General features: G+C 67.6%; 44 protein-coding genes and 2 tRNA genes (1 of these 46 only partly in view). 26 read left to right on the forward strand and 20 right to left on the reverse strand.

What is annotated here, in order from left to right; genetic code table 11:
* The 3 genes from AC0662_RS27355 to AC0662_RS27365 all read right to left on the reverse strand — a co-directional run.
* Positions 1–1,817, reverse strand: partial view of an acetate--CoA ligase family protein gene (locus tag AC0662_RS27355; RefSeq protein ID WP_478304163.1) — the 5' portion only. The gene continues 331 nt to the left of window position 1, outside the view; only the first 1,817 of its 2,148 coding nucleotides appear in the window; the start codon lies at positions 1,815–1,817; its stop codon lies beyond the left edge, outside the window.
* Between the two features lie 25 nt (positions 1,818–1,842).
* The gene (frc, locus tag AC0662_RS27360; protein WP_478304165.1) at positions 1,843–3,069 is read right to left on the reverse strand and encodes a formyl-CoA transferase; all 1,227 of its coding nucleotides are present in this window, start codon (positions 3,067–3,069) and stop codon (positions 1,843–1,845) included.
* A 130-nt stretch (positions 3,070–3,199) separates the two neighbouring features.
* Complete coding sequence (locus AC0662_RS27365; RefSeq protein ID WP_478304167.1) at positions 3,200–4,909, reverse strand: thiamine pyrophosphate-binding protein; 1,710 nt, start codon at positions 4,907–4,909, stop codon at positions 3,200–3,202.
* A gap of 123 nt (positions 4,910–5,032) precedes the next feature.
* Here AC0662_RS27365 and AC0662_RS27370 point away from each other — a divergent pair, with 123 nt between their 5' ends.
* On the forward strand, positions 5,033–5,302 hold the full coding sequence (locus tag AC0662_RS27370) for a hypothetical protein (RefSeq protein WP_478304169.1): 270 nt from the start codon (positions 5,033–5,035) through the stop codon (positions 5,300–5,302).
* Here AC0662_RS27370 and AC0662_RS27375 read toward each other — a convergent pair.
* Positions 5,242–5,820, reverse strand: coding sequence for a tellurite resistance TerB family protein (locus AC0662_RS27375; RefSeq protein ID WP_478304171.1), 579 nt, complete (start codon positions 5,818–5,820; stop codon positions 5,242–5,244). The two genes, AC0662_RS27370 and AC0662_RS27375, sit on opposite strands and share 61 nt — an antisense overlap.
* Positions 5,817–7,166, reverse strand: a complete 1,350-nt coding sequence (locus tag AC0662_RS27380; RefSeq protein WP_478304173.1) for an OFA family MFS transporter — start codon at positions 7,164–7,166, stop codon at positions 5,817–5,819. The genes AC0662_RS27375 and AC0662_RS27380 overlap by 4 nt, the downstream gene beginning before the upstream one ends.
* 155 nt (positions 7,167–7,321) lie before the next feature.
* On the opposite strand from AC0662_RS27380, the gene sucC reads away from it, so the two are divergent.
* Positions 7,322–8,467, forward strand: coding sequence for an ADP-forming succinate--CoA ligase subunit beta (gene sucC / locus AC0662_RS27385; RefSeq protein WP_478304175.1), 1,146 nt, complete (start codon positions 7,322–7,324; stop codon positions 8,465–8,467).
* Between the two features lie 3 nt (positions 8,468–8,470).
* Complete coding sequence (gene sucD, locus AC0662_RS27390) at positions 8,471–9,358, forward strand: succinate--CoA ligase subunit alpha (RefSeq protein ID WP_478304177.1); 888 nt, start codon at positions 8,471–8,473, stop codon at positions 9,356–9,358.
* Here the strand turns inward: sucD and AC0662_RS27395 are convergent.
* A complete protein-coding gene (locus AC0662_RS27395; protein ID WP_452195531.1) occupies positions 9,355–10,344 on the reverse strand; it encodes a LacI family DNA-binding transcriptional regulator in 990 nt (329 codons plus the stop codon). The two genes, sucD and AC0662_RS27395, sit on opposite strands and share 4 nt — an antisense overlap.
* A gap of 188 nt (positions 10,345–10,532) precedes the next feature.
* Positions 10,533–11,504 carry a 2-dehydropantoate 2-reductase gene (locus tag AC0662_RS27400; protein WP_478304179.1) on the reverse strand — a complete coding sequence of 324 codons (972 nt, stop codon included), beginning with the start codon at positions 11,502–11,504 and terminating at the stop codon, positions 10,533–10,535.
* A 180-nt stretch (positions 11,505–11,684) separates the two neighbouring features.
* Between AC0662_RS27400 and AC0662_RS27405 the strand changes: the two genes are divergently transcribed.
* The 3 genes from AC0662_RS27405 (at position 11,685) to AC0662_RS27415 (ending at position 13,341) form a co-directional block, all read left to right on the forward strand.
* Positions 11,685–12,239, forward strand: a complete 555-nt coding sequence (locus tag AC0662_RS27405; protein WP_478304181.1) for a dihydrofolate reductase family protein — start codon at positions 11,685–11,687, stop codon at positions 12,237–12,239.
* Between the two features lie 14 nt (positions 12,240–12,253).
* The gene (locus AC0662_RS27410; protein ID WP_452195525.1) at positions 12,254–13,042 is read left to right on the forward strand and encodes a hypothetical protein; all 789 of its coding nucleotides are present in this window, start codon (positions 12,254–12,256) and stop codon (positions 13,040–13,042) included.
* Between the two features lie 95 nt (positions 13,043–13,137).
* Complete coding sequence (locus AC0662_RS27415) at positions 13,138–13,341, forward strand: cold-shock protein (RefSeq protein WP_130381366.1); 204 nt, start codon at positions 13,138–13,140, stop codon at positions 13,339–13,341.
* A 23-nt stretch (positions 13,342–13,364) separates the two neighbouring features.
* Here AC0662_RS27415 and AC0662_RS27420 read toward each other — a convergent pair whose 3' ends face one another.
* The gene (locus AC0662_RS27420; protein WP_452195523.1) at positions 13,365–13,841 is read right to left on the reverse strand and encodes a GNAT family N-acetyltransferase; all 477 of its coding nucleotides are present in this window, start codon (positions 13,839–13,841) and stop codon (positions 13,365–13,367) included.
* Between the two features lie 76 nt (positions 13,842–13,917).
* On the opposite strand from AC0662_RS27420, the gene AC0662_RS27425 reads away from it, so the two are divergent.
* From AC0662_RS27425 to AC0662_RS27445, 5 genes are all read left to right on the forward strand, one after another.
* Entirely contained in the window at positions 13,918–14,808 is an 891-nt protein-coding gene (locus tag AC0662_RS27425) for a class I SAM-dependent methyltransferase (protein WP_452195521.1), read from the forward strand.
* Between the two features lie 51 nt (positions 14,809–14,859).
* Positions 14,860–15,480 (forward strand): oligoribonuclease, encoded by a 621-nt coding sequence (gene orn, locus AC0662_RS27430; protein ID WP_452195519.1) that lies wholly within the window; start codon positions 14,860–14,862, stop codon positions 15,478–15,480.
* A 79-nt stretch (positions 15,481–15,559) separates the two neighbouring features.
* A tRNA-His gene (locus AC0662_RS27435) sits at positions 15,560–15,632 on the forward strand.
* Between the two features lie 372 nt (positions 15,633–16,004).
* A complete protein-coding gene (locus AC0662_RS27440) occupies positions 16,005–16,493 on the forward strand; it encodes a SigE family RNA polymerase sigma factor (RefSeq protein ID WP_452195517.1) in 489 nt (162 codons plus the stop codon).
* 14 nt (positions 16,494–16,507) lie between these two features.
* On the forward strand, positions 16,508–17,272 hold the full coding sequence (locus AC0662_RS27445) for a hypothetical protein (RefSeq protein ID WP_452195515.1): 765 nt from the start codon (positions 16,508–16,510) through the stop codon (positions 17,270–17,272).
* Positions 17,273–17,432: 160 nt separating this feature from the next.
* Here AC0662_RS27445 and AC0662_RS27450 read toward each other — a convergent pair whose 3' ends face one another.
* Complete coding sequence (locus AC0662_RS27450; protein WP_452195513.1) at positions 17,433–17,783, reverse strand: MarC family protein; 351 nt, start codon at positions 17,781–17,783, stop codon at positions 17,433–17,435.
* Positions 17,784–17,820: 37 nt separating this feature from the next.
* Here AC0662_RS27450 and AC0662_RS27455 point away from each other — a divergent pair, with 37 nt between their 5' ends.
* Positions 17,821–18,171 carry a thioesterase family protein gene (locus tag AC0662_RS27455; RefSeq protein ID WP_452195512.1) on the forward strand — a complete coding sequence of 117 codons (351 nt, stop codon included), beginning with the start codon at positions 17,821–17,823 and terminating at the stop codon, positions 18,169–18,171.
* Here AC0662_RS27455 and AC0662_RS27460 read toward each other — a convergent pair.
* From AC0662_RS27460 to AC0662_RS27470, 3 genes are read right to left on the reverse strand one after another with little or no spacing between them, the layout of a single operon-like run.
* Positions 18,168–19,157, reverse strand: coding sequence for a cation diffusion facilitator family transporter (locus AC0662_RS27460; RefSeq protein WP_452195511.1), 990 nt, complete (start codon positions 19,155–19,157; stop codon positions 18,168–18,170). The two genes, AC0662_RS27455 and AC0662_RS27460, sit on opposite strands and share 4 nt — an antisense overlap.
* Before the next feature lie 9 nt (positions 19,158–19,166).
* Positions 19,167–19,607 carry a response regulator transcription factor gene (locus AC0662_RS27465; RefSeq protein WP_478304186.1) on the reverse strand — a complete coding sequence of 147 codons (441 nt, stop codon included), beginning with the start codon at positions 19,605–19,607 and terminating at the stop codon, positions 19,167–19,169.
* Entirely contained in the window at positions 19,600–21,333 is a 1,734-nt protein-coding gene (locus AC0662_RS27470; RefSeq protein WP_478304188.1) for an aminotransferase class V-fold PLP-dependent enzyme, read from the reverse strand. Before AC0662_RS27470 ends, AC0662_RS27465 begins: the two co-directional genes overlap by 8 nt.
* Positions 21,334–21,426: 93 nt before the next feature.
* Between AC0662_RS27470 and tenA the strand changes: the two genes are divergently transcribed.
* From tenA to AC0662_RS27495, 5 genes are all read left to right on the forward strand, one after another.
* Positions 21,427–22,089, forward strand: a complete 663-nt coding sequence (gene tenA / locus AC0662_RS27475; protein WP_452195506.1) for a thiaminase II — start codon at positions 21,427–21,429, stop codon at positions 22,087–22,089.
* Complete coding sequence (locus tag AC0662_RS27480) at positions 22,086–23,633, forward strand: phytoene desaturase family protein (protein WP_452195615.1); 1,548 nt, start codon at positions 22,086–22,088, stop codon at positions 23,631–23,633. Before tenA ends, AC0662_RS27480 begins: the two co-directional genes overlap by 4 nt.
* A 49-nt stretch (positions 23,634–23,682) precedes the next feature.
* Positions 23,683–23,755: transfer RNA gene (locus AC0662_RS27485), tRNA-Lys, on the forward strand.
* A gap of 244 nt (positions 23,756–23,999) precedes the next feature.
* On the forward strand, positions 24,000–25,430 hold the full coding sequence (locus AC0662_RS27490; RefSeq protein ID WP_452195504.1) for a helix-turn-helix domain-containing protein: 1,431 nt from the start codon (positions 24,000–24,002) through the stop codon (positions 25,428–25,430).
* A 481-nt stretch (positions 25,431–25,911) separates the two neighbouring features.
* The gene (locus AC0662_RS27495; protein ID WP_452195503.1) at positions 25,912–26,040 is read left to right on the forward strand and encodes a hypothetical protein; all 129 of its coding nucleotides are present in this window, start codon (positions 25,912–25,914) and stop codon (positions 26,038–26,040) included.
* A gap of 13 nt (positions 26,041–26,053) precedes the next feature.
* On the opposite strand, the gene AC0662_RS27500 is transcribed toward AC0662_RS27495, so the two are convergent.
* A protein-coding gene (locus AC0662_RS27500; RefSeq protein WP_452195501.1) for an IS3 family transposase occupies positions 26,054–27,228 on the reverse strand; the annotation gives its coding sequence in 2 pieces (ribosomal slippage) (positions 26,054–26,932 and positions 26,935–27,228; 1,173 coding nt in all).
* A gap of 41 nt (positions 27,229–27,269) precedes the next feature.
* Between AC0662_RS27500 and AC0662_RS27505 the strand changes: the two genes are divergently transcribed.
* A complete protein-coding gene (locus AC0662_RS27505) occupies positions 27,270–27,779 on the forward strand; it encodes a hypothetical protein (RefSeq protein ID WP_452195499.1) in 510 nt (169 codons plus the stop codon).
* A 439-nt stretch (positions 27,780–28,218) separates the two neighbouring features.
* On the opposite strand, the gene AC0662_RS27510 is transcribed toward AC0662_RS27505, so the two are convergent.
* The 5 genes from AC0662_RS27510 to AC0662_RS27530 all read right to left on the reverse strand — a co-directional run bounded on the left by AC0662_RS27510 (position 28,219) and on the right by AC0662_RS27530 (position 31,918).
* A complete protein-coding gene (locus AC0662_RS27510; RefSeq protein WP_452195497.1) occupies positions 28,219–28,698 on the reverse strand; it encodes a nuclear transport factor 2 family protein in 480 nt (159 codons plus the stop codon).
* 153 nt (positions 28,699–28,851) lie between these two features.
* Positions 28,852–29,682 (reverse strand): enoyl-CoA hydratase/isomerase family protein, encoded by an 831-nt coding sequence (locus tag AC0662_RS27515; RefSeq protein WP_452195496.1) that lies wholly within the window; start codon positions 29,680–29,682, stop codon positions 28,852–28,854.
* A gap of 8 nt (positions 29,683–29,690) precedes the next feature.
* The gene (locus AC0662_RS27520; protein WP_452195494.1) at positions 29,691–30,311 is read right to left on the reverse strand and encodes a TetR/AcrR family transcriptional regulator; all 621 of its coding nucleotides are present in this window, start codon (positions 30,309–30,311) and stop codon (positions 29,691–29,693) included.
* A 68-nt stretch (positions 30,312–30,379) separates the two neighbouring features.
* Entirely contained in the window at positions 30,380–31,339 is a 960-nt protein-coding gene (locus AC0662_RS27525) for an enoyl-CoA hydratase/isomerase family protein (protein ID WP_452195492.1), read from the reverse strand.
* A gap of 51 nt (positions 31,340–31,390) precedes the next feature.
* Positions 31,391–31,918, reverse strand: coding sequence for an SDR family NAD(P)-dependent oxidoreductase (locus AC0662_RS27530; protein ID WP_452195490.1), 528 nt, complete (start codon positions 31,916–31,918; stop codon positions 31,391–31,393).
* A gap of 159 nt (positions 31,919–32,077) precedes the next feature.
* On the opposite strand from AC0662_RS27530, the gene AC0662_RS27535 reads away from it, so the two are divergent.
* The 7 genes from AC0662_RS27535 to AC0662_RS27565 all read left to right on the forward strand — a co-directional run bounded on the left by AC0662_RS27535 (position 32,078) and on the right by AC0662_RS27565 (position 37,498).
* Positions 32,078–32,476, forward strand: coding sequence for an ATP-binding cassette domain-containing protein (locus AC0662_RS27535; RefSeq protein WP_452195488.1), 399 nt, complete (start codon positions 32,078–32,080; stop codon positions 32,474–32,476).
* A 186-nt stretch (positions 32,477–32,662) separates the two neighbouring features.
* On the forward strand, positions 32,663–33,154 hold the full coding sequence (locus AC0662_RS27540; RefSeq protein WP_452195486.1) for an SDR family NAD(P)-dependent oxidoreductase: 492 nt from the start codon (positions 32,663–32,665) through the stop codon (positions 33,152–33,154).
* A 189-nt stretch (positions 33,155–33,343) separates the two neighbouring features.
* Complete coding sequence (locus AC0662_RS27545; RefSeq protein WP_452195484.1) at positions 33,344–34,339, forward strand: NADP-dependent oxidoreductase; 996 nt, start codon at positions 33,344–33,346, stop codon at positions 34,337–34,339.
* Between the two features lie 56 nt (positions 34,340–34,395).
* Entirely contained in the window at positions 34,396–35,250 is an 855-nt protein-coding gene (locus AC0662_RS27550) for an alpha/beta fold hydrolase (protein ID WP_478304194.1), read from the forward strand.
* A 37-nt stretch (positions 35,251–35,287) separates the two neighbouring features.
* The gene (locus tag AC0662_RS27555; RefSeq protein WP_478304196.1) at positions 35,288–36,094 is read left to right on the forward strand and encodes a hypothetical protein; all 807 of its coding nucleotides are present in this window, start codon (positions 35,288–35,290) and stop codon (positions 36,092–36,094) included.
* 23 nt (positions 36,095–36,117) lie between these two features.
* A complete protein-coding gene (locus AC0662_RS27560; protein WP_478304198.1) occupies positions 36,118–36,834 on the forward strand; it encodes an SDR family oxidoreductase in 717 nt (238 codons plus the stop codon).
* 13 nt (positions 36,835–36,847) lie between these two features.
* Positions 36,848–37,498, forward strand: a complete 651-nt coding sequence (locus tag AC0662_RS27565; RefSeq protein WP_452195477.1) for a TetR/AcrR family transcriptional regulator — start codon at positions 36,848–36,850, stop codon at positions 37,496–37,498.
* A gap of 150 nt (positions 37,499–37,648) precedes the next feature.
* Here the strand turns inward: AC0662_RS27565 and AC0662_RS27570 are convergent, their stop codons facing one another.
* On the reverse strand, positions 37,649–38,596 hold the full coding sequence (locus tag AC0662_RS27570; RefSeq protein ID WP_478304200.1) for a LysR family transcriptional regulator: 948 nt from the start codon (positions 38,594–38,596) through the stop codon (positions 37,649–37,651).
* Positions 38,597–38,679: 83 nt separating this feature from the next.
* On the opposite strand from AC0662_RS27570, the gene AC0662_RS27575 reads away from it, so the two are divergent.
* Complete coding sequence (locus AC0662_RS27575) at positions 38,680–41,988, forward strand: S8 family peptidase (protein WP_478304202.1); 3,309 nt, start codon at positions 38,680–38,682, stop codon at positions 41,986–41,988.
* 191 nt (positions 41,989–42,179) lie between these two features.
* Here AC0662_RS27575 and AC0662_RS27580 read toward each other — a convergent pair whose 3' ends face one another.
* Positions 42,180–42,761, reverse strand: a complete 582-nt coding sequence (locus AC0662_RS27580) for a TetR/AcrR family transcriptional regulator (RefSeq protein ID WP_478304204.1) — start codon at positions 42,759–42,761, stop codon at positions 42,180–42,182.
* Positions 42,762–42,859 lie beyond the last annotated feature (98 nt).

A 42,859-nucleotide genomic window follows, 5' to 3' on the forward strand; every position in this document is an offset into this window, starting at 1 on the left:
CCGCCGGTGATGTCGACCGGGTTGCCGGCCGCCCCGAACGGCGGGATGAACTTCCGGAATGCCTCGTCGAGGTCGGACGGGATGTCCATCAGCGTCAGCCCGGCGTCCACACAGGCATCCGACAGCAGTACGCCGGATCCGCCCGCGCCGGTGATGATCACGACGTTCTCGCCCTGCGGCGTCGGCAGCAGCGGGATCCCCCGGGCGTACTGGAGCATCTCGTTCAGCCCCGGCGCCCGGACCACACCGCTCTGCCGCAGAATGTCGTCGTACACCTTGTCGTTGCCGGCCAGGGCGCCGGTGTGCGAGCTCGCGGCGCGCGCGCCCAGGGAGGTACGACCGGCCTTCAGTACGACGACCGGCTTCTTCTTCGACACCCGGGCTGCCGTCTCGGCGAAGGCCCGGCCGTCCTTCAGGTCCTCAAGGTGCATGGCGATCAGGTTGGTGCTGTCGTCGTTCTCGAAGAACGTGAGGAGGTCATCCTCGTCGATGTCGGCCTTGTTGCCTACCCCAACGATCGCGGAGACGCCCATCCGGCTGGAACGGCTGAACCCGAGGATCGCCATTCCGATGCCTCCGCTCTGTGACGAGAGCGCGACACTGCCCTTGACGTCGTACGGCGTACAGAAGGTCGCGCAGAGGCTCTCGGGCAGGTAGTAGTAGCCGTAGATGTTCGGCCCGAGGATGCGCACGTTGTGCTTGCGGGCGATCGCGACGACCTCGTCCTGCAGCTCCTGCTCACCGGTCTCGGCGAACCCGGACGGGATCAGGATCGCGCCCGCGACGCCCTTCTCGCCGCACTGCTCGAGCGCCCCGCCGACGAACTTGGCCGGCACGGCGAACACGGCGACGTCCACGTCACCCGGTACGTCGAGGATCGAGGCGAACGCCTTGCGGCCGAGGACCTCGCCACCCTTCGGGTTGATCGGGTGGATGTCACCGGCGTACCCGCCGTTGACCAGGTTCTTCATCACCGAGTTGCCGATCTTGCCGTCTTCGTTGGACGCGCCGATCACGGCCACGGCCCGCGGCCGCATGATCCGCGTCATCGCGGCCAGGATCTCCTCGGAGCTGTACCGCTCGACCGGTTTGCCGGCCTCGGCGTCGACGATGATCCGGAAGTCCACCGCGGTCGCACCGTCCGGCCCGGCGAGCACCGGGTTCAGGTCCACTTCGGCGAACTCCGGGAAATCCGTGACGAGGTCCGACAACCGACGTACCAGGTCACCGAGCGCGTCCTTGTCGACCGGTTGCGCGCCGCGGACGCCGTCGAGCATCTCGCGCGCACCGATCCCGTCGATCATCGCCCGCGCCTCGTCGTCACTGAGCGGCGCCAACCGGAAGGTGACGTCCTTCAACACCTCCACGAGTACGCCACCCAGCCCGAACGCCACGACCTTGCCGAACGTCGGGTCGGTGACCGCACCGACGATGACCTCCTGCACGTCACCGCCCGTGACCAGCATCTTCTGCACCTGGACGCCGGTGATCTCGGCGTCGGCCTTGTACGACCGCGCGTTGGCGAGGATCTTGTCGAAGGCGTCCCGCGCCGCGTCCGCGCTGTCGACGCCGACCACCACACCGCCGGCGTCGGTCTTGTGCAGGATGTCCGGCGAGACGATCTTCAGGACGACGGGGAACCCGATCTCGGCAGCGAGACCGGCCGCTGCCTCGGCAGTCGTGGCCAGCCCCTCGCCCGGCGTCGGGATACCGTACGCGTCGCCGACCAGCTTGGCCTCGGGTGCGCTCAGCGAGGTGCGGCCGTCCGCCAGAGCCTGGTCGAGGATGGTCCGGACTGCTGCCTTGTCATAGGTCATGCGGATGCACTCCAATTCGCGAGGGTCAGATCACGCCGGCGGTCTTGAGGTCGTCGAGTTCGCTCGCGTCGATCCCGAGCGCGCCGTAGATGACGGAGTTGTGCTCGCCGAGACCGGGCGAGGTCTCGACCTGGACCGGGGAGTCGGACAGTTTGATCGGGCAGCCGACGGTGTGGAACGTCCCGCGCTGCGGGTGCTCGACCTCGACGACCGCGCCGAGATCGGCGAGCGTCGCGTCCTCGATCAGCTCCCGGGTGGACATGATCGGCCCGCACGGCACGTTCAGCGCGTTGAGCTTGTCCATCACCTCGAACTTGGTGTGCTGCTCGGTCCACTGCTCGATCAGCGCGAACATCTTGTCGAGCTTGCCGAGCCGCGCGGCCGGCGTCGCCCAGTCCGGGTCCTCGGCCAGCTCGGGTTTGCCGATCAGCTCGGCGATCGGCGCCCAGCCCGGCGGCTGCACGATCACGTAGATGTAGTCGTTCGGGCCGCCCGGCGCGCAGCGCAGCGCCCAGCCGGGCTGCCCGCCACCGGACGCGTTGCCGGAGCGTGGAACCTCGTCGCCGAAGTTGTCGTTCGGGTACTCGCGCAGCGCTCCGTGGGTCAACCGTTGCTGGTCACGCAGCTTGACCCGGGTGAGGTTCAGGACTGCTTCCTGCATCGCCACGGTCACCCGCTGGCCGGTGCCGGTGTTCGTCCGTTGGAGCAGTGCGGCGAGGATGCCGGCGACCAGGTGGATCCCGGTGCCCGAGTCGCCGATCTGCGCCCCGGTCGCCGTCGGCGGTCCGTCCTCGAACCCCGTCGTACTCATCGCGCCGCCCATCGCCTGGGCGACCACCTCGTAGGCCTTGAAGTTCTCGTAGCGGCCGGGGCCGAAACCCTTGATCGAGGCGAAGACCAGGCGCGGGTTGAGTTCCTGCAGGCGTTCCCAGGTGAAACCCATCCGGTCGATCGCGCCGGGGGCGAAGTTCTCCACCAGGACGTCGGAGTTCTTGACCAGGTCGGTGAAGATCTCCTTGCCGCGGTCGGACTTCATGTTCAGCGTGATGCTGCGCTTGTTGCAGTTCAGCATCGTGAAGTAGAGGCTGTCGACGTCCGGGAGGTCGCGCAGCTGCTGGCGGGTGATGTCGCCGGTCGGGGCCTCGAGCTTGATCACGTCGGCGCCGAGCCAGGCGAGGATCTGGGTGCAGGACGGTCCGGACTGCACGTGCGTCATGTCGAGAACACGGACACCTTCGAGGGCCCTGGTCATTGGGCCTCCCGGCCTGGACTGAGGAGCGGAGGGAGCGAAGCGACTGGAGTGACGAGGGAAGGCCGGGAGTTACAGCCCAATGACCCGCCGCGCCGGAGGCGTGGCATTAGTACCGTCATGCTGGGTCCCCTTACTTGTACATGGTCTGGTTCATGGTTCCGGGGGCGTACGCGTCTGGGTCGACCCAGACGTTGATCAGTGACGGCAGACCCGATTCGCGAGCGCGCAGGAGCGCCGGCCCGATGTCCTTCGGGTCGCGAACCTCCTCGCCGTGCCCGCCGAGCATCCGGGCGAACTCGTCGTACTTGACGTCGCCGAGGGTGTTGCCGATCCGGCCGCGGTCGTGGCCGTACTTCGCTTCCTGGCCGTAGCGGATCTGGTTCATCGAGGAGTTGTTGCCGACCACACCGACGAACGGCAGGTTGAACCGCACCAGCGTCTCGAAGTCCCAGCCGGTCAGCGAGAACGCGCCGTCGCCGAACAATGCGACCACTTCCTTGTCCGGTCGCGCGTACTTCGCCGCGAGCACGAACGGGATCCCGACGCCGAGCGTGCCGAGCGGTCCCGGATCCATCCAGTGACCGGGCGACTTCGGCTGCACGACGCCACCGGAGAACGTGACGATGTCGCCGCCGTCGCCGATGTAGATCGAGTCCTCGGTGAGGAACTCGTTGATCTCGTGCGCGAGCCGCAGCGGGTGGATCGGGTTCGCGTCCGACAACTGCCGCGGCAGCCGCTTCTGGTACGCCGCGTTCTCCTCGGCCCGCAACTCGGCGAACCAGGCCTTGCGATCCGTCTTCTGCAACCGGCCGGACGCCGCCTGGGCGACAGCGGCGAGGATCGCACCCGGGTCACCGACCAGGCCGAGGTCGATGTCGCGGTTCTTGCCGACGGTGCGGTAGTCGAGGTCGATCTGGACGACGGTGGCGCTCTTCGGGAGCCGGCGCCCGTACCCCATCCGGAAGTCGAACGGCGTGCCGACGATCAGAATCAGGTCGGCGTTGTTGAACCCGTACCGCCGCGACAGGTGGAAGTGGTGCGGATCGCCGGGCGGCAGCGTGCCGCGGGCGGATCCGTTCATGAACGTCGGGATGTCGAGGGTCCGGACGAAGTCGACGGCCGCCTGACTGCCGCGCGACGTCCACACCTGCGAGCCGAGCAGTACGACGGGCTTCTCGGCGCGCACGAGCAGGTCGGCCAGCGCCTCCACGCTCGCGGGGTCGCCGATGCTCTTCGTCGACGCCCGGTAGTGGCCGGCCTCGGGAACCGTCGCGGATTCGACCGGCACCGAGTTGTCCAGGATGTCCCGCGGGATCTCCAGGAACGACGGACCGGGCGCGCCGTTGTAGCACTCACGGAACGCCATCGACACCATGTCGGCGGCGCGCGCGGTGTGCGGCACGGTCGCGGCGAACTTGGTGATCGGAGTCATCATGTCGACGTGCGGCAGGTCCTGCAGGGACCCCATCTTGTGCTGGTTCAGCGCGCCCTGCCCGCCGATGAGCAGCATCGGGCTCTCGGCGCGGAACGCGTTCGCGACCCCGGTGACCGCATCCGTCGTACCGGGGCCGGCGGTGACGACCGCGCAGCCGGGCTTGCCGGTGACCCGCGCGTACCCGTCGGCCGCGTGCGCGGCGACCTGCTCGTGGCGGACGTCCACGACCGCGATGCCCTCGTCGACGCAGCCGTCGTAGATGTCGATGATGTGACCGCCGCAGAGCGTGAAGATCACGTCGATTCCCTCGGCCTTCAAGGCCTTCGCGACAAGGTGACCACCTGAAATGGTCTCCGGCTCCGTGACTTCGGCGACGGGTTGGGTCTCCGACACTGTCTGCGCCATCTGCAGTCATCTCCTCGGAAGGGCCGGGATCCGGCTTGAGTGTAGATTGCATACCGTATGGTGTAGTCGTAGTCTTATCCCAGGCGACAGCGGTTGTCCAGAGCTCGGCACCAGGAGGCTGCGATGACGATTTCCGACGAACTCGACCGGACCCGCACCGCACTGCTCACGCTGGAGAAATCCCTTATGGCGTTGAGGAACCGGCTCGGTCCGCATCTCGACGTACTGCGGCTGCTGGACGATCTGGAACGCTGCACGGCCGACCTCCGCCGGCTCGAGCAGCAGGTCCGCGCTCCCCGTCGGCAGGAGCTCGTCACGATCCCGGACGGCGACTACGACCACGACTTCTGGGCGGAAGCCGAGCACGAGGGACTGGGCCGTACGGCGCCCTGAAGGCACTGCTTCAGCAAGGTCCGCAGCCGTACGTCGCGGTCACCGCCCGCAACTCGCGCGGTGACCGCGACTGCTTCCGCCGCCTGCTCCGTGGCGACGAACGTCCGGTAGAACGGCTCGCTCCACCCGAACCGCTCGAGTACCGGAAACCACCATCGCGCCGCTCCCCCGGGCCGCTCTTCCTGGCGCAGGAAATACAGCGCGGTCTGATGCGCCGCCGCCAACCGTGACCGCTCATCACCGGTCAGCTCGCCACTGGCGACCGCGGTCGACACGCACAGGGCGACCAGCCGCGCCGATGCTTCGAAACCCACACAGGTCGTGTCGAGAAACTGCGGCGCCAGCGGTAGCAGTTCGCGTCGACCGGACGAGCTGCTGTGATCGTGCGCCGCTCGAGCCACCGAACTCAGGACCGGATGCACGCAGGCGGGCCGATCCGTCCACGGTTCCCGCGCCAGCCGGGACACCAACTCCATCACGCACGGATCCGGCCGCTGGATCTTCCCGTAGCCGTTCACTCGCCCGCCACCGGAGTCCCGAGCTGATGCCGTACGGGCAGCGCCGGCCTTCCTGGTTGTTTGAGCAGCCGCACGCTCAAGGCCGTGAGTACGCCGAGTAGTCCGGCGCCGATGAACAACGGTCGATAACCGACTGTCGCTATCACCGACGCGGCGACGCCGATGCCGACCAGGCCGCCGGCAGCCTTCGCGGAGTACAGGATCGCCTGGTTCTGGAGCAGGCTGTTCTCGCCGAAGAACTCGAGGACGAGGTTGGCCATGATCGCGTAGAACGCGCCGCCGCCGAGCCCGGCGAACATCGCGCACACCACGAACGCCCATCCCGCACCGGCCGTCACCAGCCCGACGTGGGCGAATCCTTCGATCATCAGGACCGCAGCCAGCACGCGGCGCCGGCCGAAGCTGTCGGACAGGTGACCCGCGAACGACCGCCCGAATCCGTTGACCGCGGCAAGCATCCCGGCGGCGAACGCGGCGATCCCCATCCCCAGTCCGGCACTCACCGCATAGCTGACCACGAACGCGATCCCGAGCAGCGACAGCGCCGCACTAATTGCCAGCAGCAACCACATCAACGGGAGCGCGCCGGTCCGCAGAGCCTCGCCGGGACGATACTGGCGTACGGCGGGTGCATTGTGCGGAATGCTGCGGTTCAGTTTGCGGTCGATCGCCCACGCCTGCGCGTCGAGCTCCGCGGGCCACCAGTACCGCGGCGGGTCCTTCAGCAACCTGCCCGCGACCAGCACGACCAGCACCGCCACCAGAGCGGTCAGGTCGAAGACTGTCCCCAGATGCGCGGGGAAGATCGCGAGCAGCGCGATGCTCGGTACGGCGCCGACCGCGAAGCCACCGGTGACGAATCCGATCGTGGCGGTCCGCCGCTCGGGGAACCATCGCGCCGACGTGGTGATGCACGCGGCGTACACGAGACCGGCTCCAGTTCCGCCGAGCAGTGCGTAGCCGATGACGAGCAGGAGATAGCTGTTCGCGTGCGCGAGCGTCGCGAGTCCGACGGCGGCCAGCGCTCCGCCCAGGACGACCAGTTGCGTCGGCGAGGCACGTCGTACCCGCTGGGCCCAGGCCGCTGGGATCGCGACGAGCGCTTGGCAGGCGACGAAGATCGCGAGCAGCCAGAGTGTCCGCGCGGCACCCCAGCCGCGGTCGAGGCCGAGGGCGGCGGTACCGAACGAGTACTGCAACGTGCTGATCGCGGCCATGCACGCCCAGGCCGCCCAGAGCTGCCAGCGCCGGGGGTGACCGGTCAGGTCACGGGCGTCCTCACCGATCCGGTACCGCCGGCCGTAGACGTCACGCACGTCCCGGGGCGTGGGCATCACGTGATTCATGTCGCCTCCTGACTACTGCATACCGTATTAGATCTACATGAGATCTGTGGTACCCCTCCTTGGCCGGAGCTGTCCAGACCTGAGGCGTTGCGACTGACACTTGTTCGCAGATTGCATACCGAATACAGTCGGCACTACACACTCAGGGAGGCGACGTGGACCTGATGGAGTACCAAGCCAAGGAACTGTTCGCCCGGCGCGGCGTCCCGGTGACGCTCGGCCGGGTGATCGAGGATGCGGCCGATGCCGCAGCGGCCGCCGCTGAGCTCGGCGGCCGGGTGGTCGTGAAGGCGCAGGTCAAGACCGGCGGCCGCGGCAAGGCCGGCGGCGTGAAGCTGGCCGCTAACCCGGACGAGGCGGTGACGACGGCCGGCGCGATCCTCGGGATGGACATCAAGGGCCACACCGTGCGGCGCGTGCTGCTCGCACCGGCCGCGGACATCGCCGAGGAGTACTACCTGTCCTTCCTGGTCGATCGGGCGAACCGCGAGTACCTGTGCATCGCCAGCACCGAGGGCGGTGTCGAGATCGAAGAGGTCGCGCACACGAACCCGGACGCGATCGCGAAGGTGACGGTCGATCCGGTCGTCGGCGTGGACGAGGCGAAGGCCGCCGAGATCGTGACCGCGGCGGGCTTCCCGGAAGCCGCGGCCCCGGTCGTGCAGCGGCTGTGGGAAGTGTTCATCGCCGAGGACGCGTCGCTGGTCGAGGTGAACCCGCTGGTCAAGCTCGCCGACGGGTCGCTGGAGGCGCTCGACGGCAAGGTGACGCTGGACGACAACGCGGCGTACCGGTATCCGGATCACGCGGCCTTCGACGACAAGGCGGCCGCGGATCCACTCGAGGCGGCCGCGCACGCGAAGGGCCTGAACTACGTGAAACTCGACGGCTCGGTCGGCATCATCGGCAACGGCGCGGGCCTGGTGATGTCCACCCTCGACGTGGTCGCGTACGCCGGTGCGTCGGACGGCGTGAAACCGGCGAACTTCCTCGACATCGGAGGTGGTGCGAGCGCCGAGGTGATGGCCAACGGGCTCGGGATCATCCTGTCCGATCCGCAGGTGCAGAGCGTGTTCGTGAACGTCTTCGGCGGGATCACCGCCTGCGACGCGGTCTCGAACGGCATCGTGCAGGCCCTCGAACTACTCGGCGACCAGGCCGACAAACCGCTCGTCGTCCGACTGGACGGCAACAACGTCGACGCGGGCCGCAAGATCCTTGCCCAGGCCAACCATCCGCTGGTGACCGTGGCCGACACGATGGATGACGCGGCAGCTCTGGCCGCGGCGAAGGGAGCGTAGGAAGTGGCGATCTTCCTGACCGAGAAGAGCCGGGTCGTCGTGCAGGGGATGACCGGGTCCGAGGGACAGAAGCACACCAGCCGGATGCTTGCTGCCGGCACCACCGTGGTCGGCGGCGTGACCCCGGGCAAGAGCGGCCAGTCGGTCGACTTCGCGAAACGATCGATCCCGGTGTACGGGTCCTGCGCCGACGCGGTGCAGGCGACCGGTGCCGACGTCTCGGTGGTGTTCGTGCCGCCGCGGTTCACCCGCGGGGCCGTCATCGAGGCCGTCGACGCGGGGATCCCGCTGGTCGTGGTGATCACCGAGGGCGTCCCGGTGCACGACACCGCGGCCTTCTTCGCTCACGCCCAAGCGAACGGCACCCGGGTGATCGGCCCGAACTGCCCGGGGATCATCACGCCAGGACAGTCGAATGCGGGCATCATTCCCGCGGACATCGCGGGTCCCGGCCGGATCGGTCTGGTGTCGAAGTCGGGCACGCTGACTTACCAGATGATGTACGAGTTGCGGGACTTCGGGTTCTCCACCGCGATCGGGATCGGCGGTGACCCGATCATCGGGACCACGCACATCGACGCGCTGCAGGCGTTCCAGGACGACCCGGACACCGACGCGATCGTGATGATCGGTGAGATCGGTGGTGACGCCGAGGAGCGAGCGGCCGCGTTCATCAAGGAGAACGTGACCAAGCCGGTCGTCGGGTACGTCGCGGGCTTCACCGCGCCGGAGGGCAAGACCATGGGCCACGCGGGCGCGATCGTGTCCGGCTCGTCCGGTACGGCGGCCGCGAAGCAGGAGGCCCTGGAAGCGGCCGGGGTCCGCGTCGGCAAGACCCCTACCGAGACCGCAGCCCTGCTGCGAGCAACGCTCGTACCGCTGGGTGGTTAAACCCTGCGCCGGCGTGGAGGGGCGGTGCTGAGGCGGATGACGAGTTCAGTGGGTACGGCGATCGGCGCGGGCGGCGGCTCGTCGGTCCTGATCTCCGCGATCAGGGTGTCGACGCTGCGGTGGCCGATCTCCGCGAACGTCTGCCGGACGGTGGTGAGCGGCGGCCAGAAGTGCGCCGCTTCCTCCATGTCGTCGAAGCCGACCACGCTGACCTCGTCCGGCACCGCGCGGCCGCACTCGTGCAGCGCCCGCAGCAGACCGAGGGCCATTTGGTCGTTGGCCACGAACACCGCGGTGACGTTCGCGTTCGCCGCGAGCTGACACCCCACCTCGTAGCCGGAGGTCGATGACCAGTCCCCGTGAAGCACCGGCGGAACGTGCCGGCTGTGCTCGAGCAACGTCTCCTCCCAAGCCTGCCGTCGCCGTTCCGCGGCGAACGACGTCCGCGGTCCCCCGAGATGCCACACCGTCTCGTGCCCCAGCGCGAGCAGGTGCTCGGTGGCCAGCCGCGCGCCCTGGTTCTGATCCGCGTCGACCATCGGGTAGCCGTGGTGCACGCTCGCATCCACCACCACCACCGGTAGCCCAGTCGGCAGATGTACGTCGTCCAGCACGTGCGCCTCATTGAGTACGACGACACCGTCGACCGCCTGCTCACTGAGCCGGCTGAACGCATCGGTGACCGCACGCTGACTGGCCTCGAGGACCGGGCGCAGGTTCACCGAGTACCCCCGCGCGGTCGCTGCCGCGGCGATTGCGTCGAGCGTGCGCGTCGTACCGAATGTGGACAGCTCGAAGACGACCACGCCGATGCTGTGAAACTCACCGCTGCGCAGGGCGCGGGCGGCGCCGTTCGGGCGGTAGCCGAGCTGCCGCATCGCGTCCTGGACGCGGGCGCGGGTGGCCGCGTCGACGTTCTGCCGGCCGTTCGCGACGCGGGACACGGTCTGCCCGGACACCCCGGCCAGCCGCGCAACGTCGGCCATCGACGGACCTCGCCGCCGGCGTCCTACAGTTCCCTCCACCTGTCCGCTGCCTGGCACTGCTGCCACCTCCCGTGGCTCGCAGTCTAGACATGTTTGCGTCAACACATCGGTTGTTCGGCGAGCCGGAGCGGAGTGGAAAGGGGTGGAACAGGTGGACCCGGCGTCGCTGTCGCCGAGCCCACCTGGGTTCAGACGCCGACCTTCGTGGCGAGCAGGTCGGCGACCGCGTGCACGGCGCGCAGCGTCGGGGCCTTGGTGCCAGTGAGGTCCGCGAGCTCGACGACAGCGGCGAGGATCACGTCGAGTTCGAGCGGCTTGTCCTTCTCCAGGTCCTGCAGCATCGACGTCTTGTGCCCGCCGACGCGTTCGGCGCCGTCCAGCCGCTTGTCCACCGAGATGTCCGGGTGGCACCCGAGAGCGGCCGCGATCTCCAGCGACTCCTCCATCATCATTCGGACCATCTGCCGGGTGCCCTGGTGCGTCGCGATCTCCACCATCGTTGCCCGGGCCAACGCACTGATCGGGTTGAACGCCGCGTTGCCGAGCAGCTTGATCCAGATGTCGTTGCGGATGTCGTCCTCGACCGGACACTTCAGTCCGCCGGCGATCATCGCCGTACTGAATTCTTCACACCGCGGTGACGGACCGCCCGCGGGTTCGCCGATCGAGAATCGCGTGCCTTCCAGGTGTTGTACGACGCCTGGACCGGCCAGCTCGGTCGAGCAGTAGACGACGCAACCGATGGCGCGGTCGAGGTCGAGCACCTGAGTGACGGCACCACCTGGGTCGACAGATTCGATCCGGCGGCCTTCGTACGGGCCCTTCAGACCGTGGAAGTACCACCACGGGATGCCGTTCTGCGCCGCGACCACGACCGTGCGGTCGTGCAGCAGTGGCGCGAGCAACGGGCCGGCACTCGCGTACGAGTTCGCCTTGAGTCCGAGGAAGACGCAGTCGACCGGGCCGATCTCGGCCGGGTCGTCGGTGGCCGGCGTCCGGGCCGTGAAGTCGCCGCGCGGGCTGCGCACGACGACACCGTCGGACCGGATCGCTTGCAGGTGCGCGCCACGGGCCACGAGGTGGACCTCGGTGCCACCACGGTGCAGTGCCGCGCCGACGTACGCACCGATCGCACCGGCGCCGAGAACCGCAACTCTCATAGGGGTCCCTGCCTTCCCGGATCGCTTGGTATACGGGATACAGTAGGCTGGAGCCAGAATGCGGTCAAGATCACATCAGGCGGTAAGCGCTCGCCAGAAAAAGTTCCGCGACGACCGATGAATCAGGGCCCACTCGTCGGTATCTACCTGCGTAAGCACTCAATCGAAGGAGAAGGAACCATGGGCCACGTCATCGTCACCTCGTTCGTCAGCATGGACGGCGTCGTCACCGACCCGGACGGCTCCGGCGGCACCGCTGCCGGCGGCTGGGCCTTCCGGCACGGGCCGGAGACCCACGGCGGCGACAAGTTCCGGCTCGGCGAGCTGATGGACACCGGGGTACTGCTGCTCGGCAAGGACACCTGGCAGCTGTTCAGCAAGCTCTGGCCGAACCGCACCGACGATTTCTCCACCCGGATGAACAAGATGGCCAAGGTGGTCGCGTCGCACTCGCTGACCGACCTCTCGGCCTTCCCGAACTCGACTCTGATGGAAGGCACGCTGGCCGACTACGTGCGGTCGGAGCCGCGGACCATCGCGGTCACCGGCAGCTTCACCGTGACCCGCGCTTTGCAGGCCGCCGACCTCGTCGACGAGTACCGGCTGATGACGCTGCCGTCGATCGTCGGCGCCGGCGAGAAGTTGTTCGGGCCGTCGGGCGCACCGGTGCACCTGAAGCTCGCCTCGGTGGTCCAGACGGGCGCCGCGTCGCTCGCCACCTACGTGCGCCCCTGAGGCACGATGGTGCAGTGACCTGGCCGGCGATGGTGTGGATCGGTGGAGCCCCCGGCGCGGGGAAGTCGACGATTGCCCGGGGGCTCGCGCGGCGCAGTGACCTGCCGCTGCACCCGATCGACCTGTGGACCTACGCGCACCTGGACCGGTTGCCACCGCTGCGGCCGCTGGCGGAGGACCTCGCCAAGGGACCGGAGTACGCCGCTGACGCGTTCGTCCGGAGCTCGCGGTTGCGGCTCGAGCTGGTGGCGCAGGATGTCCAGGAGCGCGCGCTGGGCGACGTACCTGCGTTGGTGGAGGGTCCGCAGCTCTTCCCGTCGATGGCGGACGGGGTCGACGCGGCAGTGTGGTTGGTGCCGGACGCTGAGCAGACCCGGCGGGCTCGGGAGGAACGGCTGGCGCGGGCTGAGGACCCTGCGGGTCGCGCCCGACTGGAGGCCCTGCTGGCGCGGGACGCCCTACTGGCTGAGCTGGTACGACGGGAGGCCGCAGAGTGTGGGCGGCTGGTTATAGAGGTGGCAGCCGAGCCGGACTGGGCAGGTGTCGGTCGAGCGGTCGAGAACGCACTGGGGGCACTGCCGCGGCTGCGGGCGGGTGCCGAGCTGAGTCGGCAGCGGCGGTACGAGAACGAGGCGGCGTGCCGGCAGGGGCGGTTGTGGCAGGCGGACATCGGGCTGGCCGAGCTGCCGCCGTACCCGTTCGCGTGTGAGTGCGGGACATCCGGGTGCGTCGCGACCTGGTCGGGGACGCCCGACGAGATTCGCCGTGGGAATGGGTGGCTGGTGGTGCATTCCGCGTGCTAAAGTTTCCGACCGATGCAGTTTTGCAGTTCCACGTTCGTTTTCGAAGCGCCCGCGGATATGTGATCCGCGGGCGTTTCGGCATCTCAGGAGTAGACATGGCTTTGGGAACAGTGAAGTGGTTCAACGGCGAGAAGGGCTTCGGCTTCATCTCCCAGGAGGACGGCGGTGCCGACGTGTTCGTGCACTACTCGGCGATCCAGACCCAGGGCTTCCGCTCCCTGGACGAGAACCAGCGGGTCGAGTTCGAGATCGCTCAGGGCCCGAAGGGCCTGCAGGCGGAGAACGTTCGCCCCGTCTGAGCTGAAGCGATGACAGGCCCGGGTCACTCCGGGCCTGTCATCCACAGGGACTCACCGTCGTCCAGCACATCGGTGCGGTGAAGTCCTACTGCCGTCGCGACAGCGGCTGATGCGGTGTGGTCCGGATGGATGTGCGCAACCATCCGGACGATTTTTTGTGCCCGCAGCCAGGTGACCAGTCCCTGCGCTGCCTCTTTCGCAAAGCCCTGGCCCTGCCAGGCGGTGCCGATGACCCACGCGATTTCCGCCGTACCTCCGGTGACGGTCGCCTGGACGTAGCCGACGAGCTCACCGTCGTACTCGAGCACCCAGTTCAGCCACTGCTCGTCCGGACGGTCCGGCCCGGCCACCTGCCGGCGGTAGCGCGCCTCCAGTACGTCGGCACTCGGTGGCTCCCCGCCGGTGAACGAGTACAGGCCAGGGTCGGAGAGCACCTTCGCCATCGCTGCGGCGTACTCGACCTGGAGCGGGAGCATGGTCAGGCGGTCTGTCGCGATCACCGGGCAACGGTAGTGCCGTTTGCCGGTCCGGCAACAAGAGGTAGGCCGCGCTCTCCCCGGGGACGAGACTGTCGACATGATCGAGATCGATTGGGGCGGAGAGGCCGGGCGCCTGCGTGCGTCGGCCGCGGGTGAGGCCGACTGGAACGCGGAAGTGGCCGGCCGCCTGGTGCGGGACGGCGACAAGGTCGTGGCGGACGTCGGCTGCGGTGGCGGCGGGATGGCCAAGGCGTTGGCCGAGGCGTTGCCTGGTGCGACCGTGGTGGCGATCGACGCGGATCCCGACGTACTGGCGCAGGCGCGGGAGCACACCGCGGAGCTCGTTCGGTGCGAGCTGGCGTCCATGGACGACGGTGCGGAGCCGTTGCGCCAGGCAATCGACGCGCCGGCCGACCTGGTGTGGGCCTCCGCCTCAGTGCACCACGCTGCCGACCAGCAGGCCGCAGTGAACGCGCTGGCGTCACTGCTCGGCCCTGGTGGCCGGTTGGCGCTCGCTGAGGGCGGACTGCCGGCTCGGCACCTGCCGTGGGAGCTGGGGGTCGGTGAGCCCGGGCTGGAGCTGCGTCTGGACCTCGCGCAGGACAGGTGGTTCAAGGCGATGCGGGACTCGCTGCCGGGGTCGGTGCCGCTGCCGTACGGGTGGACCGAGGCGCTGACTCGGGCTGGGCTGACAGAGGTGACCACGCGGAGCGTGCTGAGCGAAACGCCGGCGCCGCTGTCACCGGAGCGGCTGGATGGCGTCGTACAGGGGTTCCAGAGCCGGATCGAGCGGCTGACCGGTACGGGACACGGGCATGGGCACGGTCATGGGCACGTGGTCGCTACCGATGAGGAGTGGTTGAGTCCTGAGGACGTCGACACCTGGCGGCAATTACTGGACCCGGAAGGACCGTATTACCTCGGACGGCGTGTAGACCTCGCCGTACTGTCCGTGCGGAGCGTCCATCTTGGGCACGCGCCGCGCTGACTGGGCACGCCGTCGCGGGACTGTCGGCGGCTCACCGTAAGGTGGTTGCCCATGAACGACCGGCTGGTGTGGATCGACTGCGAGATGACCGGCCTCGACCTGGCGAACGATGCCCTGATCGAGGTCGCGGTGCTGGTCACCGACTACGAACTGAACGTGCTCGGCGACGGGATCGACCTGGTGATCGCGCCGCCCCCGGCCGCGCTCGAACAGATGGGTGACTTCGTCCGCGACATGCACACCGCGTCCGGGCTGCTCGAAGAGCTCGCGACCGGCATCCCGCTCGCCGACGCCGAACAACAGGTGCTCGACTTCATCACGGGGTACGTCAAAGAGCCCCGCAAGGCCGCCCTCGCCGGCAACTCCGTCGGCACCGACCGGACCTTCCTCGTCCGCGACATGCCGCTCGTCGAATCGCACCTGCACTACCGCAACGTCGACGTCAGCTCCATCAAGGAACTCGTTCGCCGGTGGTACCCGCGCGTCTACTACGCCACCCCCGCCAAGAGCGGCAACCACCGGGCGCTCGCCGACATCAGCGAGAGCATCGACGAACTGCGGTACTACCGGGAAACCGTGTTCGTGCCGCGACCCGGCCCCGACTCCAACACCGCCCGGGCCGCCGCCAGCCTCATCAGCACCGCGATCGAGGACACCCCAACAGGCTCCTGACCTGCGGATCCACCCTCGATTTCAGGTCCCGACAGTTCATCGCTATGATTGCTCAGCCGTCGCGATTCGGGCGGCAATGGTGGGTGTAGCTCAGCTGGTAGAGCACCTGGTTGTGGTCCAGGTGGTCGCGGGTTCAAGTCCCGTCACTCACCCGAAGTCGAGGGCGACTCGTGTCTGCGGAGAGCGCAGAGCGGGTCGCCTTCGGCATTTTGTGCGGCTGCGCTTCGCTTGCCGCCGGCGGGGGCTCCGCCACCCGCACCCCCTTGCGCCTTCGCTTCGCTCGGCTCCCCGGCTGGCGTTGCTTTGCGGCTCTCCGGTTGGGGTTCTGTCGCGTGGGAGGATGCTTCGGTGAAGGCCTCTGGGAGCATGTGGTTCGGGTATGGCGTGGTGCTTCTGGTCACGTTTGTGGTGGGGTTCTTGGCGTTCGCCGTTTGGGTGCTTTCCAAGGTGTTCTGAGGTTGGGTGTGATCTGACGTGCCTGTCGATGCGTCACTTGGGGCAGAGGCATCGACGAGAGGGTGCGGATGAGGTCTACCGATGAGTTCGAGGAGTTTGCGCGGGCTTCTGTGGGGCGGCTGTATCGGACTGCTTGGTTGCTGGTGGGGGATCGGCATCACGCTGAGGATCTGGTGCAGGACACGCTCGCGAATCTGCTGAAGGTGTGGCATCGGGTGGAGAACCCGGGGGCGTATGCGCGGACCGCGATGGTGCGGACGTACATCTCGCAGCGGCGGCGGAAGAGTTGGTCGGAGCGGCCGACGGAGACGTTGCCCGAGGTGGTGGAACGGGCCGGGGATCCGGAGCTGCGGCTGGCGTTGCAGAGCGCTCTGAGCGAGCTGGCGCCGCTGGATCGGGCTGTGCTGGTGCTGCGGTTCTTCGAAGATCGCAGCGTCGAGCAAGTGGCGCTCGATCTCGGCAAGAACACCAGTGCGATCACCACTCGCACCGCCCGCGCCCTGGACCGCCTCCGCGCGGTCCTCGGTGAGGGTGCCGCCCAGCTGATCGCGCACTGACCCGAGGAGAACCCATGAACACCCAACTCACCGACCTGATGCAGAAGGCCACCGAGAACCTCGAGCCGGTCACACCCGACCTGCTCGAACGCAGCGTCACCCAGGGGCTTCGGCTGCGCCGCCGGCGTACGGCGCTGCGCACCGCGTCCGGCGCCGGAGCCGTGCTCGCCACCGCCGGCCTGATCGCGGGCGGGCTCCACGTGTTCGGCTCCCCCGTGGACACTGCGGTCGCCGGCACCCCGGCCCCGCTCACCAAGCCGTCGACCCAGCCGTCGGTCAAGCCGAAGCCCAGCGCCAAGCCGGTCGGGGTGACTCCGAAGCAGACGCTGGCCACGCTCAAGTCCCTGCTCGAGGCACCCGGCCGGACGTTCTCGGCGCCCGAGACCTGGGGTGGCGGCGACTACGCCGGTGCCGCGTACGTCGTCAACGACGGCCACGGCGCCGCCCGCGTCGACGTGATGATCTCCGGCGGCGGCGAACAGAACCCGTGCCGCCCCGCCCGCCAGGGCTGCACGACCCTGCCCGACGGCTCGGTCCTGTTCACCTCCAAGGAGTCCCCGGAGTACTCCGACAGCCGCCAGGCGCAGTACAGCGTCGTCAGCAACCTCGTCGTCCTGTACCGACACGACGGCCGCAACATCAACGTCACCAGCTACAACGGCCCGGCGGAGAAGGGCAAGCAGCACACCCGCCCCACGCCCATCCTCTCTGTCGCCGACCTCACCACCCTGGCGAAGAGCAACGCGTGGAAGCTCCCGTCGGCAAAGGCCGGCAAGTAGCTCACCGGCGGACGAAGCGGACAGCGTCCGCGACGACGTAGCCAGTGGGGGTGTCGGTGAGGGTCGCCGAGGCGGCGAGACCGGCTGAGAAGGTCTAAGTGCCCAAGCTCAGCCACTCGCCGCCACGGGGTCCGGAGCACCCTACGAATTATCGGGCGTGTTACTTCACTGCGAGGACGCCGTGGGTCACGAGCTCGACCCCGATCTTCTCGTCGTCGGTCAGCGTCTGGCGGGCCACGATCATCCCGAAACCGGAGTGCGCGACCACCAGGCCGCCCGCGATCTGCAGCGCGGGCAGGCCGATCCCCAGGCCTTCCAGTACGAGCGTCCCGAGCAGCGCGAACACGGTCAGGATGCCGAACACGTAGACACCTGTCAGCACCGCTTGCCGCCGGATGGCGGTCCGGCCGACGCCCTGCGTCAGACCTGCGAAGGTGGCCAGCGCACCGATCGGATTCATGATCGGCAACAATGCAGCCAACGCCGCAACCGCAACGTGTACGGGCTCCACGGACGGGAGCGTACACGGCCCAGAGAGGACACTTGCCGTGCGCTACGAGGTCACTGCTGCCGACACCGCGGTCGCCGTGGGCAGCGGCGACGTCGACGTCCTCGCCACGCCTCGCCTCATCACCTGGCTGGAGCACGCCACCACCCAGCTCGCCCAGCGCCACCTCGGCCCCGGCCAGACCTCGGTCGGTACGGCGGTGCGCATCCGCCACCGGCTACCGACGCGGGTCGGCGACACCGTGGACATCGTCGCGGACGACCCCGAGGTCGACGGCCGGCACCTGCGCTTCCAGGTGCGCGCCACGAACTCGGCCGGTCAGCTCGTCGCGGACGGCGAACTGGAGCGCGTCCTGGTCGACCGCGAACGCTTCCTCGCGAATGTGCCCTAGACCGGAGGCTCGACGTACCAGCGGGGCAGTTGGCCCGGCTCGAGGTTGGTGAGGTCGCCGGGGCGCGAGAGCGTGAGGATCGCCTGCTGGATCTCCGGCCGCGCGTTCAGCGCGTCCTCGATCGCGTACAGCCGGGCCGCGACCTCGGACTCCACATCGTTCCCGACGACGTCCACCGCGGCGACCAGGAAGATCCGGTCCGCGCCGACCCACTCCATGTGCAGGAACGTGACCCGCTCGATGTCCTGGTGATCGAGCAGCGCCCGCAAGGCCCGGTTGCGGGCCAGCGGTGTCACCGCCTCGCCGGTGAGGAAGTCCATGTTCCGGCTGATCAGGAACAGGGCGACCACGCCGAGCAGGATGCCGACGACGATCGAACCGATCGCGTCCCAGGCCGCGTTGCCGGTGAGCTGGTGGAGCAGGATCGCGACGGTCGCGATCAGGATGCCGATCAGTGCGGACAGGTCCTCCACGAACACCGCCCGGAGCACCGGGTTCGACGTGAGTCGCACGTACCGCCAGGGCCGCAGCATCCGCTCGAGCGCGCCGGCCTTCGTCTGCCGCAGCGCCTGCGCGAACGAGATCGCCTCGAGCACGAACGAGACGCCGAGCACGGCGTACGCCCAGCCGTACGACGTACTCTCCGCCTCACCGTGCTGCAGCGACTGGATGCCGTGCCAGACCGAGACCGCGGCACCCACCGTGAACAGTCCGAAGGCGGCGAACATCGACCAGATGTAACCGACCCGGCCGTACCCGAGTGGGTGCGTGCGGTCGGCGGGTTTGCGCGCCCGGCGCTCGCCGACCAGCAGGAAGATCTCGTTGCCCGTGTCCGCCCAGGAGTGCGCCGACTCGGCCGCCATCGACGCCGACCCGGTGATCACCGCGACCACGGTCTTGGCGACGGCGATCAGCAGGTTCGCGGTGAGCGCGACCAGGACGGTCAGCAGGCTCTCGCCGCCGTCTGCGTCATCGGAGCTGCTCACAGTCGAACCCTAACTGGACGGACGGATGATCCGTTGGTCAATCGCCCGGGCGACGGCCGCGGCTCGGGTGTCGACCTCGAGCTTGGTGTAGATGTGCGCGAGGTGTGACTTGATCGTCGCCTCGCTGACGAACAACCGGCGGGCGAGGGTGCGGTTCGACAGGCCGGTGGCGAGCAGGTTGAGGATCTCGACCTCGCGGTCGGTGAGCGTCGGGCCGGAGCGCCGCACCAGCCTCGCGGCGACGGCCGTGCGCGCTAGCGCATCCGCCTGCCTCGGACCGGCCGACGGCAGGCCGATCGGGATGTCGATCCCGATCACCCGCAACTCTCCGTCCTGCTCGGCCGCCGCCACCAGGTCCGCGATCGTCACCCCGAAGTACGCCCGCAGATCCCCCGTGATCCCGACCCAGCCCTTCCGGCAGGCATCGACGCCGAGGACGTGGTCAGTCATGCGTGAGGCAGCGAGACGGCAGCTCGAACCAGCGCAGGTGATCGAAGTCGGTGTTGACCTGGCCCTCGGCATCGATCCGGTCCTGCTGACACGTGGACAGCAGATCGCGGGCCTCGGCCAGGTACTCATCGAGCGCCGACTCGGGGGCGGTGTGGTCGTGGCGCGGGTACCGGAGCCTGCCGTCGGCGTCGTACCCGACCTGGGAGAGCCGCATCGGGGGCTCGACCGGTCCGCGGTGATGGCGCCAGAGGCCGCTCGCCGGGTCGAAGCGGTAGTCGCCGAGCAGCCGCCGCCCGTCCCGAGCGACGAGCTTGACGGCCTCGACGACGTACGTGAAGACGGCCTCCGAGATGAAGTAGTTGAAGTTGACCCGCACCCAGCCCGGCTTGATCCCCTCGCAGCCGTGCAGGATCTCCTCCTCGAACTCGTGCGAGCGGTCCAGGTCGATGCCGAGCAGGGTGTGACCGTACGGACCGGCGCAGGAGCAACCGCCGCGGGACTGGATCCCGAAGAGGTCGTTCAGCAGGGCGACCACGAAGTTGTGGTGCAGGTACCGGCCCGAGGGCGCCTTCACCACGAACGACACGATCGAGAGCCGCTCGGAGTCGAGGTTGCCGAGGATCTGCAGACTCGGTTCCGCGATCCAGGCCTCGACCGCGCGCCGCAGGTACGCGTCCTCGTGCGCCCGGATCACGTCGATCCCGACCGCCTGCTTCAGCTGGAACGCGAGCCCGGCCCGGATCGACCCGATGATCGCCGGCGTCCCGCCCTCCTCCCGGTGCACCGGATCGTCGAGGTACCGATGCTCCAGCGGGTTCACGTACGCGACCGTGCCCCCACCGGGTACGTCGGGCACTCGGTTGCGGAGCAGTTCGCGCCGAGCAACGAGTACGCCGGGAGTCCCCGGACCACCGATCAGCTTGTGCGGGCTGAGGAAGATCGCGTCCTTGTACGACAGCGGGTCGCGGTCACGGCCGCCGTACATGTCGATCTCGACGTACGGCGCGGCGGCAGCGCAGTCCCAGAACGAGAGCGCGCCGTGCCGGTGCAGCAGGGCCGAGACGCGCTGCGTGTTGCTGACGATGCCGGTGACGTTGCTCGCGGCCGAGAACGAGCCGATCTTCAGCGGTCGCTCGACGTGCTCGCGCAGCCTCGCTTCCAGCTGATCGATGTCGATGTGGCCGTCCGCGTCCTGCCCGATCACCACCACATCGGCGATCGACTCACGCCAGGGCAGCTCGTTGGAGTGATGCTCGTACGGCCCGATGAAGACGACCGGCCGCTGCTCCGGCGGAATCTGGTCGATCAGGTGATAGGTGTCGTCGAGCTCCGCGGGGATCCGCAGGCCCATGATCCCGATCAGCTTGTCGATCGCACCGGTCGCTCCCGACCCGCAGAAGATCACCGCGGTCTCGTCGTCGCCGCCCACGCTGGTGTGGATGATCCGGCGGGCGTCCTCCCGGAGGCGGGTGGTCTGCAGGCCGGTGCCGCTCGACTCGGTGTGGGTGTTCGCGTACCGCGGGAGCACCTCCTCGCGAATGAAGTCCTCCAGGAAGGTGAGCGCGCGACCGGACGCCGTGTAGTCGGCGTACGTCACCCGGCGTGGACCGTACGGCCCGGGCATCACCTGGTCGTCACCGATCACCGACGCCCGGATCCGCCGCAGCAACGGCGTGTCCGCCGGCATCCCGGCCCGCTCGTCCGACTGCTCCCCCTGGATGGCCATGGCGCCAGGGTAGAGCCGGAGCGTGACAATCGTCTCGTGTTCCGGCGATGACCTGTGGATAAGGTCGGTGCCAGTCGAGGGCGAGGAGTGGGGATGACGTTTTCCAGCGAGCTGTGGGACCGCGGAGCAGCCTCCGTGTACGGCGAGATCGTCCGGCACCCGTTCATCACGGGACTGACCGACGGGACCCTCGACCACGACGCGTTCCGGTACTTCATCATCCAGGACAGCCACTACCTGCGCTCCTACTCCAGAGCGCTCGCTCTGGTCGCCGGCCGGGCCACCGACGAGGACGCGGTCAGCATGTTCGCACTGCATGCCGCCAACGCGATCGCCGTCGAGCGGGAGCTGCACACGTCGCTGCTGGCGTCGCTGGGGCTCACGTCCGGGGATGTCGACGCAGCAGGGTCCGGTCCGACCACGACGGCGTACATGTCCTATCTGACCGCCGTGTGCTCCACGGGGACGTACGCCGAGGCAGTGGCCGCCGTACTGCCCTGCTACTGGATCTATCGAGACGTCGGCCGGGAACTGCTCCAGCGGTCCTCACCGGACCCGCTGTACCGGAAGTGGATCGAGACGTACGGCTCGGAGGAGTTCGACGCGGTCGTCGAGTCGGTGCTTGCGGTGACAGACAAGCTGGACGTGGGCGCCGCGGAGCGGGAACGTTGTCATCAGCACTTCGCTACAACGTGCCGCTACGAATGGATGTTCTGGGACGCCGCGCACCACAAGCTCGATTGGCCGGTGGGATGAAGGACTTCTACGACGTCGTCATCGTCGGGGGTGGGCACAACGGCCTCGTCGCCGCCACGTACCTGGCTCAGTCCGGCCTGTCCACGCTGATCGTCGAGCAACAGGCCCACACCGGCGGCGCAGCAGTCAGCGAGCGGGTGTTCCCCGGCGTGGACGCCCGCCTCTCCCGGTACTCGTACCTGGTCAGCCTGTTGCCCGACAAGATCGTCACCGACCTCGGTCTGCATCTGGACCTCCGCTCCCGCTCAGTGGCGTCGTACACGCCCGTACGTCGTGGTGGGCGCGACGTCGGCCTGATGGTCGAGCGGCCGGAAGGCGCCGGCACCAGGGAGTCGTTCCGGACGCTGACCGGCGGCGAAACGGAGTACAAGGCCTGGACCGACTTCTACGGGTCCGTCGGGTCGCTGGCCGCCGTTGTCGCACCGACGCTGCTCGAACCGCTGCGGCCGGCCGCTGACCTCCGCTCGCGTGTCGACAGCGCACTGTGGGACGAACTGGTCGAGCGACCGCTCGGAGAGAGCATCGAGCGCCGGTTCACCGACGACACCGTGCGTGGCGTGGTGGCGACGGACTCCGTCATCGGAACGTTCGCCGGGCTGCATGACGGGTCGCTGATCCAGAACCGGTGCTTCCTGTACCACCTGATCGGCAACGGCAACGGCGAGTGGCGCGTACCCGTCGGCGGCATGGGTGCGGTCACCGACGCACTGGCAGCGGCTGCACGCCGTGCAGGCGCCGCACTGGTCACCAACGCGTCAGTCACCTCGGTCGAGGTCGACGGGAACCGCGGATCAGTCACCTGGCTCGGCGGTGACGGTGAGCGGTCCGTCGACTGCACCTGGGTGCTCTCGAACGTCGCACCGTCCACTCTGGCTGCACTGCGTGGTCAGACCGGCGTGGAGAAGCCGGAGGGGTCGCAGCTGAAGATCAACCTGCTGCTCCGCCACCTTCCCGCCTTGAAGTCCGGTGACGACCCGAGGCAGGCGTTCGCGGGCACGTTCCACATCGACGAGGACTACAGCCAGCTCGAGTCGGCGTACCGTACCGCCGCGGGTGGCGAGCTGCCCGCCGTACCGCCGTCCGAGGTGTACTGCCACTCACTGACCGACCCGTCGATCCTCTCCCCCGATCTGGTTGCCTCCGGCTACCACACACTCACCGTCTTCGGCGTCCACTTCCCCGCCCGGTTATTTGCCTCCGACAACGATTCGGTGCGCTCCGAGGCGACGCGCCGCGTGCTCGCCGGGCTGGAGTCGTACCTCGCCGAGCCGCTCGAGGACTGCATCGCCCGCGACGCCGACGGCAACCTGTGCGTCGAGGCGAAGACGCCGTACGACATCGAGGAATCCGTCGGCATGCCCGGCGGCCACATCTTCCACGGCGACCTCCAGTGGCCGTGGGCCACCGACCCCGCCGACGCCGGCCGCTGGGGCACCGAAACCGACGTCCCGAATCTCCTGATCTGCGGCTCCGGCGCCCGCCGCGGCGGCGCCGTCTCCGGCCTCGGCGGCCACAACGCAGCGATGACCGTCCTCACCCGCTAACCGATTTCGTACTTCCCCGATCCCCCTGCTAGAGTCCTCTTCGTTGCAAGCGCCGCTAGCTCAATTGGCAGAGCAGCTGACTCTTAATCAGCGGGTTCGGGGTTCGAGTCCCTGGCGGCGCACAACAGCCCAGGTCACGCAAGTGTCCTGGGCTTCTTCATGTCTGCTGCGCACTCGATACGCACTCATTTGCCGAGCAGCGCTCACGAGTTGATCGGCACACGGCCATCACGAGCCCAGCGAGCGGGCCTCATCTGATCATGACTGTGCGTCACATCACATCGCTTCGCATCGTCGCCGGAATGTCCATTCCCGGCGATGGGCCGGCGTTGAGCAGCCAACCATCGCGGCGGCTGGAGGCTTGGCATGGCGAAACCACCGATCCCCCTCGGGTCCTGGGGCGAGATCTCGCCCTGGGTCAAAGACACAGATACGAACGGCAAGCCCACCAAGTACAAGTCGCAGGCCAAGTTCCGCGACCACGACGGTCATGTCCGCCAAGTCTCGGCGTACAGCAAAACCAAGACAGCGGCCGAACGCGCCCTCCTCAAGAAGCTCCAGGAGCGAGCGAAGACGAATCAGTCCGGCGAGCTGACCGCGATGCACAAGATCAACCACCTCCTCGACCTCTGGGAGAAGAGATTCGAAGGACTAATCGCCGACGGGAAGCGCTCGCCCACGTCCCTGGACACCTACCGCCGAGCTCTCAAGAACCACGTCCGGCCCGCCCTCGGCGAACTCCGCATCGGCGAAGCCAGCACACCTCGCATCGACACCGTCCTCACCAAGATCAAAACCACCGCCGGCGCACCCACCGCCAAAACCTGCCGCGCCATCATCTCCGGCGCCATGAAACTCGCCGTCCGCTACGGCGCCATCCCTGTCAACCCCGTCCGCGAAGTCGACACCATCGAAGCCCCCACCAAAAACCCACCCCGCGCCCTCACCAGCCACGAAGTCCGCCTCCTCCGCACCAGCCTCACCGCCGACGAGCGAGCCACCGAAGCCGACCTCCCAGACCTCGTCACCTTCATGCTCGCCACAGGCGTCCGCATCGGCGAGTCCCTCGCCGTCCTCTGGCACCAGGCCGACCTCGAAGCCGGCACAGTCGCAATCACCCACACGATCGCCCGCATCTCGGGCGAAGGCCTCATCCGCAAAGCCACAAAGTCCAAGGCCGGCGAACGCCTACTCCACCTCCCCGACTGGGCCCTCACGATGCTCCGCAGCCGCCATGCCGCAGGCATCCGTCTCGACGAACCCCTCTTCGCCGACACCCGCGGCGGCTACAGAGACCCCTCCAACACCCGACGAGCCCTCCGCACCGCTCTCTCACCCATCGGGAGCACCGCCCGCCATGACCTAGGCGCCAGCCTCAAACTCCTCCGCCGCCAAAGCAGGATGACCCGCAAAGAAGTCGCAGACACCCTGAGCTGGCCGCAGACCCGCATCGAACTCATCGAAACCGGCCGCCTCAAAGTCGACCACCAAATGATCTCGGCCCTCGTCGCAACCTACGGAGTCCGACTCCAGAACCACCACCTGCTCCTCGCCCAACTCCACGACGCCACCCAACCCACCGAATCCGACAAACTCGCCTGGATCCGCTCCCACGCGCTCCGCAAAACCGTCGCCACCACCCTCGACCAAGCCGGCCACACAGCCCGCCAAATCGCCGACCAACTAGGCCAAGCCAAAGTCTCCATCACCCAAGACGTCTACATGGGCCGCCAAGCCGCCAACCCCGCCGCCGCCCACGCCCTAGAACAAGCTTTCGACGACCCCGACCTCCGTTAGGCAGGCGACTGGCGCGCGCATACACCAGCCGACGAGCAAAGCTGAGGAGCCAACTCGGTGCCGGCCATCGATCTGACCCGAAGCGCCTCTGTCTACCTCGGGAGACAGAGGCCTCGCCGAATCCCCGATGCGATCCCCACCACCCCAGAGCGACACCGGGGAACAGATGACAACCTGCCTTGACTTCAACTTCATCGCACATTCGGCACACCAGCCCGATGCCGCGCCCGATGTCAACCCGCATCAGTTCGTACCCCGCGGGGGCACCGTCTACAGCCTGTCCAAACAAGGCGTCGGCAACCGGGGCCACCCGTCATCGCGCTGACCGTCGCCGAGGACCGCACCATCGGGCCCGCTGCGCGAACCTATCCTGGGCCCCGCCACCAGCGACCAGACTCAGGCGGTCGTAGGACGGACCTCCTCAGGGAGGTGAGACTATCTATCCTCCACGTGAAGCGAGCTCACCGAGAGAGTCCACTGAATGCGCCGAATGACGCCGCTGGCCTGTGCACTGGCCATCTTTCTCCTCGGCGCCTGCAACTTCACCCGACAGGCAACAACAGCAGCCACGCAACAGATGCGGACGCCGACGGGTCTGCTGCACGAGTAGGTGACAGTTTCGGTCACGCGGCCTGACTGGCCGGTGTGGTCATGATTGTTTCGTATTCGATGGGGGTCAACCGGCCGAGGGCGGCTTGGCGTCTGCGGCGGTGGTAGGTCCGTTCGATCCAGCCCACGATCGCGATCCGGAGTTCCTCGCGGGTGGACCAGGTCCGCCGGTCGAGAACATTCTTCTGCAGCAGCGCGAAGAAGCTTTCCATGGCCGCGTTGTCTCCGGCCGCGCCGACTCGGCCCATGGAGCCGACCAGGCCGTGGCGGCTGAGTACCCGCACGAATTTCCTGGACCGAAATTGCGATCCGCGGTCGGTGTGCAGAACGCAGCCGGCGACCTCATCGCGGCGGGCGACGGCGTTGTTGAGCGCGGCCACGGCGAGGCGGGATTTCATCCTGGAATCGATGGAGTAGCCCACGATCCGGTTGGAGTAGACGTCCTTGACCGCGCACAGGCACAGCTTGCCCTCGCCTGTGCGGTGTTCGGTGATGTCGGCCAGCCACAGCTGATTCGGGTTCTGTGCGGTGAAGTCACGGCGGACGAGGTCGTCGTGGACCGGCGGGCCGGGCTTCTTGCCGTTCTTGCCGCGTCTCTTGCCGAACACGCTCCACCAGCCCATGGACGAACAGAGCCGCCACGCGGTCCGATCGGCCATCGACACGCCCGCGTCGCGGGCTTCGTCGACCAGGAACCGGTAGCCGAACTCCGGGTCGTCGCGGTGCGCGTCGAACAAGGCGTTGGCGCGGTAGGCCTGCTCGAGCTCGGTAGCGGTGACCGGCTGGGCCAGCCACCGGTAGTACGGCTGGCGAGCGATCTTCAGTACCCGGCACGTCACCGCCACCGGAACCCCGGCGGCGGCCAGCTCGCTCACGAGCGGGTAGAGCCTTTTCCCGGAAGATGTGCCTGCGAAAGGTACGCCGCCGCACGGCGCAGTACCTCGTTCTCCTGCTCCAGCAGCTTGATCCGCCGGCGGGCCTCGCGCAGCTCGGCCGACTCACCACGAGACACACCCGGCCCGCCACTCTTGGCGCCGTCGTCGACCTCGGCCTGGCGCAGCCACTTGAACAACGTCATCGGATGAACCCCGAAGTCCTTGGCGATCTGCTCAACCGTCACTCCGGGTCCCCGATCGCGAGCCACGCGAACCACGTCGTCACGGAACTCGCGGGGATAGGGCTTTGGCACAGCAACATCCTTCCAGGCCACCTCTCGGCAAGCCATCTCAGATGTCACCTATCCGTGCAGCAGTCCCGACCGGCACCAGCGCGTGCTTCAACTTCGGATACAGCACCGGTACGTGGGCCAGTGGTTCGCAGATCAAGGACAACATCTGCTACATGGCCAACAAGCGCGGCTCGGGCAAGACAGGTCAGCTGTACTACAACCCGTACACCCAGACAGGGATGACGTTGGCGAACAACCTGTACTACGGGCCGAACACAGCCGGCTGGCGCTGGGGCGGCACGACCTACAGCACCTTCGCAGCATGGCAGGCTGCCGGACTGGAGACGGCCGCCGTGTGGGGCGACCCGCTGTTCACCTCGCCCGGGTCCGGCGGCACCTGCTCGTGGTCACCCCCGTCCGGCACCGGGCCTCAGCCGTGCCCGCAGGCCTACACCCTCAAGACCGGCTCCCCTGCACTCGGAGCAGGCGTGACAGTCGCCGGCAACGGCGGCATCGACTACTACGGCACCGCCATCCCAACCCCACCGAACATCGGAGCCGACGCCGGCTGACCCCCTGACCACCAGCCCGCAACGGTCGGCATCGGTTCCCGAACGGGAACCGATGCCGACGAAGGGGGCGAACCACGGTTTGATACGCCCGCGTAACATCACTGCACATCGCCCCACAGCGAACGCGTCGATACCCCAACAACGCAAGGCCCCTGACGGCGCATCAGGCCGTCGGGGCTGCGCCGTTCCACGGCCTGGCCGGCGGACCGGCCACCTGTGCATCGAAGGCGAACAGGTGCCGCGAGGGATCGAACGCATACCGGTAGATGTAGTGGGATTGACCCGTCTCGACGGAGAGGGTTGATGTGAGGTGGCGTTCTGGCGGGGGCCCTCACTGATAGTCGGTACGGATCGCACACAGTTCTCTCCCCTCACGGTCCTAGCGGTCGCCGGCCGCGACACGGCCTGCTCGAGGCATTCCCGGCGGCCCAGGCCGGTATCAGAACATGGTGTTGTTGTTGGGGGCGGCGGTCTCGGGTACGTCTTGTTCGGCGGTCCAGTGCTCGACGATCTTGGCGTCGCGGACCCGGAAGAGATCGACAACGGCTCGGCCGCGCTTGCCCGGGCTGTCGACGTAGTGGCTGTGCACGGCAACCAGGTCACCTTCGGCGATGACTCGCTTCGATGTCACGCTCAACTGCGGGAACTTCTCGAAGTAGAAGCCCAGGTCGGCCTTCAGACCGCCCACGCCGTCGGGGATACTCCGGTTGTGTTCGTGGTACTCGGCGCCGACGCAGGCGTCGATCGCGGCTAGGTCCTTGCGGACCAACAACTGGTCCACGAACGCGATGACAACCTTCCAGTTGTACGCGGTGAACCAGCGCTGCCCCAGCGTCTCGGTCCGCGGCTCGCTGAGGGTGGCGAACATGTCGTTGCCGCCGGCGGTCGTTGCGCGGGTCGCCAACCACGTTGCACGCATGGTTGTCGCCCCGCCATGGCGCGACGGAGGGCAGGCTCAGTACATCGAGTACCCCGTCCAATATCTCACCGCGCACGGAACCTCTGCTGCCCGCCAGTGGGCGCTGGAACACCTCCAGAAGCCGCTTGCCCTGAACCACCGACCGATCAGCGATCAGAGATTCTGGTTGACCTCGCCGACGTACTCACCCAGCTGGTATTCGACGTCCAGGCCCTTGTCGGCGGTCAGCGCGCGGAGGGCCATCGCCCGCGGCAGGAGTCCCGGGCCCGTCAGGGAGTCCACGAACTCGCCGTACGAGGCGATCAGGTCGGCGTCCGGAGGCAGGGTGGCCCGGCCGACCATCGCCTTGGCGGTCGCCAACGCCTGGCGGTCGAAGGAGGCCAGGCGAGTGACTGTTGCGTCGACGAAGGCGTCGAGTTCCGAGTCCGGCAGAGCTCGCGTGACCCATCCCCAGCGCTCGGCCAGGTCGGGGTCGTAGTCCGCACTGCCGAGGATCGCCTCGAGCGCCCGGTCGCGGCCGATGGACCGCGGGAGTCGCTCGGCCCCACCGCCGCCGGGCACGATGCCGACACCGACCTCGGGCTGGCCGAAGAACGCCTTCTCCCGACTGACGTACCGCAGGTCGCAGGCGAGGGCCAGTTCGTTGCCGGCGCCACGGGTGCGACCCCGGATGGAGGCGATGCTGACATACGCGGCCTTGCTCAACCGCAGGACCAGATCGGTCCACACCGGCGCGTCACCTTCGTGCTCGGGCACAGGCAGGTTGCCGGCCTCGGCGCCGTCGAAGTGGTTGAAGAAGAAGTCGGGTACGTCGCTGGAGAAGACGACGACCTGGATGTCGGGGTCGTTGTCGAGTTCGCGGACGATCTCGTGCAACGTCACCACGGTCTCGGGAATCACCAGATTCACCGGAGGATTCGCGAACGTGATCTTGGCGGTTCGGGGTGTCGTGCGCTCGAAGCGGATCGTGCTGGACTGGTTCATCGGAAGGCTCATTTCGTCTTAGTCGCTTGGTTGACGTCTGAGGTGTGCTGTTCGGCGTTCACCAGGGCCAAGGCGTTGCGGATGCCCTGTTCCAGGAGCTCGTCGGAGAGTTGCCGGTCGGTCAGGGCGCGGGACAGTTGCAGGGTCCCGGCCAGCAGGCCCAGCAGGCTGAGTGCCTTCACCCGCGACGACAGCGGGTCTCCGGGTGTCATGCGGGCCGCGAGGCCGTCGATGACCACCAGCACCCCGTCGGTGTAGGCCTGCCTGGTCGTGTCACCGCTGCGCGCGATCTCGTCAAGCAGGGCCGCGTTAGGACAGCCCTCGTCGTGGTCGTCGCGGTGGCCGGGCGACAGGTACCAGCGCACGATCTGTTCGAGACCGGCCGGGCCGGGCTCGGCCTGCTCGACGATGTTCGTATGCAGTGTGTGCAACTGGTCGGCGATCGCGGTGTCAACCAGGTCGTCCTTGGACGCGAAGTGCGCGTAGAAGGCGCCATTGGTCAGACCCGCATCCTTCATCAACGTCGCGACCCCGGATCCGTCGATACCGTCCCGCTTGAACCGCCGACCGGCCGTCACGACGATCCGCTGCCGGGTTTCCTGCTTGTGTTCCTTCGTGTACCGCACCATGTGTTTCTCCAGTTCAGCGAGGCGTACGGAGTAGCCCTCGACTGCCTTGTTGTTATCAGCAGTTCGTTCTATTCGTTGGAACCACCGCCGATGCGGCCCTCGCGCAGCGCGCGGGCGTACGTCTTGGCATCAAGCAAGGGCAGATCGCCCGTCGCGTCCGTTGCGACGACGTACTCGAGCATCCGCTTCTGGGCTTCTTGGTCCTGATCTCTCACGAGGAACTCCGCGTGCTCGACCCGCAGCCCGGCCGGCAGCGGCTTCGAGGCGCCGAAGTACACCGACCGCTTGATCGCTCCGAGCGACTTCTTCGACCGCAGGCTCAGGTACTCGGCTCGCTCGATCGCGCGCTCGAGCACCCGGTTCTGCGGTACGACTTCGTCGACAGCGCCGAGAGCGAGGGCTTCCGCAGGGGTGAACGGCCTGCCCTCGAGGATCGCGGCCAGCGATTGCCGGGAGCCGATCAAGCGAGTCAGGCGCTGGGAACCCCCGCCGCCGGGGGTGAGCGCGAGCAGTACTTCGGTCAGGCCGATGACAAAGTCTCCGTCTGCCATGATCCGCACATCACAGGCCCAGGCGAATTCCGCGCCGATGGCCAGCGCCGAGCCGTTGAGTGCCGCGATGAAGATGGTGCCGCTCGCGTTCATCTTCAGGAACGTCGCGTGCAGGCCGTCGAGTTGCAGGAGGGTCTTCAGCTTGGTCTTGGCTGCGAGTGACCTGATGCCCGGCATCTTGTTGATGGCGGTCGCTATGCGGAAGACGATCCCCGCGATCCGGGTATTGATGGGTGGAAATCCGACGCCGCCCTCCTGGAGCCAGGTGATGTCCGCGTGGCTCAAGAATCGATCGGGATGGGTTCCCGTGAACACGACGGCGTGGATGCCGGGATCCTTGTCAGCCCTGTCGACGAGTCTGCCGAGTTGAGCCGCCATGCCCGGATCCAGCAGCGCATGCTCACCGCCATTGATGCGGACGATCAAGGTGGTGCCGTGTTCTTCTGTTTCCAGTCCTGTTGTGACTTCGGACATCATGATTTGTCTCTCCGTAGCTGTTGATGTCGCGGACAGATCGAAGGTGGGCGATCAGCTCGGCATCCGGTTGAATCTGCGGATGACGCGGTCGAAGATCCGGGCCGGGGCGACGCGGTACACCGCGTTGATGGTCCGGGCGGTTCTACCGGCGGTGTGCCGCAGTTTCGGGTTCCGGTCGGTTGCCGCCCCAACGATCACTTTGGCGACGACGGCGGGATCGTCGCCGCTGCTGAGGTTCTTCTCCAGCAGCTCGTCGTAGTTGCGCCGTCCCGCCGCGTAGAGCGGCATGGGGGTGTCGGCCACGACGCTGTGGTCCCCGAACGGGGTTTTGATCGAGCCCGGCTCGACGAGCAGAACCCGGACGCCGTACTCGCGGACCTCGTGATCCAGCGACTGCGAGTAGCCCTCGGCCGCTTGCTCGGTCGAGACGTAGACGGTCATGAACGGGCGTTGTTGAGGCGCGGTGCTGCGGCCGGTTCCGATCGCCCGGAAACCTGCGGCGGCCAGCGCGATCGCTGTCGCCTCTCCGATGCCTGAGGACGCGCCTGTTACCAGCGCGACCTGCTGAGTCGCCGTCATCGTGAGCTCCTGAAGTTTTAGATTACGTTCATACGACAATAGGTTCGCTGGTGGCCCCGGGGCAAGACCATCCAGGGATTAAATTACGATCATACTCTCAGTGAGAGCGGCAGGAGGAATTGCGCAGACTGCGCAGGACGCTGCGGGACTGCGGGTGGCGTGATCCGCGCGGTCGACGGCGTCACCTTCGATATCGACGCCGGCAAGACTGTCACGATCATCGGCGAGTCCAGCTCCGGTAAGTCGACGACGGCGATGGCACTGCTACGGCTGCTTGCGGACGATCTCGCCGTAGTGGCGGGACAGGCCGAGCTCGCCGGCAAGGACGTGATCGGGACCCGCAAACACATCAGCGCCCTCCGCGGGCGCGCGGTGGTGCTGGTCCCCCAGGATCCGATGACCGCGCTGAACCCCATCGCCACAGTCGGCCGGCAGATGATCGAAGCGATCCGGCTGCGGCACCACTGTGGCAAGGCCGACGCCCGCGATCGAGCGCTAGCACTGCTCCGTCAAGTCCACCTCAGCCGGCCTGAGCAGCGCCTGAAACGACGACGCTGACCGAACGCCGGTTGCGGCCGTTGCGGCACCGGATCCAGGTCGTGTTCCAGGACCCGTGCAGCTCCCTCGATCCACACCTCGACGCCCAGCACATCGTCGCCGAACCGATCGCGGTCCGCGGCGAACGATCCCGCCGTACCAGGGAGAAGCGCGCGGCCGAACGACGCCGGTGCCGCCGGAATCATCGTGCCACTCGTCGACACGGCCGACGACGCGGCTCGGGCGGTCGCGGCTGCGACGTACCCTCCTGGTGGTGTCCGTTCGTACGGGCCGATGCGGTCGATGCTGCGGATCGGACCGAAGCCTGCCGAGGGTAACCACCTGGTCGATCGTCTCACCGACGGCGGCCGCATTGTGCTCATCGGCAGCCGGACGGCAACCGGAGTGGCCGGCAAAAGTCAGTACGCCGCCACCAAGGCAGCGCTCCGCGCCCTCGCCCGCTCGTGGGCCGCCGAGCTCGCACCCCGCCACATCACGGTCAACGTCATCGAGCCCGGCCCCACCGACACCGCGATGCTCACCGACTCGGCTCGGGCTGCCACCCCACCCGTCGTCCCGCCCCTGGGCCGCCTCATCCAACCCGACGAAGTCGCGGCGCTCGCCCAGTACCTTCTCTCCGACAGCGGCGCCATGATCACCGGCCAACACCTGACAATCTGCGGCGGCGCTTCCCTCTAGACCGCGGTTCACGCGGAAAGCGCCGCAGCGGCGGGCGCCGCTCTGCTGCCGAGTGTTCGCAGCCGGCATTGCGCCTCCATGGCCGGTCGCATCTTCGAGGCTCCTTGACAGATTGACTGAGTGCGCTCATTATTGAGTCAACTCAGATAATTGGTTGGGCATCAACCATCGAAACGAAGGAAAGTCGTCATGCGAGCGTTCGTCGTCACGCAGTACAAGGAGCCGCTGCAGCAAGCGGATGTGCCCGAGCCTGTGGTCAGGGAGCACGACGTGCTCGTACAGGTCGAGGCCGCCGGGCTGAACCTGCTCGACGAGAAGATCCGGACGGGCGAGTTCAAGCAGATCCTGCCGTACAAGCTGCCTCAGATCCTCGGGAACGACGTCGCCGGAACGGTGATCGGCGTCGGCGCGAAGGTGCACGGATTCCGGCCCGGCGACGAGGTGTACGGCCGGCCCGACAAGGACCGGATCGGAACGTTCGCGGAGCGCATCGCGGTCGCCGAGGCCGACCTCGCGCTCAAGCCCGTATCGATCAGCATCGAGGAAGCAGCCTCGCTGCCGCTGGTGGCCTTGACCGCGTGGCAGGCACTGGTCGAGCGCGGCAACCTGCAGCGCGGGCAACGGGTCCTCATCCACGCCGGCGCCGGCGGCGTCGGAACGATCGCGATCCAACTCGCCAAGTACCTCGGCGCCACGGTCGCCACCACGGTCAGTGCCGGCAACGCCGACTTCGTGCGTGAGCTCGGGGCGGACTTCGTCATCGACTACCGCAGCCAGGACTTCGAACAGCTCGTCGAAGGCTACGACCTGGTGCTGGACAGCCTCGGCGGGAAGAACCTCGAGAAATCGCTCCGGGTACTGCGCCCCGGTGGCAAGGCGATCGGGATCGCCGGCCCGCCAGATCCGGCGTTCGGCCGCGAACTCGGCGCGAACCCGGTGCTCCGGCTGGTCATGTCCGCCCTCAGCAGCCGCATCCGCCGTCAGGCCCGGCGGCTCGGCGTGACGTACGAGTTCCTCTTCATGCGCGCCAGCGGTGACCAGCTTCGCCAGATCGGCGCGCTCGTCGACAGCGGCGTACTGCGTCCCGTCGTCGGGCGGGTGTTCGACTTCGATCAGACCGTGCAGGCAGTGCAGTCGCTCGACAAGGGCGGCATCCGCGGCAAAGCCGTCATCAGCCGGCCATAACAACCCCTAACAACCCGCAACAACCCGCAACAACCCAGACGAACCAGGAGAACGTCATGAACACGAACGACAACGTCATCACCGCCTACAAAGACTCGCCTGCCCGCACCATCGACGCCAACGGCGTCACGTTCGCGTATCGCGAGCTGGGGCCGAAGGGCGGGATCCCCGTCGTCTTCTTCGTCCACCTCGCCGCGACCCTCGACAACTGGGACCCCCGGATCATCGACCCCATCGCCGCAGAGCACCACGTCATCGCCTTCGACCAGCGCGGCGTCGGCGCCTCCACCGGCCGCGTTCCCGACAGCGTCGAGGCGATGGCCGACGACGCCTACGCCTTCATCACCGCACTCGGGTTCGACAAGATCGACATCTTCTCGTTCTCCCTCGGCGGCATGGTCGCCCAGGCCCTCGTCGTGAAGCACCCGGGCTTGGTCCGCAAGCTCGTCCTCACCGGCACCGGCCCCGCGGGCGGCAAGGACATCGACAAGGTCGCGGGCACGACGTACTACGACATCCTGCGGGCGACCCTGACCCGGTCGGACCCGAAGGAGTTCCTGTTCTTCAACCGCAACGCCACAGGTAAGCCGGCCGCCCGCGCGTTCGTGAAGCGCCTCGAGGAGCGCACCACGAACCGCGACGCGCCGATGGCGCTGAGGGGGTTCCAGACGCAGCTCAAGGCGATCAAGAAGTGGGGGCGCTCCGCCCCCGCCGACCTCTCGACGATCACCCAGCCCACTCTGATCGCCAACGGCGACAACGACCGCATGGTGCCCTCGATCCTCTCCGAAGACCTGCACCGCCGCATCAAAGGCTCCGAGCTCGTCATCTACCCCAACTCCGGCCACGGCGGCATCTTCCAGTACCACGACAAGTTCGCCCCGGTCGCGGTCGAGTTCCTCTCCCGATGACCGCCCACGACCGAACCAGGAGAAGAAGGGCAACATCATGAGTACGTCACCGTCCGCCGCGCAACTACGTGTGCACAAGCACCTGTCCTCGTCCATCCCACTCTGGGTGCGTACCGACCAGCCTCGCCAGACCGGCATGGACTATTGGAAGGGCCCGCACTCGAAGATCATCTCTGCCACGCCCGGTTTGGAGGAGTACCGGCAGATCCACCTGGCCGAGGACAACCCCGGCCGGTGGCCGGTCACCGACGGGGTCGAGACCTCGATCCCCGCCGACCGCAAGATCGACGGCGTCGCGGAAGTCACCTTCCACTCCGCGCTCTCACCCCTGCTCGGGCGCAAGCAGACGCAGCTGGCCTACAAGGACGAGATCAACGTGTTCCGCCGCACGCTCCTCTACACCGGTACGCCGAACTCGTCGCGCTGGTATGACGTCGCGGGCCCAGGAGAGACTGTCGGTGCCCGTGCCATGGTCTACCTCCGGCGCAGAGACGGGGTCGGCGCCGGCGAGTTCCGGAAGGTCATCAAGGAGCAGCTCGTTCCCGCGCTCGCCGGCACCGGAGTGCTCAAGGAGCTTCGTACGCAGACGTTCCTGCCCTGGATCGAGAAGCTCTGGGACACGCCGAACGTTGCCCACGACAACCCCCACGACCAGCAGTTCCACGCCTCGCTCATCGTCGGGTTCACCGACGTCGGAGCACGCGATGCCTTCTTCACCGGCCCCGTGATCGAGGAACTGTCCAACCAGCTGGCGCTGCTCGCCTCCGCGATCCACGCGTACGACGTCGACGCCGCCCTCACGTACGTCGAGAACGGCACGATCCTGCCGCATTACGAGCAATAGCTCCCAACAGAAAGAACCTGAACATGCCTTCCCTCAACGGAGCAGTCGTCCTGGTCACCGGGGCCAATGGCGGCATCGGAACCGAAGTCGTCCACCGAGCTCTCGCGCGCGGCGCGGCGAAGGTCTACGCCACCGCCCGCACTCCGCAGACCTGGGACGACGAGCGCATCGTCCCTTTCACCCTCGACATCACCGACGCCGAGTCCATCGCCGCCGCCGTGGCCGCGGCGCCGGACGTGACGGCGCTCATCAACAACGCGGGCGCCCTCCCGCCGAGCGCAAGCCTGCTGGAGGTGACCGAGACCGACATCCGGGCGAACATGGAGACCAACTTCTTCGGACCCGTCTTCCTCGCCCGCGCGTTCGCGCCCGTCCTCACAGCCAAGCCGCAGTCCGTTCTCGTGGACGTGCATTCAGTTGCGAGCTGGTACGGGTTCGGCGGCGCCTACAGCGCCAGCAAGGCCGCGCTCTGGTCGGCCACCAACTCGCTACGGCTCGAGCTCGCTCCCCATGGCGTCCACGTGACGGGCGTGCACATGGGGTACGTCGAGACCCGCATGGCTGCCCACGCGGACGGGCCCAAGCTGCAACCTGCCGAACTCGTGACCCTGGTGTACGACGCCGTCGCGGCCGGTGCGTACGAGGTCATCGGCGACGCGCTGACCGCCCACGTCAAGGCCGGTCTGAGCGGTCCTGTCGAGGCGCTCTATCCGGAGGTCACCACCACGACGGCTCCCTAGTCGCCGTGGAAGAATGAACGCCGGCGCCTTCGAGCCCACACAGCAGAAAAGGACGGCAGCCATGCCATTGGCCTCCCACCGAGTCGGACGTCGCGAGCGGAACAAGCAAGAGAAGCTCGAGCGCATCACCGCCGCAGCCCGGGATTTGTTTGCCGAGCGCGGCGTCGACGAGGTCACTACCCAGGAGATCGCAGACAAGGCCGACATCGGAGCCGGCACGCTCTTCCTCTACGCCAAGACCAAGGGCGAACTCCTGCTGCTCGTGCAGAACTCGACGTACGCAGAAGCGCTCGCCCAAGGAAAGACGGCTGCCGAGGACATTCCCGACATGCTCGACGCGGTGATGGCGATCATCCGCCCCGTCGTCGAATGCAACCGAAAACAGATCGACAACGGGCGCACCTACTTGCGAGAGATCGTCTTCGGCGACCCCGCCGAACCCCACCATCGCGACGCACTCGGACTGACCGTCCAGACCGAGAAAGCGATCAGCGACGTACTACGACGAGACCAACGCATCAGCGCAGACGACGCCGCGACACTCGCCCACATCGTCTCCGCGATCATGTTCGTCAGCATGGCCGCGACCATCAACCTCGCCAACCCCATCGCCGACATCGTGAAGGAGATCAAAGACCAGGTCCAGGTCCTGCTGCCGGCCTGAATCCCGGACGCCGGCACCGACGGCCCGCCTCAACCTCACCGACTCGACGCCGCCGAGCGCACCGACCTCCCCGACCTGTACGACGGCGTACAACTCCCCGACCATCCACCGAACGTTCCCAATGACACCCAGTCCGGCGATGCTCGGCGACTAGGGGAGCCTGCGGTTGGTGCGCCACGCCTTGTACGCCGATATCGAGTCGGCCTGCTGCTGGTAGGCGGCCAGGAGCGCATCCCGTATTGACGGCACGTGATCGGCGACCGGGGCGGCGGTTGCCCAGACGAGGCGTTCGCGAGCCCACATGGGGTCGCCGGCGAGTGGGCGTACGACGGCGTTCTCCCGCTCGACCGTGACAGCTCGGCACAGTGAGACGCCGTGGCCCTGGCTGATCAGCGAGAACACGACACTGGCGTTGGTTCGCTGGATGCGGCGCGGTGTGAAGCCGGCCCGGCGGCAGGCCTCACGGAACATCGCGCGCATCCGCTTGTCCTTCCCATCGCCGGGCAGCCAGTGCTCGGCGGCCAGGGCGGCGAGCGGGATCTCGGACTCGACCGCGAGCGCGTGGTCCTTCGACAGCACGACGAACACCGGCTCGACGTGCAGCACAGTTTCGCTCAACCCGTCCGGCAGTCCGAGCTCGTACCCTGGGTAGTCGACGGTGAGCCCGACTTCCAGCCGGGCCTCGGCGAGCAGTTCGAGCAGTTCCTCGTCGGAGTCGCAGAGGTGCAGCGAGACCTCCGTATCCGGAAGCAGCTGCCGCGTCACGGTCACAAGTGCGGCCGCCAGCGGTCCGGCCGTCGCACCGAGGCGCAGGCTGGTGAGGTCTGCGTCGGCCTCGCGCCGGCGTACGTCCCGGAGCAGGTCGTCATGCAGGGTGATCATGCTCTGCGCATGTGACGTCACCATCGTGCCCAGCGCCGTCGGCCGGGCACCGCTTCCGTCGCGGAGGAACAGCGGTCCGCCCAGCAGGCGTTCGATCCGCTGTAACTGTCCGGTCACAGCCGGCTGACTCTGGCCGAGCCGCACCGAGGCGCGGCTGATACTGCCCGTCTCGGCGATCGCGGCGACGAGTCGCAGGTGACGGATCTCCAGATCCATAACGCGATGTTATGGCCAGATCGGAGTACCCGGGAGGGGTGTCCGAATCTCAGACTTTTCCTGACATATCAGGAAGGAAACTTATGTCTCGACTGTCCCGGCGCCTGATCGGTCTCGCGCTGAGCACCGCCCTCCTGGCACTTCCCCTGACCGCCACCGGCCAACCGCAGCCCGCCGGCTGGACCGTCGGGAAGTCCAAGTCCCAGAATCAGATTCCGACCGGGAGCTGGGTCACACTGCTGACCGGTGACCGGGTCTTTGTCGACGGCAACAGGATCTCGCTCGATCCCGCCCCCGCCCCCGGCCGCGACCAGCTCGGCTTCACCCAGCACCAGCAGGATGGCCATCAGTACGTCGTACCGAACGACGCCCTGCGCCTCGTCTCGAGCAACCAGGTCGACCTGCGGCTCTTCGACGTCACCGGACTGGTCCAGGCCGGGTATGACGACGCCCACGTCGCCGAGCTGCCGACGATCGTCTCGTACGGCGCGACCACTCCGCCGAAGCTGCGGGCAGCTCGCGTCACCGAGAGCCTGCCCGCTCTCCGCGCCGCCGCGATCAAGGTCGGCAAGGCCAAGGCCCGCGACTTCTGGACCGACGTCACCGCCGGCAGCGCGACGAAGCGCACCACCGCTCCAGGCATCGCCCGGGTGTGGCTCGACGGCAAGCGTGAAGTGTCGCTCGACCAGAGCGTCCCGCAGATCGGCGCACCGGCCGCGTGGGCCGCCGGGTACGACGGAACCGGTGTGACCGTCGCCGTTCTGGACACCGGCATCGACGACACCCACCCCGACCTCGCCGGCAAGATCCTCGAGGAACAGAACTTCAGCGACGCCGCCGACACCGAGGACAACGTCGGCCATGGCACCCACGTCGCCTCCACCGTCGTGGGCAGCGGCGCGGAGTCGGGCGGCAAGTACAAGGGTGTCGCGCCCGGCGCGAAGCTGCTGATCGGGAAGGTCTGCAGCACCAGGAGCTGCGCCGAGTCGGCGATCCTGGCCGGCATGGCGTGGGCCGCATCCAAGGCCAAGGTCATCAACATGAGCCTCGGCGGCACCGACTCGCCCGGCATCGACGTCCTCGAGGAAGCCGTCAACCGGCTGACCGCACAGACCGGCGCCCTCTTCGTCATTGCCGCAGGCAACAACGGCGCCACCGGCGGCGTGTCGTCGCCGGCCACCGCCGACGCGGCACTGGCGGTCGGAGCGGTCGACAAGCAGGACAACCTCGCGGACTTCTCGAACCGCGGCCCGCGAGACGACGGCGCGATCAAGCCGGACATCACCGCACCCGGCGTCGGCATCGTCGCCGCGCTTGCGAAGGGCTCCGACTATCCGCAGTACGCTCCCGGGTACACCCAACTCAATGGCACGTCGATGGCCACGCCGCATGTGGCCGGCGCGGCAGCCCTGCTCGAGCAGCAGCATCCACAGTGGACTGCTACCCAACTGAAGACGGCGCTGACTGCCGCAGCCAAGCCGAACCCTTCATTGACCGTCTTCGAGCAAGGCGCCGGCCGGGTCGACGTCGCCCGTGCGGTCCGGCAGGCCGTCCTGCCGAGCGTTTCCAGCCTCGCACTCGGCTCGCAGCCGTGGCCGGCCGACGACGACACCCCTGTCACCAAGACAGTGACCTACCGCAACGACGGCACCTCTCCGGTGACGCTCGACCTGTCGACCACGGGGACCGGTCCGGACAACGCTCCCGCTCCGGCTGGATTGTTCACAGTCAGTCCGGCACAGCTCGTCGTACCGGCCGGCGGTACGGCGGACGCCGTACTGACCGGTGACACGCGGGTGCCGTCGGCAACCGGCACGTTCTCGGGAGCGCTGACCGCAACCAACGCCGACGGGTTGTCGGTGCGGGTGCCGTTGACGATCAGCAAGGGGCACGAGGAACGGACCGTCACCTTCAAGGTGACCGACCGGACCGGCGCACCGTCGAGCGACTACGCGATCTGGGCGACCGGGCTCGACCTCGACGTCTTCAAGTTCCCGTACAACGCATCCGGGACGGTCACCGCCAAGCTGCGGCCGGGCCGGTACCACGTGCAGGCGTCGGTGGTCAGTCCGGACGGCAGCTCCACCCTGCTGGTGCAGCCGAACCTCACTGTCGGTCACTCCGATGACGGTGTGGTCGAACTCGACGCCCGCAAGGGCACGCCCGTTTCGGTGACGGTGCCGAAGGCCTCCGCCCGGACCAAACTGGCCTCGGTCGGTGCGTATCGCGTGCTGCCACGCGGCGGCGCGATCGACGCGCGCATCACCGGCCCTGACTTCAGCAAGCTGTTCACAGCGGACCTGGGCGACGAGGTCACGGCGGACGAAGGCACCCTGGTCACGGACGTCACGAGCCGCTGGGCCGAGCCGACAGCGGACGGGACGTTCTACAACTCGCCGTACGAGTACGACATCGTCGACTTCGTCCGTGGACACTTCCTCACGAATTACCAGCACACCGTCCGCCAGAGCGAGCTGGCAACGGTGACCACCCGCAACCACAGCGTCTGGCCCGTCAAGCAAACGGGCTTCATGCACAACTGGGGCTTCCCGGCAGAGGGTGGCGGTGCGATCTCGGCGGCGATCCAGTACGACGTACCGGGCATCCGGACCGTCTACTACACCGCGAAAGACGTGACCTGGAACCACCGCTGGGACATCAGCGGCGGTAGCCAGACCCAGTTCTGGTACGACGGCGCCACCTGGCAGCCAGGTCGTCACTACACGGTCGACTGGCAGCGTGGACCGGCCGGACCGAAGTTCAACGCGCGCACGTACGTCGCCCGGGTAGGCAACACGATCTTGCTCAACGTGCCGCCGTTCGGTGACGACTCCGGTCACACGGGATACTCGTTGCTCGACAGCGGGCGCGTCGGCTTCTACCAGAACGGCGTGAAACTGGCCGAGATCCCGACATACTTCTACGACGCCAGCGGACCGGTGCCGCCCGAGGAAACGCCGTACCGGTTGGAGTACGACGTCAACCGGACAACCGGGTTCAACGCGTCGACGAAGGTCAGTGGCTCGTGGACGTTCAAGTCCTCCCAGGTCGGGACCGACAAGTGGACGTACCTGCCGCTGTCGTCGTTCGCCTTCACCCCAACCGTTGACCTCGCCAACAGTATGCGAGGAGGTACGCCGTACCTGGTGCCGATCAGCCTGAAGACTCAGCCGGGGTCGACGCCATCGGCAACCCGCAAGATCACCGTCTCGGTCTCGTACGACGAGGGCGCCACCTGGCAACCCGTCACGCTGATCCGGACCGGCACCGACACCTGGCTCGCATCCCTGCGCCACCCCGCCAAGGGCTCGGTGTCCTTCCACGCCACCGCGGAACGCGCCGACGGCGGCACGACCGACTACACAGTGATCCGCGCCTACAACCTGCGTTAGACCCCCATCCCACAACACACGGTTCCTCGCGGTGAAGGCGACCACACCTTCGCCGCGAGGCGCCCAGGGCTGACGCGCTTATCTCAGCTCAGATCCGTGGAGGTTCGGCGGTACAAGCAACCGAGGCGTGGCGAACCGGCCGCAACCGAAATTGTCCCGGCCTCGGCTGGTCCGTTCGAGTTGCCCTGGGGTCATGATGAGCCCATTGGACTGACGCCATTGCTCGCTTGGCCGGTCAGGACCGCACCCGAGATGACACCGAGGAGGTGATCGGCGCGGTGCGCGAACGAGGGCTGATCGTAGAGCCACGCAAGTGCCGCGACCAGCGCGAACAGGTCGGTGCCGTCGATGTCGTCCCGCGCCTTGCCCGCCTCGTGAGCGCGTTCGAGGGCCCGCGTGCCTGCATCGTGCAGAGCGACGCACGACGCATTGAGTGCGGACTCCGTGTCCTCCATGGCTGCCGACAGCAGCGGCGCGACACCCCGATACTTGTGGGTGAGCGCGACGCTGTCGCGGAGCCAGGAAATGAGGGCGTCCTCGGGTGTGCTCGACGTTTCGCGGTCGGCTGCTTGTGCCGTCAGCTCGTCGACAGTGGTGCGGAGCAAGGCTTCGAGGAGCGCCTCTCGTGTCGGGAAGTGACGGTACAGCGTGCCGAGCCCGACGCCTGCTCTGCGGGCGACGTCGCGCAGCGACGCCTCAGCGCCTTGTTCGGTCACGACGTCGTGCCCCACCGCGAGCAGGCGGTCGTAGTTCTTCCTGGCGTCGGCTCGCATATGTCCATACCTTTCTTCTTGGGTTGATTCGGTCATTCGTAGGATCGGGAGGCCCAGGGGAGCTGGGTGTGGTTGTCATGTGTCAGCCGTGTTTGTGG

Source organism: Kribbella sp. NPDC043289, from assembly GCF_056436705.1.

Coding starts and splice junctions, on each gene's coding strand:
- AC0662_RS27565 (WP_452195477.1), top strand. CDS start 36,848: ATGAACGCCGGCGCCTTCGAGCCCACACAGCAGAAAAGGACGGCAGCC.
- AC0662_RS27545 (WP_452195484.1), top strand. CDS start 33,344: ATGCGAGCGTTCGTCGTCACGCAGTACAAGGAGCCGCTGCAGCAAGCG.
- AC0662_RS27395 (WP_452195531.1), bottom strand. CDS start 10,344: ATGGCCGACGTTGCGCGGCTGGCCGGGGTGTCCGGGCAGACCGTGTCC.
- AC0662_RS27425 (WP_452195521.1), top strand. CDS start 13,918: ATGATCGAGATCGATTGGGGCGGAGAGGCCGGGCGCCTGCGTGCGTCG.
- AC0662_RS27440 (WP_452195517.1), top strand. CDS start 16,005: ATGAGGTCTACCGATGAGTTCGAGGAGTTTGCGCGGGCTTCTGTGGGG.
- AC0662_RS27380 (WP_478304173.1), bottom strand. CDS start 7,166: ATGAATCACGTGATGCCCACGCCCCGGGACGTGCGTGACGTCTACGGC.
- AC0662_RS27470 (WP_478304188.1), bottom strand. CDS start 21,333: ATGGCCATCCAGGGGGAGCAGTCGGACGAGCGGGCCGGGATGCCGGCG.
- orn (WP_452195519.1), top strand. CDS start 14,860: ATGAACGACCGGCTGGTGTGGATCGACTGCGAGATGACCGGCCTCGAC.
- AC0662_RS27530 (WP_452195490.1), bottom strand. CDS start 31,918: ATGACGGCGACTCAGCAGGTCGCGCTGGTAACAGGCGCGTCCTCAGGC.
- AC0662_RS27580 (WP_478304204.1), bottom strand. CDS start 42,761: ATGCGAGCCGACGCCAGGAAGAACTACGACCGCCTGCTCGCGGTGGGG.
- AC0662_RS27465 (WP_478304186.1), bottom strand. CDS start 19,607: ATGACTGACCACGTCCTCGGCGTCGATGCCTGCCGGAAGGGCTGGGTC.
- AC0662_RS27365 (WP_478304167.1), bottom strand. CDS start 4,909: ATGGCGCAGACAGTGTCGGAGACCCAACCCGTCGCCGAAGTCACGGAG.
- AC0662_RS27550 (WP_478304194.1), top strand. CDS start 34,396: ATGAACACGAACGACAACGTCATCACCGCCTACAAAGACTCGCCTGCC.
- AC0662_RS27490 (WP_452195504.1), top strand. CDS start 24,000: ATGGCGAAACCACCGATCCCCCTCGGGTCCTGGGGCGAGATCTCGCCC.
- AC0662_RS27400 (WP_478304179.1), bottom strand. CDS start 11,504: ATGAGAGTTGCGGTTCTCGGCGCCGGTGCGATCGGTGCGTACGTCGGC.
- AC0662_RS27560 (WP_478304198.1), top strand. CDS start 36,118: ATGCCTTCCCTCAACGGAGCAGTCGTCCTGGTCACCGGGGCCAATGGC.
- AC0662_RS27495 (WP_452195503.1), top strand. CDS start 25,912: ATGCGCCGAATGACGCCGCTGGCCTGTGCACTGGCCATCTTTCTCCTC.
- AC0662_RS27480 (WP_452195615.1), top strand. CDS start 22,086: ATGAAGGACTTCTACGACGTCGTCATCGTCGGGGGTGGGCACAACGGC.
- AC0662_RS27520 (WP_452195494.1), bottom strand. CDS start 30,311: ATGGTGCGGTACACGAAGGAACACAAGCAGGAAACCCGGCAGCGGATC.
- frc (WP_478304165.1), bottom strand. CDS start 3,069: ATGACCAGGGCCCTCGAAGGTGTCCGTGTTCTCGACATGACGCACGTG.
- AC0662_RS27570 (WP_478304200.1), bottom strand. CDS start 38,596: ATGGATCTGGAGATCCGTCACCTGCGACTCGTCGCCGCGATCGCCGAG.
- AC0662_RS27445 (WP_452195515.1), top strand. CDS start 16,508: ATGAACACCCAACTCACCGACCTGATGCAGAAGGCCACCGAGAACCTC.
- AC0662_RS27525 (WP_452195492.1), bottom strand. CDS start 31,339: ATGATGTCCGAAGTCACAACAGGACTGGAAACAGAAGAACACGGCACC.
- AC0662_RS27515 (WP_452195496.1), bottom strand. CDS start 29,682: ATGAACCAGTCCAGCACGATCCGCTTCGAGCGCACGACACCCCGAACC.
- AC0662_RS27555 (WP_478304196.1), top strand. CDS start 35,288: ATGAGTACGTCACCGTCCGCCGCGCAACTACGTGTGCACAAGCACCTG.
- AC0662_RS27505 (WP_452195499.1), top strand. CDS start 27,270: ATGTCACCTATCCGTGCAGCAGTCCCGACCGGCACCAGCGCGTGCTTC.
- AC0662_RS27575 (WP_478304202.1), top strand. CDS start 38,680: ATGTCTCGACTGTCCCGGCGCCTGATCGGTCTCGCGCTGAGCACCGCC.
- AC0662_RS27405 (WP_478304181.1), top strand. CDS start 11,685: ATGGGCCACGTCATCGTCACCTCGTTCGTCAGCATGGACGGCGTCGTC.
- AC0662_RS27370 (WP_478304169.1), top strand. CDS start 5,033: ATGACGATTTCCGACGAACTCGACCGGACCCGCACCGCACTGCTCACG.
- AC0662_RS27415 (WP_130381366.1), top strand. CDS start 13,138: ATGGCTTTGGGAACAGTGAAGTGGTTCAACGGCGAGAAGGGCTTCGGC.
- tenA (WP_452195506.1), top strand. CDS start 21,427: ATGACGTTTTCCAGCGAGCTGTGGGACCGCGGAGCAGCCTCCGTGTAC.
- AC0662_RS27510 (WP_452195497.1), bottom strand. CDS start 28,698: ATGCGTGCAACGTGGTTGGCGACCCGCGCAACGACCGCCGGCGGCAAC.